The sequence below is a fragment of the Nonomuraea sp. NPDC050022 genome, from assembly GCF_044460705.1.
In the GTDB taxonomy this organism is placed as follows: Bacteria; Actinomycetota; Actinomycetes; order Streptosporangiales; family Streptosporangiaceae; genus Nonomuraea.
Genome location: NZ_JBITKE010000004.1, coordinates 222,806 through 280,476, shown reverse-complemented (window position 1 = coordinate 280,476; position 57,671 = coordinate 222,806). Strand labels below are relative to the sequence as shown.

At 68.0% G+C, this 57,671-nt stretch carries 45 protein-coding genes and 3 tRNA genes; 34 read left to right on the top strand and 14 right to left on the bottom strand.

Annotated elements, in window-relative coordinates; all coding sequences use genetic code 11:
* Positions 1–126: 126 nt before the first annotated feature.
* Positions 127–1,251, bottom strand: coding sequence for a site-2 protease family protein (locus tag ACIBO2_RS17805; protein WP_397297917.1), 1,125 nt, complete (start codon positions 1,249–1,251; stop codon positions 127–129).
* 324 nt (positions 1,252–1,575) lie between these two features.
* On the opposite strand from ACIBO2_RS17805, the gene ACIBO2_RS17800 reads away from it, so the two are divergent.
* The 7 genes from ACIBO2_RS17800 (at position 1,576) to ACIBO2_RS17770 (ending at position 8,488) form a co-directional block, all read left to right on the top strand.
* Positions 1,576–2,490 (top strand): universal stress protein, encoded by a 915-nt coding sequence (locus tag ACIBO2_RS17800; protein WP_358533761.1) that lies wholly within the window; start codon positions 1,576–1,578, stop codon positions 2,488–2,490.
* Positions 2,487–2,819: a DUF1918 domain-containing protein gene (locus tag ACIBO2_RS17795; protein ID WP_358533759.1), complete on the top strand. Its 333-nt coding sequence runs from the start codon at positions 2,487–2,489 to the stop codon at positions 2,817–2,819. The genes ACIBO2_RS17800 and ACIBO2_RS17795 overlap by 4 nt, the downstream gene beginning before the upstream one ends.
* Before the next feature lie 243 nt (positions 2,820–3,062).
* Positions 3,063–3,914: a universal stress protein gene (locus ACIBO2_RS17790; RefSeq protein ID WP_358533756.1), complete on the top strand. Its 852-nt coding sequence runs from the start codon at positions 3,063–3,065 to the stop codon at positions 3,912–3,914.
* Positions 3,915–4,114: 200 nt separating this feature from the next.
* Positions 4,115–5,314 carry an NAD(P)/FAD-dependent oxidoreductase gene (locus ACIBO2_RS17785; protein WP_397297914.1) on the top strand — a complete coding sequence of 400 codons (1,200 nt, stop codon included), beginning with the start codon at positions 4,115–4,117 and terminating at the stop codon, positions 5,312–5,314.
* On the top strand, positions 5,311–6,204 hold the full coding sequence (gene sigJ, locus ACIBO2_RS17780) for an RNA polymerase sigma factor SigJ (protein WP_358533750.1): 894 nt from the start codon (positions 5,311–5,313) through the stop codon (positions 6,202–6,204). Before ACIBO2_RS17785 ends, sigJ begins: the two co-directional genes overlap by 4 nt.
* 171 nt (positions 6,205–6,375) lie before the next feature.
* Positions 6,376–7,887 (top strand): FAD-dependent monooxygenase, encoded by a 1,512-nt coding sequence (locus ACIBO2_RS17775; protein WP_397297912.1) that lies wholly within the window; start codon positions 6,376–6,378, stop codon positions 7,885–7,887.
* A gap of 373 nt (positions 7,888–8,260) precedes the next feature.
* Positions 8,261–8,488, top strand: a complete 228-nt coding sequence (locus ACIBO2_RS17770; RefSeq protein ID WP_397297910.1) for a hypothetical protein — start codon at positions 8,261–8,263, stop codon at positions 8,486–8,488.
* 79 nt (positions 8,489–8,567) lie between these two features.
* On the opposite strand, the gene ACIBO2_RS17765 is transcribed toward ACIBO2_RS17770, so the two are convergent.
* A tRNA-Leu gene (locus tag ACIBO2_RS17765) sits at positions 8,568–8,653 on the bottom strand.
* Between the two features lie 130 nt (positions 8,654–8,783).
* On the opposite strand from ACIBO2_RS17765, the gene ACIBO2_RS17760 reads away from it, so the two are divergent.
* The 3 genes from ACIBO2_RS17760 to ACIBO2_RS17750 all read left to right on the top strand — a co-directional run bounded on the left by ACIBO2_RS17760 (position 8,784) and on the right by ACIBO2_RS17750 (position 13,027).
* The gene (locus ACIBO2_RS17760) at positions 8,784–10,055 is read left to right on the top strand and encodes a M20/M25/M40 family metallo-hydrolase (RefSeq protein ID WP_358533740.1); all 1,272 of its coding nucleotides are present in this window, start codon (positions 8,784–8,786) and stop codon (positions 10,053–10,055) included.
* Between the two features lie 123 nt (positions 10,056–10,178).
* The gene (locus tag ACIBO2_RS17755) at positions 10,179–10,856 is read left to right on the top strand and encodes a hypothetical protein (protein ID WP_397298577.1); all 678 of its coding nucleotides are present in this window, start codon (positions 10,179–10,181) and stop codon (positions 10,854–10,856) included.
* A gap of 194 nt (positions 10,857–11,050) precedes the next feature.
* Entirely contained in the window at positions 11,051–13,027 is a 1,977-nt protein-coding gene (locus ACIBO2_RS17750) for a chaplin family protein (protein ID WP_397297908.1), read from the top strand.
* Between the two features lie 98 nt (positions 13,028–13,125).
* On the opposite strand, the gene ACIBO2_RS17745 is transcribed toward ACIBO2_RS17750, so the two are convergent.
* On the bottom strand, positions 13,126–13,293 hold the full coding sequence (locus ACIBO2_RS17745; RefSeq protein WP_205302617.1) for a DUF5703 family protein: 168 nt from the start codon (positions 13,291–13,293) through the stop codon (positions 13,126–13,128).
* Positions 13,294–13,502: 209 nt separating this feature from the next.
* On the opposite strand from ACIBO2_RS17745, the gene topA reads away from it, so the two are divergent.
* The 11 genes from topA to ACIBO2_RS17690 all read left to right on the top strand — a co-directional run bounded on the left by topA (position 13,503) and on the right by ACIBO2_RS17690 (position 26,838).
* Positions 13,503–16,190, top strand: coding sequence for a type I DNA topoisomerase (gene topA, locus ACIBO2_RS17740; protein WP_397297906.1), 2,688 nt, complete (start codon positions 13,503–13,505; stop codon positions 16,188–16,190).
* A 13-nt stretch (positions 16,191–16,203) separates the two neighbouring features.
* Complete coding sequence (locus tag ACIBO2_RS17735; protein ID WP_358533731.1) at positions 16,204–17,463, top strand: metallophosphoesterase; 1,260 nt, start codon at positions 16,204–16,206, stop codon at positions 17,461–17,463.
* Positions 17,464–17,662: 199 nt separating this feature from the next.
* Entirely contained in the window at positions 17,663–18,256 is a 594-nt protein-coding gene (locus ACIBO2_RS17730; RefSeq protein ID WP_358533728.1) for a helix-turn-helix transcriptional regulator, read from the top strand.
* 161 nt (positions 18,257–18,417) lie between these two features.
* A complete protein-coding gene (gene tmk, locus ACIBO2_RS17725) occupies positions 18,418–20,460 on the top strand; it encodes a dTMP kinase (RefSeq protein ID WP_397297904.1) in 2,043 nt (680 codons plus the stop codon).
* A gap of 9 nt (positions 20,461–20,469) precedes the next feature.
* Positions 20,470–21,648: a DNA polymerase III subunit delta' gene (locus ACIBO2_RS17720; protein WP_358533721.1), complete on the top strand. Its 1,179-nt coding sequence runs from the start codon at positions 20,470–20,472 to the stop codon at positions 21,646–21,648.
* A 123-nt stretch (positions 21,649–21,771) separates the two neighbouring features.
* Positions 21,772–22,299, top strand: coding sequence for a SigE family RNA polymerase sigma factor (locus ACIBO2_RS17715; RefSeq protein ID WP_357653870.1), 528 nt, complete (start codon positions 21,772–21,774; stop codon positions 22,297–22,299).
* A complete protein-coding gene (locus tag ACIBO2_RS17710) occupies positions 22,296–23,357 on the top strand; it encodes a permease-like cell division protein FtsX (protein ID WP_397297901.1) in 1,062 nt (353 codons plus the stop codon). Before ACIBO2_RS17715 ends, ACIBO2_RS17710 begins: the two co-directional genes overlap by 4 nt.
* Before the next feature lie 134 nt (positions 23,358–23,491).
* Complete coding sequence (locus ACIBO2_RS17705; protein ID WP_397297899.1) at positions 23,492–24,343, top strand: stage 0 sporulation family protein; 852 nt, start codon at positions 23,492–23,494, stop codon at positions 24,341–24,343.
* 290 nt (positions 24,344–24,633) lie between these two features.
* On the top strand, positions 24,634–26,085 hold the full coding sequence (locus ACIBO2_RS17700) for an alpha/beta hydrolase (protein ID WP_397297897.1): 1,452 nt from the start codon (positions 24,634–24,636) through the stop codon (positions 26,083–26,085).
* A 55-nt stretch (positions 26,086–26,140) separates the two neighbouring features.
* Positions 26,141–26,217 (top strand) — tRNA-Thr (locus ACIBO2_RS17695).
* Between the two features lie 102 nt (positions 26,218–26,319).
* A complete protein-coding gene (locus ACIBO2_RS17690) occupies positions 26,320–26,838 on the top strand; it encodes a pyridoxamine 5'-phosphate oxidase family protein (RefSeq protein ID WP_358533713.1) in 519 nt (172 codons plus the stop codon).
* Between the two features lie 59 nt (positions 26,839–26,897).
* Here the strand turns inward: ACIBO2_RS17690 and ACIBO2_RS17685 are convergent, their stop codons facing one another.
* The 3 genes from ACIBO2_RS17685 to ACIBO2_RS17675 all read right to left on the bottom strand — a co-directional run bounded on the left by ACIBO2_RS17685 (position 26,898) and on the right by ACIBO2_RS17675 (position 27,765).
* On the bottom strand, positions 26,898–27,092 hold the full coding sequence (locus ACIBO2_RS17685; RefSeq protein ID WP_358533710.1) for a tyrosine-type recombinase/integrase: 195 nt from the start codon (positions 27,090–27,092) through the stop codon (positions 26,898–26,900).
* Positions 27,093–27,232: 140 nt separating this feature from the next.
* Positions 27,233–27,529, bottom strand: coding sequence for a hypothetical protein (locus ACIBO2_RS17680; RefSeq protein ID WP_397297895.1), 297 nt, complete (start codon positions 27,527–27,529; stop codon positions 27,233–27,235).
* Positions 27,526–27,765 (bottom strand): hypothetical protein, encoded by a 240-nt coding sequence (locus ACIBO2_RS17675; protein WP_358533704.1) that lies wholly within the window; start codon positions 27,763–27,765, stop codon positions 27,526–27,528. The genes ACIBO2_RS17680 and ACIBO2_RS17675 overlap by 4 nt, the downstream gene beginning before the upstream one ends.
* 102 nt (positions 27,766–27,867) lie before the next feature.
* On the opposite strand from ACIBO2_RS17675, the gene ACIBO2_RS17670 reads away from it, so the two are divergent.
* The 3 genes from ACIBO2_RS17670 to ACIBO2_RS17660 all read left to right on the top strand — a co-directional run bounded on the left by ACIBO2_RS17670 (position 27,868) and on the right by ACIBO2_RS17660 (position 30,449).
* Complete coding sequence (locus ACIBO2_RS17670) at positions 27,868–28,281, top strand: winged helix-turn-helix domain-containing protein (protein WP_358533702.1); 414 nt, start codon at positions 27,868–27,870, stop codon at positions 28,279–28,281.
* A gap of 552 nt (positions 28,282–28,833) precedes the next feature.
* The gene (locus ACIBO2_RS17665; protein ID WP_358533699.1) at positions 28,834–29,589 is read left to right on the top strand and encodes a DinB family protein; all 756 of its coding nucleotides are present in this window, start codon (positions 28,834–28,836) and stop codon (positions 29,587–29,589) included.
* 398 nt (positions 29,590–29,987) lie between these two features.
* The gene (locus ACIBO2_RS17660) at positions 29,988–30,449 is read left to right on the top strand and encodes a hypothetical protein (protein WP_358533696.1); all 462 of its coding nucleotides are present in this window, start codon (positions 29,988–29,990) and stop codon (positions 30,447–30,449) included.
* Between the two features lie 536 nt (positions 30,450–30,985).
* On the opposite strand, the gene ACIBO2_RS17655 is transcribed toward ACIBO2_RS17660, so the two are convergent.
* Positions 30,986–31,576 carry a TetR family transcriptional regulator gene (locus ACIBO2_RS17655; protein ID WP_358533693.1) on the bottom strand — a complete coding sequence of 197 codons (591 nt, stop codon included), beginning with the start codon at positions 31,574–31,576 and terminating at the stop codon, positions 30,986–30,988.
* Positions 31,577–31,627: 51 nt separating this feature from the next.
* Between ACIBO2_RS17655 and ACIBO2_RS17650 the strand changes: the two genes are divergently transcribed.
* The 5 genes from ACIBO2_RS17650 (at position 31,628) to ACIBO2_RS17630 (ending at position 34,217) form a co-directional block, all read left to right on the top strand.
* The gene (locus tag ACIBO2_RS17650) at positions 31,628–32,410 is read left to right on the top strand and encodes an SDR family oxidoreductase (protein WP_397297891.1); all 783 of its coding nucleotides are present in this window, start codon (positions 31,628–31,630) and stop codon (positions 32,408–32,410) included.
* A gap of 21 nt (positions 32,411–32,431) precedes the next feature.
* Entirely contained in the window at positions 32,432–32,692 is a 261-nt protein-coding gene (locus tag ACIBO2_RS17645) for a type II toxin-antitoxin system Phd/YefM family antitoxin (RefSeq protein WP_397297889.1), read from the top strand.
* Complete coding sequence (locus ACIBO2_RS17640; RefSeq protein WP_358533684.1) at positions 32,677–33,084, top strand: PIN domain-containing protein; 408 nt, start codon at positions 32,677–32,679, stop codon at positions 33,082–33,084. The genes ACIBO2_RS17645 and ACIBO2_RS17640 overlap by 16 nt, the downstream gene beginning before the upstream one ends.
* 156 nt (positions 33,085–33,240) lie before the next feature.
* Positions 33,241–33,972, top strand: coding sequence for a hypothetical protein (locus ACIBO2_RS17635; RefSeq protein ID WP_357938699.1), 732 nt, complete (start codon positions 33,241–33,243; stop codon positions 33,970–33,972).
* A gap of 108 nt (positions 33,973–34,080) precedes the next feature.
* Positions 34,081–34,217 (top strand) — tRNA-OTHER (locus ACIBO2_RS17630).
* Between the two features lie 92 nt (positions 34,218–34,309).
* Here ACIBO2_RS17630 and ACIBO2_RS17625 read toward each other — a convergent pair.
* The gene (locus ACIBO2_RS17625; protein WP_358533680.1) at positions 34,310–34,942 is read right to left on the bottom strand and encodes a TetR family transcriptional regulator; all 633 of its coding nucleotides are present in this window, start codon (positions 34,940–34,942) and stop codon (positions 34,310–34,312) included.
* 99 nt (positions 34,943–35,041) lie between these two features.
* Here ACIBO2_RS17625 and ACIBO2_RS17620 point away from each other — a divergent pair, with 99 nt between their 5' ends.
* Complete coding sequence (locus ACIBO2_RS17620; RefSeq protein ID WP_397297886.1) at positions 35,042–36,082, top strand: NAD(P)-dependent alcohol dehydrogenase; 1,041 nt, start codon at positions 35,042–35,044, stop codon at positions 36,080–36,082.
* A 10-nt stretch (positions 36,083–36,092) separates the two neighbouring features.
* Here ACIBO2_RS17620 and ACIBO2_RS17615 read toward each other — a convergent pair whose 3' ends face one another.
* Positions 36,093–37,136 carry a class I mannose-6-phosphate isomerase gene (locus ACIBO2_RS17615; protein ID WP_397297884.1) on the bottom strand — a complete coding sequence of 348 codons (1,044 nt, stop codon included), beginning with the start codon at positions 37,134–37,136 and terminating at the stop codon, positions 36,093–36,095.
* Between the two features lie 15 nt (positions 37,137–37,151).
* Entirely contained in the window at positions 37,152–38,150 is a 999-nt protein-coding gene (locus ACIBO2_RS17610; RefSeq protein ID WP_358533674.1) for a tagatose 1,6-diphosphate aldolase, read from the bottom strand.
* A 452-nt stretch (positions 38,151–38,602) separates the two neighbouring features.
* Here ACIBO2_RS17610 and ACIBO2_RS17605 point away from each other — a divergent pair, with 452 nt between their 5' ends.
* Positions 38,603–39,382, top strand: a complete 780-nt coding sequence (locus ACIBO2_RS17605; protein WP_358533672.1) for a DeoR/GlpR family DNA-binding transcription regulator — start codon at positions 38,603–38,605, stop codon at positions 39,380–39,382.
* Between the two features lie 5 nt (positions 39,383–39,387).
* On the opposite strand, the gene ACIBO2_RS17600 is transcribed toward ACIBO2_RS17605, so the two are convergent.
* The 4 genes from ACIBO2_RS17600 to ACIBO2_RS17585 all read right to left on the bottom strand — a co-directional run bounded on the left by ACIBO2_RS17600 (position 39,388) and on the right by ACIBO2_RS17585 (position 43,106).
* Positions 39,388–40,188, bottom strand: a complete 801-nt coding sequence (locus ACIBO2_RS17600; protein ID WP_358533670.1) for an ABC-2 family transporter protein — start codon at positions 40,186–40,188, stop codon at positions 39,388–39,390.
* Positions 40,181–40,963, bottom strand: a complete 783-nt coding sequence (locus ACIBO2_RS17595; protein WP_358533668.1) for an ABC-2 family transporter protein — start codon at positions 40,961–40,963, stop codon at positions 40,181–40,183. The genes ACIBO2_RS17600 and ACIBO2_RS17595 overlap by 8 nt, the downstream gene beginning before the upstream one ends.
* Positions 40,960–41,886, bottom strand: a complete 927-nt coding sequence (locus ACIBO2_RS17590) for an ATP-binding cassette domain-containing protein (protein ID WP_397297881.1) — start codon at positions 41,884–41,886, stop codon at positions 40,960–40,962. The genes ACIBO2_RS17595 and ACIBO2_RS17590 overlap by 4 nt, the downstream gene beginning before the upstream one ends.
* Before the next feature lie 230 nt (positions 41,887–42,116).
* Entirely contained in the window at positions 42,117–43,106 is a 990-nt protein-coding gene (locus ACIBO2_RS17585; RefSeq protein ID WP_358533664.1) for an LLM class flavin-dependent oxidoreductase, read from the bottom strand.
* A 132-nt stretch (positions 43,107–43,238) separates the two neighbouring features.
* Here ACIBO2_RS17585 and ACIBO2_RS17580 point away from each other — a divergent pair, with 132 nt between their 5' ends.
* From ACIBO2_RS17580 to ACIBO2_RS17570, 3 genes are read left to right on the top strand one after another with little or no spacing between them, the layout of a single operon-like run.
* The gene (locus tag ACIBO2_RS17580) at positions 43,239–56,249 is read left to right on the top strand and encodes a hemopexin repeat-containing protein (protein WP_397297879.1); all 13,011 of its coding nucleotides are present in this window, start codon (positions 43,239–43,241) and stop codon (positions 56,247–56,249) included.
* Between the two features lie 9 nt (positions 56,250–56,258).
* Positions 56,259–56,618, top strand: a complete 360-nt coding sequence (locus tag ACIBO2_RS17575) for a hypothetical protein (protein WP_358533658.1) — start codon at positions 56,259–56,261, stop codon at positions 56,616–56,618.
* 16 nt (positions 56,619–56,634) lie between these two features.
* Complete coding sequence (locus tag ACIBO2_RS17570; RefSeq protein WP_358533656.1) at positions 56,635–57,651, top strand: T3SS effector HopA1 family protein; 1,017 nt, start codon at positions 56,635–56,637, stop codon at positions 57,649–57,651.
* Positions 57,652–57,671: the final 20 nt, after the last annotated feature.

Sequence of the window (57,671 nt, the reverse complement as noted above, 5' to 3'; positions counted from 1 at the left end):
CCGGCCTGCCAGGTTGCCGCCTTGCCATCGTCTGTCCATATCCCAAAGCCTCCTTGCTGAAAGCAATGCTTATGATTCGAACAGACGAGCGTCACTTCCTGGCCGACGTTGAGAGCGGCGGTTAAGCTAGACGTGATCGTGGTCCGCAAGCCGGGGTGACGCGCTGGTCCGCAGCAGCGCCTGTCCCAACACCCGGCTCAGGTCGGCACCGGTCACCATGCCGACCAAGCGGTCACCGTCAACGACAACGGCGGCGATCGGCTGCCCTTGCGCGACCTGCTCCAACAGCAAGGTGGCCTCCTCGTCCGGCGCGATGGTTCGCAGCGGTGGCTGCATGGTTGTGAGCGTCCCCACCCGCGTGGAGCTCCGGCGCTCCGTGGGCACTGCCGCCAGGGTGTCCAGTGAGACGAAGCCGGCCGGGGCGCCGGTGAGGGTCACCACCGGGAAGACCGTCTGACGGGAGTTCAGCACGACCTTCTCGACGAGTTGTTCGACGTTCATCCAGGCAGGCGCCATGTCCGGCGCCGGGGTCATCACCTCACGCACCAGCAGGCCGCGCAACCCCGCGCGGGCGAGCTTGACGGCAAGCTCCTGGCGTGCGCTCGCGGCGATGTACCAGCCAAGGAAGGCGAGCCACAGACCGCCCAGCCAGTTCCAGAGGAACGTAGCTAGGAGACCGAATGAGATCAGCGTCGTACCGAGGATCTGCCCCGCTCGTGCTGCCGCTCGATCCGCTCGGATGGCGTCGCCGAACCGCCACCACAGCAGCGCGTGCAGTACGCGCCCGCCGTCCAGAGGAGCGCCAGGAAGCAGATTGAACAGGCCGAGCATCAGGTTCATGGTGAACAGCCACGCGGCGGCGGACGCCGCTAGAGCCGATCCGGGCAAGAAGAGGTAGGCGAGGAAGGTCACGGCGGCGATGCCCAGGCTGGCCAACGGGCCCGCCACCGCCGTCGCCAACTCGATCCGCGGACCCTTCGCCTCCTCTTGCAACTCGGTGTAGCCACCGAGGACCCACAGCGTGATGGAGCCGACCCTGAGCCCGTGCCGATGGGCGATCAGCGCATGGGCCATCTCGTGGGTCAGCAGCGAAGCCATGAACAGCGTGCCCGTGATCACGGCTACCAGCCAGTACTGCCTCTGGCCGTATCCCGGCACAGCCTGCGGCAGCACGGTAGCGCCGAGCAGTACCACGATGAGCGCCGCGATACCGAGCGCCGACCAGTGCGCACGCACCGGGATGCCTGCCACTCTGCCCAGCGGAAGAGTCTGCTTCACTTAGCCATAATCCTGCGGTGACATCCCGCCCGAGCAGGGCCATATGGCCCTTAACGGCAGGACTTTGGTCTGCCGGGCCTACCGGCCGTAGAACGTGCTCGACTGATCAGCTCGTCGGGATCGTGGCGGGAACGGCCAACCGTGAGGCTGCACGGGTCTAAGTGGATATCACCGCTGTGCCAGGGTAGCGGTCCATCGGGAGCCTCTGCGGGATCCGGGGGATGGTCTTCACGAAAGCGGACGTTCCGATTGGCCTCTAGCGTCGCCGTCTCCGGCGACGGGTGCGAGGTGAGAGCCATGGCTGAGTTTCACCGGGTGGTCGTGGGTTATGACGGCTCGGATTTCTCGATGCAGGCCTTGGACTGGGCGCTCGACGAGTGCGAGTTGAGGGGATTGCCGCTGACCGTCACCCACGCGTGGCGTTGGCCCTACGGTGAGGCGGCCGACGAGGTCAAGCTGCATCTGCGCAACGCCGCCGAGCATGTGCTCTACCATGGCGCCGATTGCGCGCGTTCCTCCAGCACGCTGACCGATGTCAAGGCGGATCTGTACGAGGGTTCACCCGCCGAACGCATCGTTGAGCTATCGGTCGGCGCGGACCTCGTCGTCGTCGGTTCGCGGGGCCTGGGCGCCCTGGCCAGGTCGGTAGTCGGCTCGGTCACCGCTTATGTCGCGGCCCACGCGCAGGCTCCGGTGGTCATCGTGCGCGGCCCTGGCCCGCTACCGGTGACGGCTCATCCGGGCCCTGTGGTCCTGGGTCTGAGTCCGACCACGCCGGATGCGGCACTGCAGTTCGCCTTCGACGAGGCCGCTCTGCGCCGGCTTCGGCTGGTGGTCGTGCATGCCGTCCATCTGCAGATCATGGCGTGGGGAGTGGCGATGGCACCCGTACCCGACGTCGAAGCTCTTACCCGGGCCGGACAGAAACGGATGGAGGAACGCCTGACTCCCTGGCGCGACCGGCATGCGGAGGTCCATGTGGAGGGGCATGTCGTCATCGCTCCGGCCAAGGAAGCCCTGCGCACCGCGTCGAGCCAGGCGAGCCTGCTCATTGTCGGTGCGGAGCGAACCCGGCATCACGGTCATCTGGGCACGGTGGTCAGGGCAATGGCGGAGCATGCCACCTGCCCCGTCGCCGTCGTCCCCGGCTACGCTGACCGGCCGCACGAGGAGATGAAGGATGAAGAAGCCCTCTCCATTCAGGAGAGATGATCTCGAATCCATGGTTCCCGACCGATCAAAGGGCCGGACGGCCAGAGCCACAGAGCGATTCGCGCGCCAGCGCCCAGATGGACGCCGGCCGCGGTCGAGGGGAGAAGACCGCGATGAAGGCTTCGGTAGGTGACCGGTTGATCGTCGAGGGCACCTACAATCATGAGCCCCGGCGGATCGGCGTGATCACGGAGTTGCGCCATGATGATGGTTCCCCGCCGTATGTTGTGCACTGGATCGACTCTGAACACGAAACACTCGTGTTCCCGGGGCCGGACGCTCGTGTGGTGAGCAAACAGGAGAGGGAGGCATCGCTTCCGCCTCCGTGAGCGCGCATGCCCATACGGGCCACGGCACGCGGACGTCGTCCGGCCGCTCCGCGCCGAGATGCGAGCAGGCTGCCGAATAGGGACCATGGCCAGGATGTCAGGACCTTTGCCATGCTCATTTGGCTTGGACACTTCCCAAACTGAAAGAGACGAAGACGCATCATCCCTATGGGGAGATCCAGTGCCAGAAGTGCCGCTTCGACCGTAGAAGTCGAGCTTCCAGCGGAACGCAGGAGGTGTGTCGTGATCGTAGTCGGAGTCGATGGATCGCTGGCCGGGCTCGAGGCCGTGAGCTGGGCGGCGAGGGAAGCCGCGCTTCGCGAGGTGCCGCTCGTCGTGGCACACGCCATGCCCCGATGGGCCTGCGAGACCCGTGACGGCCGCCTTGCGGAGGCGACCAAGTGGATGCGTGAGGGCTGCGCGACCGTGCTTGCCGAGGGCAAGTCTCGGGCGGTCCGTGAGCAGCCGAAGGCCGAGGTGGAGACCCTTGCGCTGCCAGGGGATCCGCGTCCGGCCTTGATACGAGCATCGCAGGACGCCGAACTCCTGGTGATCGGCAGTCATGGACTCGGAGGCGTACGCGGCATGCTCATTGGGTCGGTGGCCTATGGTGTCGCTGGACACGCCGCGTGTGACGTCGTCGTGGTACGCGCGCTGCCTTCGCTGCCGCGCGGCGAGGTCGTGGTGGGTGTGGACGGCTCGCCCAGATTCGACGCCGTGCTGGACTTCGCTTTCGCCGAGGCGGAGCTGAGGGGAACGCGGTTGCGTACCGTACACGCGTGGGCCTGGCCTCGGCTGGGCGGCTTCGAGCCGGCAGACGTCGCCAGCGAGCAGGAAGAGTTGCTCGTGCTCAAGGAAACGCTCGCCGGTCACCATCCACAGCACCCGGATGTCGAGATGATCGAAGAGGTCGTGCATGGGCATCCCGTCGAGGTTCTACGCCAGGCGGCGATGGGAGCCGATCTACTCGTGGTCGGATCACACGGACACCGAACGCTCACCGGGATGGTCCTCGGATCGGTGAGTCACGCGCTCTTGCATCATTCGCCCTGCCCGCTGGTCGTGGTGCGGGGCAGCGGCGACGATCAGGGATGACCGGTCAAGAGCCATGTGCTCCGTCGAACGTCACCGGTCCGGCCGCGCCGCCTATCACAGGTTGGATGCGTAGAGCCGGTTATACGATCAATGATGGGCCGAGGGCTCTGCCGCGAGCACGTGTTCCGCGCCCTTAAGTGGAGTGACGCACGTCACGTCGCGCCCTGTCACGTCTCTGCGATCCCCGGTGTCTTGAGGCCATGACCGAACACAACACATCCCACAAGGTCGTGGTCATCGGCGGCGGTTACGCCGGGACGCTGGCGGCCAACCGGCTGCGGAAGCGCGACGACGTCGACATCACTCTGGTCAATCCGCGCGCGGAGTTCGTCGAACGCATCCGGCTGCACCAGTTTGTGGCCGGCACCGGCGACGCCACGATCGATTACGGCACGTTGCTCGGCGAGGGCATCCGCCTCGTCGTCGACAGCGTCACGCGCATCGACACCGCTGCCCGCACCGTGCGACTGGCGTCGGGCCGCGCGCTCGACTACGACTATGTCATCTACGCCGTCGGCAGCACCGGCGCGGTCCCCTCGGTGCCAGGCGCGGCCGAATTCGCTTGGCCCATCGCGGAATTGGAGTCCGCGCAGCGGCTGCGCGCCAGGCTGGAGGAGTTGCCCCTCGAGGCTCCGGTCACCGTGGTCGGTGGCGGACTGACCGGCGTCGAGACGGCCGCCGAACTGGCCGAACAAGGGCGCAAGGTCACGCTGGTGTGTGGCCGAACCCTGGCGCCCTACCTGAGCGCAGGGGGGCGCCGATACGTCACCAAATGGCTGACCCGCCATGGTGTCTCCGTGCTCGAAGGCGGCGCGGTGACCGAGGTCCGGGCGGACGCGGTCGTCCTCGCTGACGGTTCTGCCGACAGCGTGGTGCGTCCGAGCGCACTGACCATCTGGACGGCCGGTTTCGGCCTGCCGGAGCTGGCGGCGACCAGCGGGCTGCGCACCGACGCGCTCGGCCGGCTGCTCACCGACGAGACGCTGACCAGCATCGACGACGACCGCATCGTCGCGGCCGGCGACGCCGCCGCACCGTCGGGCCAGCCGCTGCGGATGAGCGGCTACGCCGCCGGGCCGCTCGGGGCGCAGGCCGCCGACACCGTGCTGAGCCGCATCGCGGGGACCGAACCGGCGGCGATCAACCTGGCCTTCACCGGCGCATGCGTCAGCCTCGGCCGGCACGCCGGCATCAGGCAGATCTCCGGTAAGGACGACACCGCGGTGAACATCTACATCCCCGGCCGCATGGGCGCCATAATCAAGGAAGTGACCTGCAAGTTCGTGGTGTCCAAGAGGATCCGTCTGGAGGCAGGCAAGCCCGGTTCCATGGGCTGGCCCAAAGGTGGCCCGCGCCCCGAACAGCCGGCCTCCGCCGCACGGGCGGTCACCTCCCCGTGAGCGCCGACGAGCATGCCGAGCGATTCACCGTGTTGCGGCCGCTGCTGTTCACCATCGTGTACGAGATCCTCGGCTCGGCGACCGAATCCGACGACGTGCTGCAGGACAGCTATCTGCGCTGGGCCAAGGTGGATCTCGCGGCGGTGCGGGACACCAAGTCGTATCTGGCGCGGCTGGTGACCCGTCAGGCGCTCAACGCCTTGCGCGCGAGCACGCGCCGTCGCGAGGAGTACATCGGCTCCTGGCTGCCCGAGCCGCTGCTGCTGGAGGAGAATGACGCGTCGGCCGATGTGGTGCTCGCCGAGTCGGTGTCGATGGCGATGCTTGTGCTGCTCGAAACGCTCACCCCCGATGAGCGCGCGGTGTTCGTGCTGCGCGAGGTGTTCGGATTCGACCACGACGAGATCGCCGCAGCGGTGGGCAAGTCCGTGGTGACGGTGCGCCAGATGGCGCACCGCGCCCGCGGGCACGTACAGGCGCGGCGTAAACGTTTCGACCCCGTCGACGCTGGGACGACCACGCGGATCACCGAGCAGTTCATGTCCGCGGCGGCGACCGGTGACATGGTGGGGCTGCTCTCGCTGCTCGCGCCGGACGCCACGTGGACCGCCGACAGCGGCGGCAAGGTCACCGCGGCGCGCCAGCCGGTGGTGGGCGCGGAGAAGGTGGCCGTGCTCGTCATGGAACTGTTCCGCGTGGGGCGGTTGCCGAACGCGCGGATCGAGATGGTCAACTGCAACAACGCGCCCGCGATGGCCGCCTACGACGGCGATCACCTGGTAGGCGTCTGCCTGTTCGAGATCGGCGACGGGAAGATCACCAACTTCTACGTCATCCGCAACCCGGACAAACTCCTCGCGCTGACGGTTCCGCGTCAGATCAGCCGGTAGGAGTCGGCAGGCCACAGCGCAGTAGGTCGCGATCGCGCGAGTCTGGCGCAAGCGGAGTTGCCGCTGCAGATGCGGCGCGGCAGGTGACATGTCCTGTGGCGATCGACGAACGCGCCTCCCCCCTTCGCGTGTGTTGACCAATTCGATTCAAGGATGACCAAGGAGCTGACCATGACCGATACACAGGTAGTGATCGCTGGGGCAGGGCCGACCGGTCTGATGCTCGCGTGCGAACTGGGGCTTGCCGGGATCGATGTGCTCGTCCTCGAGCGGCTCCCGGAGCCTCGAACGGTGGAATCGCGGGCCGGAGGCCTGCACATCCGCACGCTGGAGATGCTCGATCAGCGGGGTCTGCTCGCCGGGTTCCTCGAGCGCGGACGGCCGCGACAGGACGTGCACTTCTCCGGGCTCGGTCTCGACCTATCCGATATGGCGACGCGATATCCGTACGCTCTGCTCATCTTGCAGGCCGAGGTGGAACAACTGCTGGATGAGCGCGCGGCGCGGTTGGGGGTACGGCTGCGCCGCGACGCCGAGGTGACGGGGTTCACCCAGGACGAAACTGGCGTCACGGTGGAACTCGCGGACGGGTCGCGTGTCCGGGCGGACTACCTCGTCGGCTGCGATGGGGGCCGCAGCACCGTGCGCGGGCTCGCCGGCATCGAGTTCCCCGGCACCCAGGCCACGATGACCGCGATGCTCGGCGACGTCGAGCTCGCCGAGCCGCCCGCGGCCGACATCTTCCAGGAGCGGCGCGAGCACGGCAGATTCTCGGTGCTGTCGTACGGTCCGGACTGGTACCGGGTGCTGACCAACGAGTTCGATCACGTCGTCGGCCGGGACGAACCGATGACCCTGGAGACCCTCCGCAAGTCATTGCTCAAGATCGCCGGGACGGATTACGGGATGCACTCACCGCGATGGCTCTCCCGGCACGGCGACGCGGCACGCCAGGCCGACCGTTATCGCGTGGGCCGGGTTCTCCTGGCCGGCGACGCCGCGCACATCCACTTCCCGGCGGGCGGTCAGGGCTTGAACACCGGCGTGCAGGACGCGGTCAACCTCGGCTGGAAGCTCGCCGCCGTCGTCCGCGGCCAGGCCCCAGACCTGTTGCTCGACACCTACCAGGCCGAACGCCACCCGATCGCCGCCCGCGTCCTGCAGAACACCCGCGCCCAGACCGCACTCTGGCGGGTGGACGATCACACCTCCGCTCTGCGCGAGGTGCTGGGCGACCTCATCGGCATCGACGAGGTACGGCTGCGTCTGGCCGGCATGATCACGGCGACCGACATCAGGTATCCGATGGAGGGGACGGACGACCTCCTCGGCATGCGGATGCCGGATCTCGACCTCGAACACGGTCGCGTCTACGAACTGCTGCACCGCGCTCGCGCGATTCTGCTGGATCTCGGTGGTCTCCCGCCGGTCGCCGCCGTCGTGACCGGCTGGGCGGACCGAGTCGATCTCGCCCGCGCCCGCCCTGCTGAGGGCTCCGACCTCGGTGCGGACGCCGTACTCATTCGTCCCGACGGACACATCGCCTGGGTCACCCGCGCCGGCGAGCAGCCAGACCTGGACGCTCTCCGGGCCGCCCTCACAACGTGGCTCGGCCCAGCTGGTCTTCACGGTGCGCAGGTACGCCACCGGCCCGCCCTGCCGCCCATGCGAAACCCGGACTAGCACGACTCTGCGCGGACAAGCCACCTCCCGATCACAACAGCGCCGCGTCGGTGACGCCCGGGCGCGGTGGCCGCCAGCCGCCACCGTCCAGCTTGGCCAACTCCGGCTCGACATCCACAGTGATGACGCCGAAGAAGCATCGGGGATTGTGGCGGCTGATCGGAGGTGAGGAGCTGCTCGCCGCAGAGTGGACAGCGACCATCCTGCTTGGCGAGCAGGCGAAGGGTGTAGCCATCCAGCGGTGGTTTGATCTTCTTCTGGCTCTTGGCCCAGTACGATCCAGGCCCTGACCGACTCGCAACTCGCGAGTGACCATCGGCTGGCCGCCGTTGAAGCCGCCCGCCAAGCCGTCACCGAGTGTGAGCGCAAGCTGGTGGGTTATCGCGCGGTTCTTGATGCCGGGACCGACCCGGTGGTGGTCGCCGGCTGGATCACCGAGACAGAGGCCAAGCGAAAGGCCGAGCAGATGCGCCTGGACCAGGCGATCACCAAAGTTCCTAAAAGACTCACCGAGGAGGAGATCGCTGCGATGGTTACGAAGCTCGGCGACCTTCGAAAACTGCTCCACAGCGCGGATCCGCAGGACAAGGCTGATGTGTAGGAGCCGCTCGGCCTACGTCCGACCCGGGCCAGAAAACAGTGATCGCCAGAGCTCAGCTCGGGCGATCATGTACCAATTGTGTCCGAGGGGGGACTTGAACCCCCATGCCCCGCAAAGGGCACTAGCACCTCAAGCTAGCGCGTCTGCCTATTCCGCCACCCGGACTTGGTGCCTGCACGTGGGACCGTCATCCCGCGTCGGCTCCGTAAGGTTAGCAAACTCTGAGGGGTGCGTCATACCAGGATTCCGGAGGGAGGATGAGACGGCAATACGTACCCGATCGTAAGGAGCCTTCATGGCCGAGGACGAGGTCGTCGAGCTGTGCCGTGATCTGATCCGTATCGATTCGACCAACGCCGGCGACAACGCGGGGCCCGGGGAGAGGGCGGCGGCCGAGTATGTCGGGGAGAAGCTGGCCGAGGTAGGGCTCGAAGTGACGATCCTGGAGAGCGACGATCGGCGGGCGAACGTCGTCGCGCGTATCGAGGGCACCGATCCGGGCCGTGACGCGCTGCTGTTGCACGGGCATCTCGATGTCGTGCCGTTCGACGCGGGCGACTGGCGGCATCATCCGCTCTCGGCGGAAGTGGCCGACGGATGCGTCTGGGGGCGCGGGGCCGTGGACATGAAGGACATGGACGCGATGATCCTGGCGGTCGTGCGGCAACGGCTCAGGGAGGGGCGCCGGCCTGAGCGTGACGTGGTGCTCATGTTCACCGCCGATGAGGAGGCGGGTGGGGAGTACGGGGCGAAGTTCCTGGTCGAGGAGCACCCGGAGCTGTTCGAGGGGGTCACGGAGGCGATCGGGGAGGTCGGCGGGTTCAGCGTGTCGATCGGGGCGGATCAACGGCTCTACCTGATCGAGGCCGCGGAGAAGGGCATGGCGTGGATGCGGTTGACCGCGAACGGCCGGGCCGGGCACGGGTCGATGCTCAACCTGGACAACGCCGTGACCGAGCTCGCCGACGCCGTGGCGCGTGTGGGGCGGTATGAGTGGCCGGTACGACTGACGCCGACCATGAGCAGGTTCCTGGAGGAAATAGGCGGCGGCGATCCCGAGGCCGCGATCGCCAAGCTGGGGCCGGTGGCCAGGATGCTGGGCGCGGGGCTGCGCAACACGGTCAATCCGACCATGCTGGAGGCCGGTTACAAGGCGAACGTGGTGCCGCAGACGGCCTCGGCGACCATCGACGGGCGGTTCCTGCCGGGGTTCGAGGAGGAGTTCTTCGCCACGGTCGACGAGCTGCTCGGGCCCAACGTCACGAGGGAGTTCGTGCAGCACCAGGTGGCGCTGGAGTTCGGCTTCGAGGGGCCGCTGGTGACGGCCATGGTGGAGGCGCTGCTGGCCGAGGACCCGGCCGGGCGCGCCGTGCCGTACACGATGTCCGGAGGGACGGACCTCAAGTCGTTCAGCAGGCTCGGAATCCGGGGCTACGGGTTCGCGCCACTCAAGTTGCCTGCGGACCTGGACTTCTCTGGGATGTTCCATGGGGTTGACGAGCGGGTGCCGGTGGATTCGCTCAGGTTTGGGGTGCGAGTGCTTGACCGCTTCCTGGATCACTGCTGAAAACCCCTTGCGGCAACCTTGAGTGATGCTACGGTTACGGATCGTTGAGGGGTGAGTCCACGGACCGGCCTCACATTGTGAGGTCGGTCCTGGTGCTTCTGAAGGAGGGTTCACGTGGCACGCATGCCGGTGCGGTGGTGGCGGGCAATGCCCGCCCTCGCTTCCCGGCGCGTGCCCGTGATCATCTTCGCGGAGGATGCGATCGCCGATCGGGCCGCCCGGATGGCGCGGTTCGCGGCCGGCGCCCGCCAGGTCATCGCACGAGTAGTCGCGGCCGGCGTCCTGCTGGCCGCGGGATGGCTGCTCGCCGTTCTCTTCGGACTGCTCTTCGCCGCTCCGGCGGCCGCGGATTCCACCGCGGCGACAGGGACGGCCACAGCGGTCGGCACCTCTCGCACCGTCACCGGGTCCATCACGGACGGTTTCCCCACGGCTGACGGGAGGGTCTCGGCGTCGGACAACGCCGAGATGATCGGAAAGGTCTCGGCGTGGGACAACGCCGAGGCGATCGGAAAGGTCTCGGCGTCGGACAATGCCGAGGCGATGGCGGGGCGGACGGTCGACGGGCTCAACAGCCAGTCCGATCCCGGCCTGCCGCCTGCTTCTCCTGCGACCGATATCCTGGACACCAATGGTCTGGTGCCCAGCGGCGGTGGCAGTGGCCCGTTCGGGCCAAGCATGGGAGATGTCGCGCGGTCCTACTTCGACCCGCGTATCGAGGCTCGGCGCGCCCCCTTGGCGTCCGTGCTTCCTCCGGTCGTCCGCACAGCGGCGGATGACCCTTCTTTCTCACCTGACTGACCCCCGCCACAGATTCCGATGAGTACGGCGGCGGAGCGCGGCTAGATCCCCTCCGCCAGCGGGTGACATGTCAGTCATCTTGGTTCGCGATTCCCCGAGGTCTCCGCTGTGCGCGGCGCACTGCGACCTCGCATGCCCTCGGCTGCCCGCGAACCGTCAGGTATCCCCCTATGAACCAAGTAGGAGCATTCATCATGCGTACGTGGGCGAAGGCTTCGGCCCCCGCGGCTCTTCTAGCTGTAGCCGTCATGTCCTTCGGCAGCGGCACCGCGCTGGCCGACACCTCCGGCGACTCTTCCGTCGGCGGTGGCAACCAGGTCAACCTGCCTGTCTCGCTGCCGATCGACATCAGCGGCAACTCCGCCGCTGTGCTGGGCAAGTCCGAGGCGAGCTCCCAGGGCGGCGCCACGGTCGTCAACACCGGCAAGGGCGGCACCTCCGACAGGACCTCCGGCGACGGGAGCGTCCTTGGTGGCAACCAGCTCAACGCGCCGATCAACGTCCCGATCAACGCCTGCGGCAACGCCGTGTCCCTGATCGGCAAGTCCGACGCGGGCTGCAAGGGCGGCGCCTCGGTCAAGAACACCGGCAGGGCCGGCAGCTCCAACAAGACCTCTGGCAAGGGAAGCGTCCTTGGTGGCAACCAGGTCAACGCGCCGATCAACGTCCCGATCAACGCCTGCGGCAACGCCGTGTCCCTGATCGGCAAGTCCGACGCGGGCTGCAAGGGCGGCGCCACGGTCAAGAACGCCGGCAAGGGCGGGGCCGGTGGCAACCACACCTCTGGCCAGGGCTCCGTGCTCGGCGGCAACCAGGTGATCGCGCCGGTCAGCGCCCCGATCAACATCTGCGGCAACTCGGTGGCCGTGCTCGGCAGGGCGTTCGCGGGCTGCAAGGGCGGCGCCACGGTCAAGAACGGCGGGCACACCCACTACCGGGGCGGTCACGGCTCGACGGGCAACGACACCGACGGGCGCTTCGGGGTCGGCAGCGGCAACCAGGTCATCGCACCGATCAGCCTGCCCATCGTGGCCTGCGGCAACGCCGTCGGCAACGCGCACGCCGGCTGCAAGGGCGGCGCCTCGGTCAAGAACACCGGCAAGGGTGGCCCTGGCGGCAACACCACGTCCGGCAAGGGTTCCGTGCTCGGCGGCAACCAGGTGATCGCGCCGATCACCGCGCCGGTCAACGTCTGCGGCAACGCTGTGGCCGTGATCGGCAAGGCGTTCGCGGGCTGCAAGGGCGGCGCCTCGGTCAAGAACGGTGGCAGGGGCGGCGCCGGGGGCAACCACACCTCGGGCAAGGGCTCCGTGCTCGGTGGCAACCAGGTGGTCGCCCCGATCACCGCGCCGGTCAACGTCTGCGGCAACGCCGTGGCCGTGCTCGGGCTGTCCGGGGCTCGCTGCAAGGGCGGCGCCTCGGTGGTCAAGAACGGCGGTTCGGGCGCGGGTGGCAACACCACGTCCGGCAAGGGCTCCGTGCTCGGCGGCAACCAGGTGATCGCGCCGATCACCGCGCCGGTCAACGTCTGCGGCAACGCCGTGGCGGTGCTCGGCGACGCCGCGGCCGGGTGCCTCGGTGGCTCGAGTGTCGGCAAGCCGGGACACGAGGGCTACCACCCCTACGGACACTACAGCTCCCACCAGGCCGCCGACTCCAAGGCCGGTGGCGTGCTTCCCGCGCTTCCCCCGGTCCCGGTCCTGGGCAGCCTGCGGGGCGTGGGCAACATCACTCCGATGCGTGGCGGCGGCTCGCCCGAGCTGCCGGTCGTCGGCGACATGCCCCTGGTCGGTGACCTGCACGAGCTGTTCGGTCTGCCCGAGCTGCCCGGTCTGCCTGGCCAGCCCGCCACCCCGGTCAGGCACGTCACGCCGGCCAAGCACGTCAAGAACGGCAAGGCTCCGGTCACCCACGCCGCCCGCGCCGAGGACACGCAGTCGCCGCTGGCCCCGGCCACCGCGCTGATCGCCGGCACGCCTGTCGGTGGTGCGGTGAAGCTCGCGACCAGCAGCCTGCCCACCGGCGACCTGGGGCTGATGAGCGCGGCTCAGCCCGCGGGCGTCACGGGGATGACCACCGGCTCGCTGTTCGCGCTGGTCCTGGGCGCGATGTTCGCCGCCTCGGCCACGCTGTTCGCGGCCACCCGCCGCTTCCGGCTCGGCCGGAAGTAATGACAAGAACGTCTACCGCTCACAGCCGGTGAGCGAGTAGCGAAAGACGCTTTGCCCGTTCCGGGGGCGCGGCCCGGGGCGGGCAAAGCCATGTCTGATCACAGGGTGCTGCGGACGCGCATGACCTTGCGGCGCAACCGTACATGACGGCTTCCGTCAGGGTGCAGGCGCACACGCGAGAGCTCCCACTGACCGTACTCCGCGTGTTCGGTGAGCAGCTGACGTGCTGCTTCGCGGGACAGATCGCGCGGAATGAAGATATCCATGTAGGAGTAGTCGAGCACAACGATTAGTCTCCAGGGTGAGTCAGGGCGCGATGCCGCTCGATGGGGCTTATTCTGCGTGCTTGTGGGTGCGTCCGGAAGCTAGTGGGTAGTCCCGGGGGAAGGAAAATTCCGCGAGTCGGGTTACCTTTCAGATCAGTGCCGGCTCCCGGCAGGGGGAATTGCAAGCGAACAGTGAGGTAGGAAGCAGCGTGCCAGCCAACAACGGCAGCACCGGTGGAACCCGCCGTCTGGTGATCGTCGAGTCGCCCGCCAAGGCGAAGACGATCAAGGACTACCTCGGTGCCGGCTACATGGTCGAGTCCAGCATTGGCCACATCCGCGATCTGCCGGAGCGGGCCGATGACATCCCCGAGAAGTACAAGGGGGAGGCTTGGGCGCGCCTCGGGGTCAATGTCGAGCATGAGTTCGAGCCGCTGTATGTCGTCAACGCCGACAAGAGGTCGCAGGTCAGCAAGCTGAAGCAGCTGCTGAAGGATGCCGACGAACTCTACCTGGCCACTGACGAGGACCGCGAGGGCGAAGCCATCGCATGGCACCTGCGCGAGGTGCTCAAGCCCAAGGTGCCGGTGCACCGCATGGTCTTCCACGAGATCACCCCGCAGGCCATCCGGGACGCGGTGGCCAATCCGCGCGACCTGAACCTGCGCCTCGTCGACGCCCAGGAGACCAGGCGCATCCTCGACCGGCTCTATGGCTATGAGGTCAGCCCGGTCCTGTGGAAGAAGGTCAAGCCGCGGCTGTCGGCGGGCCGGGTGCAGTCGGTGGCGACCAGGCTGGTGGTGGAGCGCGAGCGGGAGCGCATGGCGTTCACGTCCGCCCATTACTGGGACCTGCAGGCGCTGTTCGACACGGGCAAGGCCGAGGAGCGTCCGCGTGACTTCACCGCGACGCTGACCTCGGTCGACGGCAAGCGGGTCGCCCAGGGGCGCGACTTCGCCACCACCGGCCTGCTGAAGACGAACGACGTGCTCCACCTGTCGGAGGCCGCCGCCGGTGAGCTGGCTGGCCGGCTCCAGGGTTCGTCGTTCGCGGTCAAGTCCGTCGAGCGCAAGCCGTACACCCGTAAGCCGTACGCTCCCTTCCGGACGACCACTTTGCAGCAGGAGGCGAGCCGCAAACTGGGCTTCTCCGCCAAGTACACGATGCAGGTGGCGCAGCGGCTCTACGAAAACGGCTTTATCACCTACATGCGTACCGACAGCATCACGCTGTCGGAGACGGCGGTGGCGGCCGCGCGCTCCCAGGCGATCAAGCTGTACGGCTCTGCGTACGTTCCCGACAAGCCGCGTGTTTACACCAGCAAGGTCAAGAGCGCGCAGGAGGCGCACGAGGCGATCCGGCCTTCCGGGGAGGAGTTCCGCACTCCCGGTGAGACCGGGCTGAACGGTGACCAGTTCCGCCTGTACGAGCTGATCTGGCAGCGGACCGTCTCGTCCCAGATGAAGGACGCGGTCGGCGAGTCCGTCACGGTCAAGGTGCGCGGCGCGTCGGCCACCGGCGAGGACGTCGAGTTCAGCGCCTCGGGCCGGACGATCACGTTCTACGGCTTCCTCAAGGCGTACGTCGAGGGTGCCGACGATCCGTCGACCGATCGCGACGACTCCGAGAAGCGGCTGCCGAACCTGGCCGAGGGCGACGCGCTGAGCGTGTCGCGGCTTGACGTGGCCGGCCACTCGACCAAGCCGCCCGCCCGCTACACCGAGGCTTCGCTGGTCAAGGAGATGGAAGATCGGGAGATCGGGCGTCCTTCGACGTACGCCTCGATCATCGGCACGATCCTCGACCGTGGCTACGTGTTCAAGAAGGGCACCGCGCTGGTGCCGTCCTTCCTGGCATTCGCCGTGGTCAACCTGCTGGAGCAGCATTTCGGCAACCTGGTCGACTATGAATTCACCGCCGAGATGGAGAAGGTGCTCGACGACATCGCCAACGACCGGGCGGAGCGGGTGCCGGAGCTGCAGCGCTTCTACTACGGCGAGGACGGCGACGAGGGCCTGAAGGAGATGGTCACCGACCTCGGCGACATCGACGCCAAGGAGATCAGCTCCTTCCCGATCAAGGGCACCGACATCGTCATCAGGGTCGGGCGATACGGCCCATACCTTGACAGAGGCGGCGCTCGGGTGAACGTGCCCGAGGACATGACACCCGACGAACTGACCGCCGAGAAGGCGGAGGAGCTCTTCTCGCGGCCCACTGGCGACCGCGAGATGGGGACCGATCCGGTGACCGGGCACATGATCGTCGCCAAGGACGGGCGATTCGGGCCGTACGTCACCGAGATCCTGCCCACGCAGGAGGAGGAGACCCCGAAGCGGCGCACCAAGAAGGCCGACGCGGCGAAGCCGCGGACGAGCTCGCTGTTCAAGTCGATGTCGCTCGACACCGTGACGCTCGAGGACGCGCTCAAGCTGCTGTCGATCCCCCGGGTCGTCGGCGAGCTGGAGGGCGAGGAGGTCGTCGCGTACAACGGGAAGTTCGGCCCCTACCTGAAGAAGGCCGCCGAAACGCGGTCGCTGGCCGCGGAGGAAGAGCTGTTCACGGTCACGATCGAGCAGGCCAAGGAGCTGTTCTCCCAGCCCAAGCCGCGGGGCAGGGGCCGGGCGGCGGCCGCGCCGCCGCTGCGCGAGCTGGGTGAAGACCCCAACTCCAAGAAGCCCGTCGTGGTCAAGGAGGGGCGATTCGGTCCCTACGTGACCGATGGCGAGACGAACGCGTCGCTGCGCAAGGGCGACACGGTCGAGGAGATCACGATCGAGCGGGCGGCGGAACTGCTGGCCGAGCGGCGTGAGCGGGCCCCGGCGCCGAAGAAGACGACGACCCGGAAGGCGCCGGCCAAGAAGGCACCCGCGAAGAAGCCGGCGGCCAAGTCGTAAGTAGCATTGCCGCGTGGTGGTCTTGATCTTCGTGGGCCTGGTGTTCGTGGCGCATCTCTATCTGTGGCATCGGATGGTGCGCTCGACCACTAGGCGCGGGCGGGTGCGCACCGGCCTGACCTGGGGGCTGGTGGGGCTCCTCGCGCTGGTCGTCGTGACGTTCGCGGGGATGCGGCTGGAGATGTTCCAGTGGCTGGCGTGGCCGGGCTATCTCTGGATCGCGATCATGTTCTATCTGGTGATCGCTCTGGTCCTGCTGGAGATTCCGCGGTTGGTGGCGTGGTTAGCGCTGGTCCGGGGGCGGGTGGCCGGGTCGCCGCCGTCGCCGGTTGAGGTGGTGCGACCGGTGACGGTGCCTGCCTCTGGTTCTCCCGATGTTTCGGATATTTCGGGTTTTGGGCAGGTTTCGGGGGTGGAGCCGTCGCCGGGCGGCGACGCGATGAGCAGGCGGCTCTTCCTCGGACGGAGCACCGCCGCCGTCGCGGGCGTGGGTGCGCTCGGCACGGTCGGGTACGGCATCAGCGCCGCGCTGGGTGATCCGGTGATCGAACCGGTCAAGGTCACGCTGCCCGGGCTCGACGCCAGGCTGAGCGGCCTGCGGTTCGCCGTGGTCAGCGACATCCACCTGGGGCCGCTCACGGGCAAGGCGCACACCGAACGCATCGTGCGGATGATCAATGGTCTGCGGGCCGACGTGGTGGCGATCGTCGGCGACCTGGTCGACGGCTCGGTGGCCGAGCTGGGCCCGCTGGCCAGGCCGCTGCGGAGCCTCGAATCCCGCTATGGCGCCTATTTCGTGACAGGTAATCACGAGTACTACACGAGAAACGGCCCTGGTGAGTGGATCGAGGAGCTGGACCGGCTCGGCGTTCGCTCGTTGCGGAACGAACGGGTGGAGATCCGGCACCAGGGCGGCGTGCTGGACCTGGCCGGGGTGAACGACCTCAACGGCGCCACCGCGAACGACGGGCCCGACTTCGACAGGGCGCTCGGCGGTCGCGATACGAGCCGCTCCACGGTCCTGCTGGCCCATCAGCCGGTTCAGGTCTCGCAGGCCGCTCGTTATGGCGTGGACCTGCAGTTGTCGGGGCACACGCATGGCGGGCAACTGGCGCCGTTCAACCTCGTGGTGCCGCTGCAGCAGCCGGTCGTGTCGGGGCTGGCGACGGTTGACGGGGTGCGGGTGTACGTCACGCGCGGCGCCGGGTTCTGGGGGCCGCCGGTCCGGGTGGGCGCGCCGCCCGAGATCACGCTGCTTGAGCTGCGCTCCTGACTTCGCGAGGCGCGAGTTTGCGGGCGACTCTGTGGGCGCGCCGCCCGAAACCGCGCTGCTTGTCGTTGTGGGCGCGCTGCCCGAGACCCGCCGTGCTCCCGGCTTCCGTGGTGTTTGAAGTGGGCTGCTGACTTTCCGCGATCCGCTGGTCACTCAAGCCGCGAGGGGGTAGTATCCAAGCGGATACGTTGGAGGTGGGATGATCTCTTCCCCGGTGGAGGGAGCGTTCGGCGACCTGCTGCCCGAGCAGGGTGCGGTGCCCGAGGGGCCGACGCCCGACGTCACGTTCTGGGCGGAGCGTGGCGGCCTGCTGCTCAAACAGGCCAGACACGCGGCCAACATGAACCAGAAGGCGCTGGCCGGCATGAGCGGCACGTCGCGGACGACGTTGTCGGCCTACGAGCACGGCCGGAAGTCGCCCACGCTCGAAACGGCCGGGCGCATCCTCGACGCCGCCGGGTTCCGGCTGGTGCTGGAGGCCAAGGTCGAGTTCACCACCTGCCAGGGGGCCGACGGCCGCCCGTTCCACGTGCCCAACCGGCTGCCGCGCCTGCCGGCATTGCGGGCCCTGGCTGCCATCCGCCTTGGCGACAGGGCCTATGACCTGGCCGATCGCGGGGATCGCCGGGACGCCTACGTCGTGCTGTTGCGGGAAGGGACTCAGCGGGAGCTGCTCGAGCATCTCGACGGGCTGCTGCTGGTGGAGCTCTGGGATGAGCTGGTGCTTCCTGAGCCCGTACGGGCCGGGTGGCAGCCGTTGGTGGAGCTCGCCCGGCCGTACAAAAGGGACTAGCGAGACAAGAAGGATCTGTCTGGTGTTTTCGGGGGCCTATTCGAGCTGTGTATCATGCGCGACGGCCCGTATACGTAATACTCTCAGCGACGAGCAGCCGGGTATATCCGGCTCGTCTCCTGTCTTCCCATTTCCGGCGAGCACCTGGATACGCTGACATTATGACCGCCCGTGGCCGACGCCAACCGACACATGTGCTGGCTAACGCATCTTTCCGCCGGCTCTGGACGGCGATGTCGGTGTGCAGCCTCGGCGACTGGCTGAACATCCTGGCACTGACCGCCCTGGCAGGAAACCTGACCCAGGGCGACTACCGCACGCAGTCGCTGGCCGTCGGCGGTGTCTTCATCGCCAAGATGTTGCCCGCCGTCCTGCTCGGACCCCTCGCGGGAGCGTTCGCCGACCGCTTCGACCGGCGGGTGACGATGTTCACCTCCGACCTGGCCCGGTTCGCCGTGGTGCTGTCGATCCCGCTGGTCGGCAGCTATCAATGGATCATCGTCGCGACGATCCTGGTCGAGTGCGTCAACCTGTTCTGGGTCCCGGCCAAGGACGCCACGGTCCCCAACCTGGTGCCGAAGGAGCAGCTCGAATCGGCCAACCAGCTCAACCTGCTGGTCACCTACGGCAGCGCGCCGGTCGCCGCGATCCTGTTCACGGCGCTGTCCGTGGTGGGCGACGTGCTGAAGAACGCCGTGCCGTTCCTGTCCGGCATGGACCCCACCGGGCCGGCGCTGATCGTCAACGCCTGCGCGTACCTGGTGTCCGCGTTCCTGATCTTCACGCTGCGCGGCATCCCCAAGCGTGACGGCGCCATCTCCACCCCGTCGGTGCTCAAGCAGATCGTCGAAGGCTGGCGGTTCGTGGGCGCCAACCGGTTGGTGCGCGGTCTGATCATCGGCATGCTGGGGGCGTTCGCGGCGGGCGGCGCGGTCGTGGGCGTCGCGAAGATCTACGTGGGCGCGCTCGGCGGCGGCGACGCGGCCTACGGCGTGGTGTTCGCCGCGGTCTTCGTCGGCATGGCGCTGGGCATGTTCTTCGGCCTCCGGCTGCTGCGCGAGCTGTCGCGGCGCCGGTTGTTCGGTCTGGCGATCACCGTGGCGGGCGTGGTGCTGATCGCGATCGCGATCATCCACAACCTGGTGATCGTGGTCATGCTGACCGTGCTGCTCGGGGCGTGCGCGGGCATCGCGTGGATCATCGGCTACACGCTCATCGGCCTCGAGGTCGAAGACTCGATGCGGGGGCGGACGTTCTCGTTCCTGCAGTCGACCGCGCGGGTGACGCTGCTGTTCGTGGTGGCGGTGGCCAACCCGCTGGCCGCGCTCGTCGGCGCGCACCCGCTGAGGCTGGGCGAGGTGGTCTACCGGTTCGACGGCACCAACCTGGTGCTGGTGGTCGGTGGCGTGCTCGCGACGGTCGTCGGCCTGCTGGCGCTGCGCCACATGGACGACAGGAAGGGTGTCTCGCTCTCCGAGGACCTGATCGCGGCGGTGCGCGGCGAGCGGCCGAAGTCGGAGACGGCGGAGCAGGTGCCGGGGCTGTTCGTGGCGTTCGAGGGCGGTGAGGGGTCGGGTAAGACGACCCAGTCGCGACTGCTCGCCATCTGGCTGCGCGATCAGGGCTTCGACGTCGTACAGACCCGTGAGCCCGGCTCGACCAAGGTCGGCATGCGGCTGCGCGCGATCCTCCTCGACGCGGCCGAACGCGGGCTCTCGGCGCGCGCAGAGGCGCTGCTGTACGCCGCAGACCGGGCCGAACACGTCGAGAAGGTCATCAGACCGGCCCTCTACCGCGGCTCGCTGGTGATCTCCGACCGCTACGTGGACTCGTCGCTGGCCTACCAGGGAGCGGGACGGGCGCTCGACCCCGAGGACGTCTCCAAGGTCAACGCCTGGGCCACGGGTGGGCTGGTCCCGCATCTCACGGTGCTGATCGACACGCCGCCCCAGGTGGGGCTGACCAGACTGGGCGGCGCGGCGGACCGGATCGAGTCCGAGCCGCTGGAGTTCCACGAGCGGGTGCGCAAGGAGTTCAGGGCGCTGGCCGCCGCCGACCCCGACCGCTACCTGGTGGTCGACGGGATGCTGCCGCCCGAGCAGATCACCCGGCTGATCCAGGACCGGGTGCACGAGCTCCTACCCGATCCGGTGCCGCAGGAGTCCGAGGACATCACGGGCACGATGCCCGCCATCCGCGACTAGCCTTGTCGGGTGAGCGTCTTCGATGACCTCGTCGGTCAGGACCAGGCGGTGGCCGTGCTGTCCCGCGCGGCCGCGGCGGCAGGCGATGCCGTGCGGGGTGGTCGCGGCGCGGGCATGACGCACGCCTGGCTGTTCACCGGCCCGCCCGGGTCGGGCCGGGAGGAGACCGCGCGGGCGTTCGCGGCGGCGCTGCTCTGCCCGGACGGCGGCTGTGGTCACTGCGACCAGTGCCACCAGGTGCTGATCGGCTCACACCCCGACCTCGAGACGGTACGCCCCCAGGGCCTGTCCTACAGCGTCAAGCAGACGCGCGAGCTCATCCTGCGGGCGGCGGGCGCGCCCACGCAGGGCCGCTGGCGGGTCATCCTGTTCGAGGACGCCGACCGGGCCACGGAGTCGGCGGCGAACGCCCTGCTCAAGGCCATCGAGGAGCCGCCTCCCCGTACGGTCTGGCTGCTGTGCGCGCCCGCCGCCGACGACATGATGATCACCATCCGATCGCGCTGCCGGGTGATCACCCTGGCCACCCCCGCCACGGAGGCGGTCGCCCACGTGCTGGCCACCCGCGACAGCGTGCCCTGGGAGACCGCCCGCTTCGCCGCCCGCGCCTCTCAGGGGCACATCAGCCGGGCTCGGGCACTGGCCCTGGACGAGAACGTACGGCGGCGCCGGGAGGCCGTCCTGGCCATCCCTCGCTCGCTGTCCGGGGTCGGCGATTGCGTCTCGGCGGCCGAACGCCTGGTCAAAACGGCCGAAGAAGAGGCCGCGGCGGCGACGGCCGCGCTCAACGAGACCGAGACCACCGAGCTGCGCAAGATCTACGGCGAGGGGTCCACGGGCAAGGGCCTCAACCGTGGGTTGGTGCGAGGCGGCGCGGGGGCGTTGAAGGAGCTGGAGGACCGGCAGAAGTCGCGGGCCACGCGCATCAAACGCGACTCGCTCGACGCGGCGCTGCTGGAGCTGGTGTCGTTCTATCGGGACGTCCTGGCCATGCAGTTCGCGGCCGGGGTGGAGCTGGCCAACGACGACCTCCGCTTCGAGCTCGACCAGCTGGCCAAGCTGTCGACGCCGGAGGAGACGTTGCGGCGGATCGATGCGATCATGCGATGCCGCGAACGCCTCGACGCCAACGTCAACCCGCAGATCGCGGTCGAGGCGATGATGCTCTCCCTCCGGTCCGCCGCGTAGCGGGTTCTTTCCCGCCGGGTGACCCTCGCCGGTCCGCCGCGTAGCGGGTTCTTTCCGGTGACCCTCGCGGAAGTTGGTCATGTGGCAGGAGCAGCAGATGAGGCCCTTGAGCGTCTCTGTAATGTGAAAGTCGAGCAGCTTTCCCCACCAGAGCCCTTGATACGAGAACGCGTCGATGTCGCGGCGATCTTCGCTGAGCATCACGTGGGTCTCGTGCGGCTGGCGCTCGTCATGGTCGGTGACCAGGCGACCGCCGAAGACGTCGTCCAGGAGGCGTTCACACGCACCCACGCCAGCCGCTGGAGGCTGCGAGATCCGGACAAGGCGCTGGCCTATGTGCGTTCCGCGGTGTTCAACGGCTGCCGGTCCGTGATGCGGAGGCGGGCGATCGCGTTCCGCCGCGCCGTGCCGTACGAACCGCCTGTCTGGTCCGCGGAGAGCGCCGTCCTGGTGAGCGAGGAGCGCCGCGAGGTGCTGCTGGCCCTGCGCGAGCTGCCGAGCAGGCAGCGCGAGGCGCTGACGTTGCGTTACTACCTAGATCTGTCCGACCAGGAGATCGCCGAGACCATGGGCATCAGCGGGGGCACCGCCAGATCAACGATCGCACGAGGGCTCGCTGCTCTCGGCCGAGCACTTGAGGAGGGTTCATGAACAGCCCTGTGGAAGAACGTCTACGTGCGGCCCTCACTGAGGCGGGTGCCACGGTCGATCCCAGCACGCTGCGGCCGCTCAAATCACTCGACCGGCGCCGTCGCGTCGATTTCCGCCTGCTTGCTGTGGCTGGGGTTACGGTGGTGCTCGCGGGGGCGGCGACCGTGGCCGCACTCACGTCTGCCGGCGACGAGCAGCGCGCGGTGGCGGCCAACCCGCCGATCAGCGAGAAGGGGCCGCAGGAGGTCCGTCTCTTCCTGTGCTCCACCGGGTCGAAGAGCCCCGATTGCGCGGGCAGCGCCACTGCCGAGCAGGTGGCGGCACTACAGGCGACTCTGAGCGAGCGGCCGGACGTAGAGTGGTTGTCTTTCGAAGATCAGGCGACGGCCTACAAGAGTTTTCGTCAGCACTACGCAGGCAACAACGCGGTTCTAGACGGGGTCGAGATGAGCGACATGTTCGCGTCGTTCCGGGTCAAGCTCAAGCCCGGAGCCGACGTGGATGCGCTGATCCAAAAGGCGAAGGCGACAGGCGGGGTGGTCAACGCCTCACGTACATCGCTGAACGCCCTGACGGGGGCCGCCGAGCCGCCGAAGATGGAGGTTACGGTCTTCCTATGTGGGGATCATTCGTCCATGCCAGCGTGCGGCGCCGTCGTCACTCGGGGACCGTCAAAGAAAGTTCAGATGATCAGCAGAGAGGGAAAAAGGATCACGCCGGCCCAGCAGAGAGCCGTTGCGACGGCGATCGACCGGATGCCAGACGTCGCATCAGTACATTTCGAAGATCAGCAAGAGGCGTACGAAAACTTCCGCCGTTCCTATGCCGGCAACAAGGCTCTCGTCCAGGCAACGAAGCCATCCGACATGCCCATCTCGTTCCGTCTGGCGATGAAGCCGGCTTCCCATGGGGACGCGATGATCGACAAGCTGCGCCGCATGCCCGGCGTCGCGCAAGTCGTCGACCAGAGGTGCATGAGCGAACAGCTGGAGATCTATACGCGTTATGGGATCTCACAGCCTGGAGGCAGCAAGATGTGCGCTACAAAGACGCGGTAGTGCCGTTCCGGGGCGCCTGAGGGTGCCGCAGGGATCTGGTGATGGGGTCCTCACGCCGTACGCGTAGACACACGTAATGTGGCAACCGAAGGCCGTAAGAACCCCCGAGGCCGTCAGGAGGCGAGCACGAGCCCATGGGAATGATCATGGCCGTGAGCTTCACCCGCTACGGGCGGCTCTACTACCTCGATCCCGGTGGCCACACCCCCAAGGTGGGCGACAAGGTGCTGGTCCCGACCGAATCGGGTCCTGAGGTGGCGGAGTGCGTGTGGGCGCCGCAATATTCGAGTGAAGACATCGACGGAATGCCGGTGTGCGCGGGCATAGCGGGAGAGGAACACCTCTCCCGCGACGAGACCAACAAGCGCCGCAGGGCCGAGGCCCGCAGCGTGTCCAAGCGGTTGATCAAACGGCACGAGTTGCCGATGAAGGTGGTGGGCGTCGACTACCTCGACCAGGACAACGTCTACACGGTTTACTTTTCCGCTCCGCATCGGGTCGACTTCCGCGCGCTGGTCCGAGACCTGGCCCGCAACCTGCGGGCCCGGGTGGAGCTGCGGCAGATCGGCCCGCGTGACGAGGCGCGCCTACAGGGTGGCATCGGCCCATGCGGCCGCGACCTGTGCTGCGCCACGTTCCTCAAGGACTTCGAGCCGGTCTCCGTGCGCATGGCCAAGGACCAGGACCTCCCGGTCAATCCCTTGCGCATCGCCGGGGCGTGTGGGCGGCTGATGTGCTGTCTCAAGTACGAGCATCCGCTCTATGTCGAGACCCGCAACCGGATGCCGCGTACGGGCAGTCGGGTGAGCACGCCGCAGGGGGAGGGGAGTGTCCTGGGGCATAACGTCCCGGCGGACACGGTGACGGTGCGTCTGGACGATGGTGGACGGCGCTGTGCGTGCCCTTCCGCCTCGGTGTGCTCGCCACGGCAGCAGCACGACAAGATGTACGGCGAGGAGGGCGGCACGTCGTCTCCTGGCGGATAGCGGCGGGTAGCCGGCGGGCACGACGCGGGAAGTTCACGGGCGGTGCTCGTGAACTTCGTGCCGGTCTGCCGCGCCCTTGTGCTCCTCAGCTGTGCTCCTTGACTGGGCCGCGTTTCGGGCAAGGGGGTCGGAGAGGCAAACCTGACCCGTATGCGGAGAGGCACGCCTGGCACGTATGCGGCGCGGCGCCTGGCACGTATGCGGCGCCGGGGCTGGTCTGGCCCGTATGCGGCGCGGGCTGATGCCATCCGCAGGCGGGAGGGAGATGGGGCACGCGTAAGATTCGGAGCGTGTGGGTTCGAGCACTGACCGTCGTCGCCGCGACTGTGTTGTTCGCCTCCGCCTGTGCCGGGACGAGGGCGCCGGCGGACGGGCTGAGCTGGTCTGACTGTGGTGACGGGTTCGACTGCGCGAAGCTGTCGGTGCCGCTCGACTACGGTCAGCCGAATGGCGAGCACATCAAGATCAGTGTGGTCCGACTGCCGGCCACCGGCGACCGAATCGGGTCTCTCGTGGTCAACCCAGGCGGTCCAGGAAGTTCCGGGGTCACGTATGCGCGAGCCGCTCGATCGATCGTGAGCGAGGAGGTGCGCGAACGGTTCGACGTCGTAGGGTTCGATCCACGCGGTGTGGGTGAGTCGTCGCCGATCGAGTGTCTGAGTGACTCGCGGCTCGACGCGTTCATCGCCCTGGACACCACCCCCGACACGTCGCAGGAACGGGCCGCGCTCGAGCAGGGCTCGCGCGAGTTCGCGAAGGGCTGCGAGGCCGGGTCAGGCCGACTGCTGCCGCATGTGGGCACCGTCGACGCCGCGCGGGACATGGACGGGCTGCGCCAGGCACTCGGCGACCAGAAACTGACCTATATCGGCAAGTCCTACGGCACCTTCCTGGGCGCTGTTTATGCGGACATGTTCCCCAGCAAGGTCCGAGCCCTCGTGCTCGACGGCGCTCTCGACCCGGCCACCTCCCGGCTGAAGCTCAACGCCGACCAGGCCATGGGCTTCGAACGCGCCCTCCGCGCCTACCTGGAGTCCTGCCTGGCGGAGGGCGACTGCCCGTTCCGCAGCCGTACCGTCGACGGCGCTCTGGCCGAGGTGACCGAGCTCCTGCACCGTACAGACGCCCGTCCATTGCCGGCCGACGGGCGCCAAGCCGGCGAGTCGCTCGCCACCCTCGGCGCCCTGACGCCGCTCTACGACCGTGGCTCCTGGCCAGAACTAACCGAAACGTTCCGCCAGGCCCTGAACGGCGACGGCAGATTGCTCCTCCGCAACGCCGACCAACTGATCGACAGACACGCCAACGGCGCCTATTCCAACCAGACCGAGGCCAACATGGCCATCAACTGCGTAGACGGCGCCTATCCCAAGGACGTCTCCGCATACGCGGCCGCAGCGACGGAAGCGGAACACCAGGCACCTAGGTTCGGCTCCTATCTCATGTGGAGCTCGCTCCCCTGCGCCTTCTGGCCCGCCAAGCCGACACTCACAAACCGCTCACTCACTGCCAAAGGCGCCGCCCCGATCCTGGTCATCGGCACCGAACGCGACCCGGCCACCCCGTACTCATGGGCGCAGGCCCTGGCGAGCGAACTGAACTCGGGCGTGTTCCTCGGCTATGACGGTGACGGTCACACGGCGTACTTCAACGGCTCGACATGTGTGGACGACGCGGTGGACCACTACCTGCTGACGGGCACACCACCAGAGGACGGAACAGTCTGTCCGGGCATCGGCTGATCGGGGGAGCAAGAACCCCTTGGGCTCCTGTAGACTCGTTCACGCTGTACGGCACGCCGCCTTAGCTCAGTCGGCCAGAGCACTTCACTCGTAATGAAGGGGTCTCGGGTTCGAATCCCGAAGGCGGCTCCAGGTCAAAGGCCCCTCGCGATGATCGCGGGGGGCCTTTTGCTAACACTCCTGCTAACAGGAGCATCGTGCCGGGCCCTTGTATGGCCTATGAGATCCTCTGCCATGCCTGTAACCAATGAATGGCTGGCTGGTCCGTCACCAACCAAGCGCCTGGATAGAGAACTGCTGGAAGAGCGCATCCTGAACCTGCTCTCATCGCAGAACATGTGTGTCCTGGCGACGTCTGGGGCTGACGGGCCGCTGGCGACCCCCGTGCGTTACTTCCACCTGGGCTTCGCGCTCATGTTCACGGCGGTGCCCACGTCTCCCAAGATGCGGAACGTAGCCGCAGACCCCAGGGTCTCGATCGGTATATTCGCCCCGCTGGTGGGACAGGCCAGCAGCCGAGGCGCCCAGGTCTTCGGACGAGCCCGCGTTCTTGGGATCGATGATCCGGAGTTCTCGCACTACTGGCCCGCGTTCAGGTGGCAGTCGGATCATGTGGAGCGTTCGCGCCCGCTCGACGAACCGCCGTCCGGCCCGCTGACCGTTGTCGAAGCTGATCGGATTGTCTATACAGAACACTGGCTTCGACGAAGCGGGTATGCACCGCGTCAGCTCTGGAAGCGGCAGGCGGACTGAGGCTGATAGCGAGAAGGCTCATGTGATCTACGAGGGACCTCCTACGGCTGCCGTTGCTCCTAATCTGCGGTTTCGAGGGAGTTGGCGAAGATATCGGCAGCGGCTGCTTCCGCGGAGCGGATCATGCGGGCATAGACCCGGAGGGTGATCGCGGGGTCGGCATGGCCGAGGCGGGCCGCGACGACGTGTACGGGAACGCCGGCCAGGACCAACACGGTCGTGTGGACATGGCGTAGGTCGCGCAGACGGATCATCGGTAGTGGTCGGGGGCGGTACCTTCAGAGTATGCATGCGGTGGCGCACGAGATCATGCCGGTTTTCGATCGCCTGGCGGAAGCCGTGCATTCTCACGGAGCATGCTCCTCGTGAGCCGGGCACCCGTTCTGTTGTTCCTTCATCGGGCCTGGCCTAGCAGGATGCGAAGCCACAGCCGTTCAGCCTCGGGGGCGCGCAGCCAGTCGGATTGGTGCTCGACCACGCAGTCCGAGCGGTAGAGGCGCCGGATGAAGTGCAGGCCGCCTGCCTGGCACAGCTCGTACACGATGTGCTGGCACTCGCAGGTGTGATCGCGCACTCGTACCCGATCGCAACGGGGATCGGGCTTCTGCCAGGTGAGCCGCTCATAGCCTGCTTGAGGTACGGCCGGATGGACCCCGTGGTACGGATCGTCGAGATCGCCAAGGTCCGTCACGGGTTCACCCTCGTGTTCCGAGAAAGCTGAAAAGCGATCTCGTGTTGCCATTGCAGCTCTCGGACGAGCGCGGCGTCGTCGTCACCGCTCACTGTCTGGGCCATCCCGGCACCGATCTGGTCATCACTCAGGGCCATCCCACGTCGCGTGGCATACCAGCTTCCGGGGCCCGTGTCGGTCGCACCGCGCCAGATCACCCAGTTCGGGTATTGGGTTGCCAGATCCTGAAGCGTCATGAGGCCAGCCGATCAAGGTAGGGTCAACGTACATCCGAATGTAGCTACATACGTACGTAGGCGCAATCGAAGGTGCGTACAGTGCTACGTAGCTTCGAGGTCATGGCCATTGACCCCAGCGCCGACCGCCCGGTCTACAAGCAACTCGCCGACCTGATCCGGGCACGCATCGAAGGAGGAGACCTGCGCCCCGGGCAGAGACTCCCCGCCGAGAGCGACTACGTGGCCGAGTTCGGCATCTCCCGCGACTCGGTCCGTCGAGCCATGGCCGTACTCAGGGGAGAGGGACTCATCATCACCGAGCTACGCGGCTCACGCGTCCGAGACGCAGGCGAAGCCGTCACCGTCCAGATAACCCCAGGAACCCACGTCACGGCGCGCATGCCCACCGAGCCCGAACGCAAGCAACTCGGCGTAGCCGAAGGCGTGCCCATCCTGGTCATCACCGACCCAGACGGAGAATCCCGCCTACTCCCCGCAGACCGGACCATCGTCAAGGCCGGCGACGAAGCGTAAACCTCAAGGCCGTTCGATCATCAGGCGTTGTCCGAGACACCGAGGCGGGCAGCAATCGCGCAGGTCGGGACGTTATGACCATGATCGGATGAGTACTTTCTTCACGGTATTCAAGCCGCCGCCCGTTGGGCGGCGGGCGGTCGGCGGTACGCGCCCGGGCGTGCGGCCTCTCCGGGCCGGTCCCGCCCGCGACCGCCGCCGCACATCGGAACGGCGCACGAGAGACGTACGGCAGGCTGAACCAGCGCCACCGGCGGCGCTGCGGTCCGCTCATCCCGACAACAGGCGCACGACGGTTAGCGATCAGGTTATTGAGCCAGATTGAGGCTTGGCTGAGCAGGCTATTGGGCCACTCCCGTAGGGCTCGACCAGGCTGTTGAGCCAGGTCACGACGTGTGCGTATCGCCTGGAATTGGTCATCCGCGTCCATGATCCTGCTGTTGATCCCTTCAACGGGGTTCCGGAGGATGGCGATGATGGCGCGGAGGTCGGTCTACGTGATCGACATTGCCAAAGGTGGCGGGGGCGGGACGGGTGCGGAAGACTGCCACGATGGCTGCTGAGTACGCCCAGAGTGACCAGTTCCGTGGTGCCCGCATCCACCTGTGCGACCTTGCCGGTCTCGAGATCCGCGATTGCGAGGTCAGCGGTCTGAAGATCGTCGACTGCTATGGGAGCGACGTCTACCTCGGTGGCGACTTCGAGCGTCTCGTCGTCAACGACGTCGACGTGACCGCCTACGTCGAGGCCGAGCTCGACCGGCGGCACCCCACGCGGGTGCTGGCGCGTGACGCCGCGTCCTGCGTCGACTACCGGGCTGCTTGGGATGCCATCGAGACGCAATGGGAGGCGACGCTCGACCGCGCCAGGCTCCTGCCCGAGGCCAAGCTGCACGAGCAGGTCAACGGCGAGTGGTCGTTCGTCCAGACCCAACGGCACCTGCTGATGGCCGGCGATGCCTGGCTTGGTAATGCCGTGCTCGAGGAGGATGCGCCGTACCACCCGTTGGGCCTTCCTCACGGCGGGATGCCGCCCGACGCGACGGCGAAGCTCGGTCTCACCCTCGAAGCCACTCCGACGCTCGACGAAGTGCTCGCGCCGCGGCTTGCCCGCATGGCCACGATGCGGCGTGTCGTCGACGGGCTCACCGAGGCCGAGCTCGATCGGGTATGCGGTCGCAGGCCGGCGGACCCGTATCCCGACCAGGAGTACGTCGTGCGCCGCTGCCTCAAGGTGGTGCTGAAGGAAGAGGCCGAGCATCACCGTTATGCGGTGCGTGACCTCGCCGTGCTCGAGGCCGGTGCCTGAACTGGCGCCGACCCGGCCGGAAATGACTTCCAACCCCATTTGGCTGCGCGGCGGCTGTTTATCATTCATCGCCAGCAATTCTCTGATTCGGAAGCCAAGCCGCTCATACAGCCGGTTCGCGGCCACGCGATCCAGCGGAAGGTGAGACCAACGGTGGCTTCTCGGGCCAGTCGGAGAGCGTGTCCGGGTTAGCGCGGCAGCGACGTCCTGGGATCTCGCCGTAGCGTCCACGTCTTCGATATGGGCGGAGGAACGCCCCCACAGAGCGGTTCGGTGTGGACTGGCAGGCTGGCCTTGCCGTCTTGCCGGGACGTGGGTCTTACCGCCGCTCGTATTGCTCGATCGTGATCGTACGACTACTGTCTGTGACGGTATGCCAAGGGCGAGGAGGCTTGACGATGCGATGGCCGTTGCGCGTATGCGTTCTCGCCACGCTGTCGTTCGCCGCCTTAACCGCCTGTGCCGGACGGATCGGCGGCGAGAAGGGCCGGGCGTCGGATCCGCAGTGCTTTATGGAGATTTTGCATGAAGGGATGAGCATCTCGTCAGCTGGGATCGGCGCGACCCTGAAGTACTGGTGCGAAGTGCCGCCCATTCGACATCGGATATCCGTCCGGATACAGCTCCGGGATACCAACGGCCGATGGGTGACCATGGACGAACGGGGGGACCGCACGGTTCCGCCGGCGACGCCGAAGACGCTGACTGCGACCGCGCTCTGCTTTCCAGGTCTATGGCGTGCAAGAGGTACAGCCGTCGGCGCGACAAGGGGTGCCGATGGCAGAGTGAAGGAGTTCGAACCCGCGCAGAAAGACAGCCCCGAACGATTGGTGAGCGCCAATGACTGCGAACGCCACTGAACCGTGCGGATCTCGAACGGCAGCACTGCGGCATGCGGTTGACGTGCTGCGACTATGCCTGCTCGGCCGAGCCCGTAAGGGCGTCCTCGGCTACGCACCCAGCGGAACAGGGCGAGGTGGTCTGGCCCTGTACGCGTCCAGATGGAAGTCGCTGCCGCGGGCCGTCGTCGAAATATGGCGTCCCCGTATCGACACGGCGCCGACGGCGGATCAATGGGTGTTGAGCAGGGAAGCCGATGGTTGGGCGCTCCGGCCGGAAGGGGAGATCGGCCCTGCCGTGTACTTCACCACGGACATCCCCACTGATGATCAGAACGCGGCATTCGACTGGGCCGGTCGAGTAACGCCTGACGTCGCGCAAAAGGCTATCCACTACGTCGGGCCGCCGCCGCTTTGAAGGCCCGGCTCTCATTCGTCCCCTCCAGGCGGCGTTAAACGAAGCGCTCATGTAGGAGCCGAGGCCACCGGCTGCGGTGGCACAGCCCGGGGTGCGCGTCAATCGAAGAGGTCCCGACCACCGTGGTGAGCGCACCCCTTCAGAATGCGGTGTCGAAGGCTGAGGTCAGGGCCTGGCGCATGAGGGTGGGGAGGTCCTGCTGGCCGTCTCCTTCCGCCCAGCGGATAAGCGCGACATGGATGACCGCCAAACATGCGGCAGTCGTGCTGCGGATACGGAATTCCAGGTCAGGGTCGGTGGTGCCGGCGCAGAGTGCGTCGACGACGGCGATCTCCGTGGCGTACTGGCTGTCCAGATGACGGGCCTGTAGGGCAGGTGTGGAGATCATCAGGTTGAGGCGGGCGAGCAGGAGGTCCCGGTCGGCGTTGACGGCCATGGCGGCGGTCTGCACCAGGGCCCGGCCGATCCGCTGACGTAGTGGCTCCTCCTGCTGTTGTGCCGCCAGCGCCGCCGCGGTCTCCCGGTCGAACTCGTCGTAGAGCACCAGGTCCTCTTTGGTGGCGAAGTGCCGGTACAAGGTCATCGCGGATATCCCGGCCGCCTGCGCGACGTCGTTGATCGTGGTCGCGTCGTAGCCCCGCGCCATGAACAGACGTACTGCGTGCGCCTGGAGCGTGCGCCGGGTCTCTGCCCGGCGCCGCTCACGCAGGCTTGCCGTCTCTCCTGTCACCTGATAGAACCTACCATGCTGATAGTTACTAACAAGTTTGCGGGGTACGCAATGGGACAGCTGGCAGAGAAGACGGCACTGGTGACCGGGGCCTCACGCGGGATCGGGCGGGCGGTCGCCGAACGTCTCGCCGCCGACGGGGCCATCGTCGCCGTCCACTACGGAAAGGACGCGGCAGCTGCACAGGAGACGGTCGAGCGGATCGAACGGGTCGGCGGGCGTGCGTTCCCGATCGGCGCGGACCTGGCGGAGGCGGGGCCTGTCGACGCGTTGTTCACCGAGTTGGAGGCCGGTCTGGCCGGGCGGCGCCTGGACATCCTGGTCAACAACGCCGCGGCCGCCCCGGCCGGGCCGATCGAGACCGACACGGCCGAGCGGTTCGACCGGCTCTTCGCGGTGAACGTCAAGGCGCCGTACTTCATCATTCAGCGCGCGCTCCCACTGCTGGCCGATGGCGGGCGCATCATCAGCGTCTCCTCGGCCGTCACCCGGATCGCCAACCCCGCGCAGACCTCCTTCGCCATGACAAAGGGCGCGGTGGAGACCATGAGTCGCACCCTCGCCCTGGCGCTGGGCGACCGCGGCATCACCGTGAACGTGGTCGCACCGGGCGCGACCATGACCGAGGCGAACACGTCGCTGTTCCCCCCTGAGGCGGCGGCGTTCCTCGCCGGGCAGGCCGCGCTGGGGCGGGTCGGCCGGGCCGAGGACGTCGCCGACGTGGTGGCACTCGTCGCCTCCGACGATGCCCGCTGGGTGACCGGCCAGGTGCTGGACGCCAGCGGCGGGCTCCATCTCGGGGCTCGGGTAGCGCTGGCCACGTCAGCCGCATAGGCGATCAGATAATCTGATTGCATGAAGGTGATGACTGCCACTGAGGCCTCACGAAGCTTCGCAGCGGTTCTCGATGAGGCTGAGCATGGCGAGACCATCATGGTCACTCGCGGTGGGAAGCGGATCGCGGTGATCGGTCCTGCTCCCACGGCGCCTGGTCGTATGGTCAAGGCGTTTCTCGCCAGGAGCGCGGGAACGCTGGACGCTGATTTCGAGGCCGATGTCGTGGCGGCTCGGGAGACGGTCGATGACGAGATGAGGGGCACGTGGCCCGACGCCTGATCCTGGACACGGGTGTGCTCATCGCCGCGGAGCGTGGCAAGGCGTCTGTGGACGAAGTCATCGGTGACGCTGACGATGTGGCCATCGCCGCGATTACTGTGGCGGAGTTGCTCGTCGGGGTGGAGCTGGCCGACGACGTACGCCGTCCCGCCCGGCAGGCGTTCGTGGATGAGGTCCTGGCGTTGATCCCAGTTGAGGAGTACACCACGGACGTCGCCAGGGTGCATGCTCGCCTTCTGGCGCATGTCCGGCGGGAGGGGAAGGCGAGGGGAGCGTATGACCTGCTGATCGCCGCCACCGCCGCGACCACGGCGAGAACCATCGTCACGATGGACTCGTCGGCCGCTTTCGATGATCTTCCCGGCGTGCGGGCGCAAGTCGTTCCCCGCTGATCGCTGACGGCAACGTCCATGGCCGCGGTCGTACGCGAGGCAGTGTAGGCATCCTCCATGCGATCCGTGCGGCGAGCTATATGAGTTGCGTACCCATCGCGCCATCGCTGTACGCTCTGCCCTATCCCGCCGACCCCCAACGAACGGAAACCCTCCGTGGCGAAGCTGAACCAGATCCTCGCCGTAGAGAAGGGCGTGAAGGCCAGCACGCAGCGCGCGGTGTCCGACGCCTATCACGCCATTCAGAAGGCGCCGCTCCTGTCGGGCCTGTCGCGCACTTATCAGCCGATCGACGACGAGGGCGAGCAGTTGCCGCCGGAGTCGACGCGCGTCCAGGTGAAGACCGAGGCGATCATCGCCGACGTCGCGAAGGCGCTGACGCGACTGTTCGACGTGACCGCGACCAAGGACTGGACCAACGCCACCGCCAAGGCGGACGTCGTGGTCGACGGCGAGACCCTCATTTCCGGCGCCCCGGTCACGTACCTGCTGTTCCTGGAGAAGCAGCTCGTCGACCTGCACACGTTCGTGTCGAAGTTGCCGACGCTCGACCCGGCCGAGACGTGGTCGTTCGACGACAACGCCGAGACATGGCGCACCGAACCGGTCAAGACGACCCGCACCAAGAAGGTTCCGCGTAACCACGTGCTCGCCGAGGCGACGGACAAGCACCCCGCCCAGGTTCAGGTGTTCACCGAGGACATCGTGGTTGGCTACTGGACGAAGACCGCTTTCTCCGGAGCCCTGCCGGCCAAGCGCGTCAACGAACTGCTGTCCCGCGTGCAGAAGCTGCAGGACGCCGTCAAGTACGCCCGCGAAGAGGCCAACGCGACCGCCGTCGATGAGCAGGAGGTCGGCGACGCCGTGTTCGGGTATCTGTTCGCCTGACCCAATGACTCCCCGTTGAGCGCGGGGTGCGCGTAAGCGCAAAGCTGAAGCTCAAGCTGAAGCTGACGAACGGCTCAAGTGGAGGTTCGAGTCCTCCCCGGGGTACGCGCCTCGGTGGCCCAAATGGTAGAGGCGGCCGATCAAACTCAGATTCTCGCTCTAGCCTCAGCATCGCCGTCGAGCGCCAGATCAACCGAGGATGGACTGTGATTGTTGAGATGCCGGTTCGAATCCGGCTCGGGGCTCTTCGTGCCCCGATGGCTCAATGGCAGAGCGCACGTCGTCAGGACTGATCCATTCTCTTAAACGCCGCTGGCGCCACACGTGGCGGCACACATCAGGCCCCCCGGCTTGGGTAGTCCGGGGGGCCGCTGCCATTCAAGGGCGCGGTCGTCACGGCGCGCCGGACGGTCTCGCGGAGCAGGGTACGGCGCTGCTCATGCAGCTCCGGCGGCTCCTGGGCAGTCGCGGCGTAGACGTTGCTGACGGGCGACCACGCCATGGACATCGCGATGACCAGGGCCATCACGTCGAAGGGGTCACCCGGTCTCACGATGCCCGCGGCCTGCGCCTCGGCGATGGCGCGCAGCTTGTGGTCGTCGAGGCGGTCGGCCTCCTCGACGAGGTGGCCGGCGGGACGTCGTTCCAGGCGGGCCCAGGTGGCCAGCCGGATGAGGTCGGGGCGGCGGAGATATTCGTCGTAGAGGCGTACGGCCCAGTCCGCGAGGTCGGTGGCGTCGATCGGGACGACGTTCACGATCCGCTCCAGCGAATCGGCGAAGATGGCGTCGAACAGCCCTTCCTTGCTGCCGAAGTAGGCATAGAGCTGCGCCTTGTTGGTGCGGGCGGCGGCCACGATCCGCTCGATGCGCGCCCCGGCGATCCCGTATTCGGCGAACTCCTGAGTCGCTACGTCGAGCATGCGACTGCGGGTCGCCGCGCCACGGGAGGTCATGGGCTGATCGGCCATGCCGTCCACTCTATCAAACAGAACAGTCGGTTTGTTTTGTGGCCGACGGCCGGTTAGCCTGCGATAGACCGAACAGTCTGTTTACGAAGGAGTGGGCGTATGAGGAGCACAATGGGATGGCAGGCGGACGGTTCCGCGACACTGCGGCGGGTCTCACTTGAACGGCGCGACCTGCGGCCCGACGACATCGCGGTACGCGTCGACTACTGCGGTGTCTGCCACTCCGATCTGCATGCCGTCAGTGCTCATCCCGGCGACACGAGCGTCCCTCTTGTGCCGGGCCACGAGTTCACGGGGTTGGTGACCGAGGTCGGGCCCGAAGTCACCCGGTTCGGCGTCGGTGACCCGGTCGCGGTCGGAAACATCGTCGACTCGTGTGGCGTGTGCGCCATGTGCCGGGCCGATCAGGAGAACTTCTGCCATGAGTTCCCGACCCTGACCTACGGTGGCACCGACCGCCGCGACGGGTCCACCACACTGGGCGGCTACTCCCGCGAATACGTCGTCCGCGACCATTTCGCCTACCCCCTGCCCGCCGGCCTCGACCCCGCCGCCGCGGCCCCTCTGCTCTGCGCCGGGGTCACCGTCTGGGAGCCGCTGCACACAATCGGCGTGGGACCGGGTGCCCGCGTCGCCGTGGCGGGACTTGGCGGCCTGGGCCATCTCGCGGTAAAACTCGCCGTGGCGCTCGGTGCCGACACCACGGTCATCAGCCGGTCGGCGGACAAAATCGACGACGCCCGTCGCCTGGGCGCCCATGGCCTCATCGACTCCACGGATCCGGGACAGATGGCCGCGGCCCGGGACCGGTTCGACGTCGTCATCGACACCATCTCCGCCCCCCACGACCTCGGCCCGTACCTGCGGCTGGTCGCCATGGACGGGACGCTCAGCCACCTCGGGCACCTCGGACCGGTCACCGTACAGACCACCGATCTGCTCGTCGGACGTAAGAGGCTCAGCTCCGCGGGCAGCGGCGGGCGGCCCGCGACCGCCGCCATGCTGGCGTTCTGCGCCGAGCGCGGTATCACCGCCGACATCGAGCTGCTTCCCTCGGCACGCGTGAACGAAGCCCTCAGCCGTCTCCAGCGCAACGACGTCCGCTACCGGTTCGTGCTCGACATGTCTGACCTGTCCTGAACAGGACGTCTCAATCGGTCAAGTCTTCGGTGGACTTCTGGGCCGGCTTGCAGCGCACCGCCGCGGTGTCGCCGCGCAGAGTGCACCACCCGGCCGCGTACGGGAGGAGCAGCGTGTCTCCGGCCTTGACCGGGACCGGAGCGGCATGTTCGGTCGTGAGGCTCCCGGCGCCATCGGTGACCGCGACGATCGAGTACGCCGGCTCCAGCACGCTGACGGGATCGGGACGCAGCCTCTCGGCGGCGAAGAACTCGTCGGCGAGCTCGGCGAAGAGGCGGCGGACCCCGGGCCGGGCGTCATCCGCCGCTTGGCGGGCGCGGCGTAGCTCGTTCAGCCGGTCCGCGCCCCAGCCGCTCCTGTCGACGCAGCCGAGCGCCTGGTCGTAGCCGAGGCCCAGGTGCCCGACGGCGGGGCCGTCGACGGCGAAGCCCTCCCATTCGAGCAGCACGGAGAAGTCGGTCGGCTCCTGTACCTCCACCATGAGGATCCCGGCCCCGATGGCGTGCGGCAGACCCGCGGGGCACACGATGGCGTCGCCGGCCCGCACCGGCACGCGGTTCGTGGCGTCGAGCATTTGATCGATTCGCTGGTCCGCGACCCAGCGGGCGAGTTCGTCCGGCTCGACATCCCTGGCGAAGCCGAGATGCACCGCCGCCTCCGGCTCGGCCGAGACGATCACCCATGCCTCGGTCTTCCCGTACGGCGAGGCCAGGTGGTCGGCGGCGAATCGCCGATCGGGGTGCACGTGCAGTGGTAGCCGTTCCCCCGCGTCCAGCAGTTTCACCAGGATCGCGGGGTCGGCGCCGTGTTCCGCGAGGTGTTGTTCGCCCAGCCACCACACGGGATCGCCGGCGATCGCCTCGGCGAGTGACCGGCCGTCGGGCAGCGTGGTCAGTCCAGCGGGCGCCGCTCCGTGCCGGCTGGTGGTCGAGGCGACCCAATCCTCCGGGTAGTAGGGATCATCGGCGGACGGAATCCCGCGGAACCGGCCGATACGCCCGGCACCCCGGTAGAACGAGCGCGGAGTGTTCGCGGGCAGAAGGAAGCTGGGCATGCATGTGCTCCGAGGTCAGGCGTTCCATGATCGGTACCATTCGCTGGGTAGTTCCTTGACCACTACGTCGAGTGGCCGGGCCGGTGTGAAGGGGCGCCCATACCGCCGCGTCACCTCGTTGAGCTCCTCGAGTCGCGCCCTGGCCGCCGCGGTGGCTTCCTCGCGGGCGGCGGGGTCGTGGGTGGACACGGCGTCGCGCCAGATCGACCGGCCGGCGAGGTAGCCGGCGGCGCCGGCCTGGCAGGCGATCTCGACCTGCGTCTTGAAGTCGGCATATTCCACCCCGGCGGACAGGATGACCCACGGTACGCTCACCATCGAGTCCAGCTCCGCGCAGGCGGCGGCCGCCTGCGCGCGTCCTTCTTCCGTGTCGACGTAGCCGGGGAACTCCACCTTGAGCGTGTCGACGCCGAGCTTGTCGGCGGTCGCGGCGGAGGCGATGATGCCACGCACCCGGGCGGCCTTCCACTCGGCGGTGGTCGGGTCCTCGCCCGGCAGCGGATACCAGATCGGCTCGACCACCAGGGGCAGGCTGAGCTCGGCGCATTCGGCGACGAGGCCGGCCACGAGCTGCCGCTGCTGCTCGGCGACGACTCGACCGCCGTCGGGGCGGTAGAACCACAGCAACTTGCACATGTCGGCGCCGGTCATCTTGATCTGGGTGGCGCTCCAGTTCGCGCGCAGCCGGGTACGGCGCGGTCCGTCCGCGTGCCGGTAGTCCTCGTCCTCGATGCTCGACATCAGCCCGACTGTGCCGGGCACCGCGCCGGAGGCCACGAGGTGGCCGAGGGCGTACAACGGGTCGAGCAGCACGGCCGAGATCGACGGGGCCACGGCGCGGACCACCGCGTCCTTCGCGGCGACGACATCGGCGAAGGTGACGCTCGCCGGGTCGGGCGCGAGCAGTTCGGCGAAGTCGGACAGGTGGTCGAGGGCGCAGATGAGGAAGTAACCATCGGCGCTGGTGACGCGCTGCAGACCACGGATCTTGCCAGGATCGATGATCGAGTTCACTGGGTGTCTCCAGGTGTTACTTGAACGTAGGGCTCAAGCGGTGGCCTGCTTCGGCTCGCCCGCTCATCGTGCGGGCGGTCGGAGAGCAGCACGCCGGCGACGAACGTGTCGTCGAGCCCGATCGTGGTGGGCCCGGATGGGCCAGGTACGGCATCGGCCCGCCTGACGGGAACCACAGCAGGCCGGCAGCGGCGTCGTGGCCGCTGCGGCGCCAAGTCGCGATGCGGCGCGCCGCCCGAGGGACCGAGGACTGCTGGCTGTCATCGCTTCTCCTAAGACGCAGGAGTCTGAACACAGTGGTCCGGGGGATGACGAGATTGCGGGTTCCTGCCGTATTCGCTAGGCAGACTTGCCTATATCTGCGATAATATGCTTGTTTTCGCGAATTGGTCAATGGTGAGGTCGCAGAAACCTGAAATTAACCGCAATAAGTCGCACCTCAGGAGTCGATCATGCAGGACACGGCACTGCCCGCCAAGCGTCGCGCCGAACTCGTGCGGCACGTCCGCGAACGCGGTCACGCCACCGTGGCCGAGCTGGCAGAACGTTTCGCCGTGTCGATGGACACCGTCCGTCGTGACCTCGACCACCTCGCGGAGCGGCAGTTGATCGCCCGCACTCACGGCGGCGCGATGCGCACGGACGAACTGGCCACGGCCGATACCCCGTTCGACAGTCGCGCGGCCGTGCACCACCAGGCCAAGCAGGCCATCGGCATCGCCGCGGCGCAGCTCATCTCCAGCGGCGAGACTCTGATCGTCAACGGCGGCACGACCACGCTCGAAGTGGTCCGGGCGCTCGCCGGCAAGCGTGACCTCACGGTGGTGACGAACAATCTGCGCCTGCCCCCCGAGATCCCGCAGGACGCCGTGCGCGACCTCTACGTCATCGGCGGCAGCTGCCGTATCTCGTCGAATGTCACCATCGGTCCGGTGACTTTCGCCGACACCCAGGGCATCAGCGCCGACACCGCGGTGATCGGCGTCGGCGGCATCTCGGCCAGTGGCGGGCTGTCCACCAGCAACCTGCAAGAGGCCCAGATGATGCGCCAGATGATCGACGCGGGCACGCGGGTCGTCGTCGTGGCCGACGCGTCGAAGTTCGGCAGGAGCGCTTTCGTGCACATCTGCGGCCTCGACCGGGTATCGATCCTGGTCACCGACGCGCCGCCGCCCGAGGACCTCGCCGTGGCGTTGAAGGACGCCGAGGTGGAGCTGGTCACCGTGGGATGAACGTCCTAGCTGCCCACGCTCTGGTAATGCCGGAGTTGGTGGCACCAGAAGCGATAGGCGAGGGTGAACAGGGCGATGCCCAGGAGCGGGCTGCCGTACGCCACGAAGGCGGGCACGTTCAGCGACGCCGCCTTGCCCAGCAGCACGCTCGCCGGTACGTACGCCACGAACGCGACCGGCAGCACGAACGTCAGCAACCACTGCGTAACCCCGCCGAACACACTCATCGGGTACGAGCCGAACTTGCTGAACACGTCATCCAGGAACCCGCGCAGAGCGGCGGTGTCCAGCATGCGCATCGACAGGGACGCCAGCGACAGGTGTACCGAGGCCTCCACCAGCGCGCCGCCTATGACGGCCAGCAGGCAGAGAGCCGCCATGGACGGGCTCCAGGCGGGGGCCGCCACCAGCAACAGGACCAGGCCGGTCAGCAGGTCGCCTACCTGGCCGACGCCCATGCGTTTGGTCATGATCTGGAGGAGCGGGTTGAGCGGGCGGAGCAGGACGCGGTCCAGTTCGCCCTCGCGGACCAGCCACTCCATGAAGATGAGGCTGCTCAGTGGCAGCATGCAGAGCGCGTGGGCGGTCAGGCGCAGGCCGTACAGGAAGGCGACCTCCCGTAGGGTCCAGCCGGCCATGGAGGGGAAGGTGTGCATGACGACCCACACGAAGGCGAAGCCGCTGCCCTGGTAGACCGCCCCGGTCGCGATGCCGATCAGCGCGTTGAGCCGATACCGCAGGGCGCCGCGCATGGTGGCACGCTGGAGTCGCCAGTACAGGCGCAGGGTGCGGGCGAGCTCAGCCACCGTTGATCACCACCCTGCGGTGGGCCCGCTGCCAGATCGCCCACAGCAGGACCGTGAGCCCGGCGACCCATGCGACCTCGGCGGCCAGCGCTTGCCGGACAGAGGCGCCCGACAGGTGGCCCACATAGACGGCCGCGGGCACGTAGCCCAGGTACTTGAACGGCAGCGCCTCGGCCAGGGTGCCCAGCGCGCCGGGGAAGAACGACAGCGGGACCAGCGTCCCGGCGAAGAACTGGCTGGTCAGCCGGTACAGCAGCGCGATCGCGCTGGTCTCCAGCGTCCAGAAGCCGATCAAGCAGATGAGCAGCGACAACTGCACCGAGATGGCGTAGCCGAGCAGCAGCGTCCCGGCGTAGGCGAGCGGCTGGCCGGTGGGGGTGATCGAGCCGACCAGCAGGACCACCGGGATGGCAGGTGCTAGCAGGAGGAGGCCGCCGGCGGTGTGCCCGGCCTGGAAGGCGGCCAGCTGCGGCAGGTAGCCGGTCGGCCGGGACAGGTCGAAGAACACCATGCCGGTACGGATCCTGAACAGGGCGATGTACGAGATGACCGGCGTGGTGGCGAACGCCTGGAGGTTGGCCAGGCTCAGGTAGGCCAGGAGCTGCGGGAGCGTCATGCCCTGGGCTTGCTGCTGCGCGCCGTACACCGAGGTCCAGACCATGCGCAGCAGGAAGACCTGCGCGATCAGCGTCAGCACGGTCATGATCACGCTGCTGCGGTACGCGAGCTGGAAGCGCAGGCCGATGCGGGCAGTCCCGATCAGCGGGCGGATCATCGCGCGCCCTCGACGTACAGCTGCTTGATCACGCCCTCCAGGTCGGGCTCCTGGATGGACAGGTCGCGGATGCTCTGTTCGGCGGCGACCTGGCCGATCAACTCGGGGACGGAGGCGCCGCCGGCGATGTCGAAGGTGCGGGTCTGGCCGTCGGCCAGGTGGATCGCCAGCCGCCGGGGCGGGGCGTAGGCGGTGACGAGCGCGTCGATGCCGCCGTCATAGAGCACCCGGCCCTTGTCGATCACGATGATGCGCTTGCACAGCGCCTCGACGTCGGCCAGGTCGTGGGTGGTCAGGACGACCGTGGTGCGCCCGGCCTGGTTGGTGTCGGAGATGAACTCGCGTACCGCCTGCTTGGCCAGGACGTCGAGGCCGACGGTCGGTTCGTCCAGATACAGGATGGGCGGGTCGTAGAGCATCGCGGCCGCCAGGTCGCCGCGCATCCGCTGGCCGAGGCTGAGCTGGCGGACCGGGGTGTCCAGGAAGTCGTCGAGGCCGAGCAGGTCGCGCATGCGGCGCAGCGAGGTGGTGTAACGGTCGGCGGGTACGTCGTACAGGTCGCCGACCAGGCGTAACGACTCGATCAGCGGCAGGTCCCACCAGAGCTGGCTGCGCTGGCCGAACACCACGCCGACGGATTTGGCGTTGGCCTTGCGGTCCCGCCAGGGCACCCGTCCGGCCACTTCGATCAGGCCGCTGGTGGGGGTGAGGATGCCGGTCAGCATTTTCACGGTGGTGGATTTGCCCGCGCCGTTGGGGCCGAGGTAGCCGACGACCTCGCCTTCGGGGATCTCGAAGCTGACGTCGTCGACGGCGATCCGCTCGTCGTACTGGCGGGTGAGGAGGGTACGCAGGGCGCCCATGGGGCCGGAGAAGGTTCGAGGCCGGCGGAAGACCTTCGTCAGTGACTCGACCTTGATCATGAAGACATCCTTCAGTGAAGGATGCGGTGTGGCAATTGATTTCCGGCCGAGAAACAGCTGAGGCCCCGCCAGTGTTCTGGCGGGGCCTCGGCCCTACGAGGTGCGTACCGGTGTGCGTGTCGCCTCTCGGCGAAAGGCACAACGCGGCTCCAGCCGAACGGTATTCCGCGAAGGCAATAGGTGAGGCCCGGGGACACTGGGCACACCGGCCACGAGTTATGTAACCGAAGTCAGCCGCCAGACATTCCCGTGACTGGGGCCAACAATTCGAGGGAGCGCAGCCAGGCTTTCCGGTCGGGGGCCATGGAGACGACGATCAGCTCGTCCGCCTGGGCCTGCTTGGCGAAGCGGTCGAGGTAGTCGCGCACCTCGGCGGCGGTTCCGACGCCGGAGTACTTGGCCATCTGCAGGAGCTGCTGCCCGGCCGGTGAGGCGAGGATGACGTCGGCCTCCTCCGGGGTGAACGTCTGGCCACGCCCGAGGAACCGAGTCACCCTGCTGCGCTTGGCGTCCAGGAACTGCGCCTCCGCCTCTTCCGTGGTGTCCGCCGCGACGACGTTGACTCCGGCGATGACGTACGGCTCCGCCAGCTGCCTGGACGGCTGGAACTCGCGCCGGTAGAGCGCGACGGCGTCCTCCAGCGCGGTCGGGGCGAAGTGGGAGGCGAAGGCGTACGGGAGGCCGAGCATGGCGGCGAGCTTGGCGCCGAACAGGGACGAGCCGAGGATGTAGAGCGGCACGTCAGTGCCCTTGCCCGGGGTCGCGTCGATGCCCGGGATGCGGGATTCGCCCGTCAGGTAGCCCTGGAGCTCCAGTACGTCCTGCGGGAAGTCGTCGGCGGAGGCCGGGTTGCGGCGCAGGGCGCGCATGGTCTGCTGGTCGCTGCCCGGCGCCCGGCCGAGGCCGAGGTCGATGCGCCCGGGGTGCAGGGTTTCGAGCGTGCCGAACTGCTCGGCGATGGTCAGCGGGGCGTGGTTGGGCAGCATGATGCCGCCGGCCCCGAGGCGAATCGTTTGGGTCTGTGAGGCTACGTGGGCTATGAGGACACTGGTCGCGGATGAGGCGATGGAGGGCATGTTGTGGTGCTCCGCGTACCAGATCCGCTGGTAGCCCCACTCCTCCGCGCGCTGGGCCATGGTCACGCTGGCGCGGAAGCTGTCGCCAGCCGTCTCTCCGTCGCCGATATGTGCAAGGTCAAGGATGGAGAGCGGGAAAGCCATGAACGGTGCAACCGCGGACGAGTCATGGTTATTTCGGCGACCGAACAGTTACCCCGGCGGCCAGTATTCCTCTCCCCGTGGCTAGGCGAACATGAGTCGGCACACACGGGGATCCAATTAGGGGGGATCACATTGCGCAGGGACGACGCGTTACCCAGCTATGAGCAGCTCTTCGGCGAACTCGACTTCTACGAGGGCGACGAGGCCCGGTCGGTCTACTCACCGGCCGCCTATCTCGTAGACCTGCTCCGGCTCCTGGAAGGCGTCTTCCGGGACCCCGACCTGCTGGCGCGGCGGCCCGATCTGGCCAGGATCCCGCTCGACGCCGAGCACACGTTCACCGAGTCGCCCTACCTCGACATCGTCAACGAGGTGCTGGAGACGGTCGTCGGGAGCGACCCGTACGAGACGCTGCGCGCGGCCCGCCACCCGTTCGGGATGCCGTTCTCCCTGCTGGCCGAGCAGTTCAAGATGTACCTGCGCCAGCTCAAGGTCGCGCCCGAGGAGTTCTACCGGCTCTTCGCCCCCGACGTGGATCCCGACGTGGTCGCGCGGCTGTGTCTCGCGCTCTCGGCCGAGGATGTCCAGGTCGTGACCGTACCGGTCACCTCTGAAGAGCAGCTCAGAGCCGACTACGGGCTCGGCGCGGAGGAGCCGCTCAGCGCGCTCGAGGACGTCGAGCGGTTCAGGCGGGCGACCGGGCTGACCACGGTCGAGGTACGCGAGCTGGTCTACCAGGGCGATGATCCGCAACGGCCGCCCGCCAAGTTCTTCGTCAATGGGGGAAATGAGGCCCCTACGGCCATAGACGGCCGGCGACTGGTCGGTGCCGGGTTCGTGTGGTTCGAGCGGGTCAACAGGTTCGTCCGGCTGGCCCGCAAGACCGGTCTGAGCATGACCGACCTCGACCGGGTGCTCACCACCTGCTGCGACAACCAGCTGGACGCGGCCGCGCTGCGCACCATCGCCGTGATCGTGTTCCTCCAGAAGGGCTACGAGCTGACCGTCGACGGGGTGTGCGGCCTGGCCGTGCCGATCGAACCGGCCGAGCTCGAGGATCTGCCCGAGGTGTCCGGGGACATCCTGGCAACACATAACAAGGAGTACCGTCGCCGTTTGGCACGTTCCATCGAGACGGCCGAGAACGACATCGTCGACATCGTCCTGCGCTACCGCGACAGGTACGCCGCGCTGGAGCCGAGCCCGTTCGACCGGGGAGAGATCGGGCTGTCCGCGATCGCGCTGCTGCAACGGGCCGGGCGGCTCGTCGCGGCGCTCGGCCTGTCCGTCGGCGAGCTGTTCGACCTGCTGGAGGTGCTGGAGAGCGATCCGTCGCTGCAGCGGTACACGACCTTCCCGATCCTCGGCGGTACGGAGCCGCGGACCCGCGACTGCTACCGGATCCTTGAGGGCTCGGACGTGGCGTCGAGCCTGTGGCTGGCGCAGACGCTGCTCGCCGTCGGGCGCTGGATGCAGGACGGCGGGTTCAGCGCACAGGAGCTGGCCGACATCCTCGGCGGGGGGACACCGGCCGACGACGACCAGGTGGCCGTGCTCGACGGGGTCAACCGGCGGTTCGAGTCGGTCGCGATGAGCCCCGAGCTGTTCGTGTCGCGCCGGTTCGGCGAACGGGCGTCCCAGGTGCTCCACGACGTCCTGACCGCCTACGACGACGGCGTGGTCTGCGCCCGGGACGAGCGCCTGCTCCGCCTCGACCGGACCAAGGCGCGGCAGGCGGCCTACGACGCCGTCACCGACCTCGGGCTGATCGTCAAGGAGGACTTCGTCGACCTGGGGCTGGACGAGCGGCTGACGGCGAAGATCTTCGCCAACCTGGTCTTCGCCGGCCGCCTTCAGAGTGACGGCGCGCTCGTCGCCGACGGGCTGCCGAAGACGGTGGCGGAGCTGCGGCTGGCGAGGGACTACGGCTCGTTCGCCGAGCCGCTGTTCAAGCTGATCAACAGTCTCGGCAACGGCACCGCGTCCTTCTTCCCCTCCGATCTGGCCTCCCTCGGCAACCTGCGGGAGGAGCAGCAGGCCGAGCTGTACGACAACCTCGTCTTCAACGGCTACCTCGACAGCGAGGGCGACGTCATCGACCCCGGCTTCTTCGCGGACGAGGCGAACGCCGGGCGGTTCATGGTCAACGCGGATCTCGACGACGTCGCGCCGGGCGTACTGGCCGAGCTGCTCGACCGGATCGACCGGTTCAGGCGGGAGCCGCTCACGCTCGACCCCGAGATCTTCGCCGAGCTGGGGGTGGACGAGGCGGCGCTGCTGGCCGGCCTGCGCTTCAACGGCTACCTCGACGAGGACGGCGGCTACCTCGACAAGGTCGCGCTGGCCGGGCTGCGGCTGGATGACTTCGGGCTGGCGCTGGAGTTCTATCCGCGCCGCCGGGCCATTCTCGACGCGATGAAGGAGCAGATCGCGGCGTTCCAGAAGGAGACGTACGCCTTCACGCCCGACGACTTCGTGGACGTCGCCGACGACGCGATCGCCCAGCGGGTGATCGACGCCCTCGAAGGCCCCTACCTCCGAGAGGGCCGGGTGCTCGACGAGAGCGTTGAGGTGGACCTGGGGGACGGGTTCCGGCCCGCCGAGCAGGTGATCGTCGCCGGCCGGATCGCGGAGGTCCTGAAGGACGAGCAGCCGTACCGGCTCGACCTTCAGGCGGTCACCGAGCTGGGCTTCGACGACGGGGAGCGGGCCGACCTGGTGAGCGTGCTCGTCGCGGCCGGGCATCTCGACGAGGCGCTGGCCGTGCCCGAGGACCGGCTCGACTACTTCCGCGCCGCGACCAACGCGCTCGACTTCACGGTGCCCGGCGTGGAGGACTACGCCAAGGAGCTGTTCTTCCTGCTGCACCCCGTGGCCAAGGAGCTCGCCGCAGCGCTGGACGAGATCACGGACACGCTGGAGCGGCGGGCCGAGCAGCAGCGGGCGGCGTTATGGTCGGTGCTCGCCGACGCGTTCGGCGTGCCCGCGGCGACCGTCGAGGCGATCTGCGGCGCGGTGACCGGCGGCGTCCAGGAGGCGCTCGACGTGCTGGCCGCGCCGGCCCTCATAGCGGCCGAGGAGAGCGGCGAGGTCACGGCCGTGCCGCCGGATCCGCACTTCCGGCAGGCCTACCGGCGGATCCGGCGCTTCGCGCTGCTCGCGGCCAAGCTCGGCCTGGACCCCACCGAGGTCACCGTGTCCTTCCAGGACCAGGACCTGGTCGGCAAGTACCCCGAGCCGCTGGCGCTCCCGCCGGGGCTCGACCGGTTCGACGCCGTGCTGGACAGCTCCGACGGCAACATCTACCTGTTCGGCGAGGGCGGCTACTGGACTTACGCGAAGGCCACGTACGCGCTGGCCGACCCGCGGCCGAAACAGCTCATCGAGCTGTCGACCCGGTTCACCGGAATGACCGGTGTGGACGCCGCGTTCGCGCACCCCGACGGCAGCGAGTGGATCATCGGCCACGGCGGCGACGGCGTCTCACACGCCTTCGTCAGGGAGCGCGGCGGCACCCGCTGGGCGGCGAAGGAGCAGGTCTGGGGCAAGGTCAGGAACAACTTCGACGACCCCCAGCGGATCGACAGCGCGTTCGTGGATGAAGACGGCAAGACCTACCTCTTCTCCGGCGACCAGTACATCCGCTACACCACCCCCGATTACACGGTGGTCGACGAGGGCTACCCGCGCGGCATCGACGAATGGTGGCAGGGGGAGGGCCACGACACCCCGCTGCCCAAGGCGTTCAAGAAGTCGGTCGACGCCTCCTTCCAGGACCGCGACGGCGGGATCCACCTCTTCACAGGACAGCGTTACCTAGCGGTAGGGGGCACGGAGGAGGCGATCGCCGACCGGTGGGGCCGGGTCCGCAACGTCTTCGACGGCGCCGAACGCGTGGACGCGGCCTACGCCGACGCGAGCGGCGTCCACCTCTTCGCCGGCAACCAGGTGATCCGCTACTCCGGCAGCATCGAGAACGACGGCGTTCGCGTGGACGACGGCTACCCGCGGCGCATCGAGTCGGACTATCCCGGCATCCCCGGGCAGTTCGAGTCGGGCGTCGAGGCGGCCTTGGCCGACTGGGACGGGGCCGTCCACCTGTTCAAGGACGGCCGGACGGCCAAGGGAGACGGCGCCGCCGTCCCGACGGCCGAGCGCTGGGGCGTGCAGGCCCCCGTACTGCCCAGCGGTACGGTCGACGCCGCGTTCACTGGGCTGGACGGGAAGACCTACCTGTTCAGCGGCGGGAGATACCTCAGATACTCCGGCGCCGACTACTCCGTCGTGGACCTCGGTTACCCGCGCGCGATCTCCGCCGACTGGGGCGGGCTGCGCGAGGTGGGCGCCTCGTTCGTCATGGACGGCAAGACGTACCTGTTCGGCGCGGGCGGCGAGCTCTTCGACGTGCCGCTGGAGCAGGAGAACGAGCTGAACGCCGGCCGCCTGTCGCCCGCGCTGCGGCGGCGGTTCATGGAGCACGGACTGACCTTCGCGGAAGGCGTGAGTGTCAGTGGCACGACCACCGACTGGCATGTCGTCACCGAGCAGCGGATCGACGTCACCCTCGTCCGCGAGGCCAAGCGGATCCGGGTGCAGGCCGACGCGGGCCACTTCTACGTCCGCTACTCGACCAGGGACTACGCCACGCCGGACGTCGGCTACCCCAAGCCGGTCGCCGACAACTGGTGGAATCTGCCCGCCGCGCTGGCGGACGACCCCGCCTTCACCACGATCGACGCGGTCTTCAGCGCCGGGGACGGTCAGACGTACCTTTTCTCGGGCGAGCGTTTCGTGGTCTTCGACCACCGGCACCGCTGGTGGTCCGAGCCCCGCACGCTGCGGGAGCACTGGGACAGCATCCCCTTCACCAGGGTCGACGCCGCCTTCATCGGCAAGGACGGCCGGACGTACGTGTTCTCGGGCGACCAGTACGCCCGCTACTCCACCCGCGACTACACCAGGGTCGACGACCGCTATCCCGCGAGTGTCCCGGCGTTCTGGGGCAACGTGATCAGCAACCTGGCCAGGACCGGGCGGGTCGACGCCACGCTGGTCATGGACGCGACGGAGCTGGTCGAGGGCGTCGAGGTGACGCGTACGTACACGTACCTGTTCTCCGGGAACCAGTACGTGCGCTACGAGGGGTACGACTACACCACCGTGCAGGAGGGTTACCCGCGTGCCCTCGCGGACCTGCACCGGGAGCCGCGGCTGGGCAACCTGAGCGTCACGCTCGACGGGGTGGACGCGGCCTTCGCCGATCGGCGCAACGTCTACCTGTTCAGAGGGGCGCGGTGCCACGTCGTCTCCAGCGAGCTGTACCGGAGCTACGACGATCTCGCGCCGGTGAGCTGCGCCTTCGTGGAGGACGGCGCGGTGCTGGTCGAGGGGCCGCACGGGTGGCGGCGGCTGTCGGCGATCGAGGGGACGACCGTCTCGGCGACGCCGGTCCGGCCGCGGACGCTGCGCCCGGTGCCGGAGGAGTTCAGGACCGGCCTGGACGCCGTCCTGGAGGGCGCCGACGGCACCACGTACCTGTTCAAGGGGCCGAACTGCTTCAACACCCGGCTGAACCGGGCGTACCCGCTCACGGAGGAGTGGGGCCGACCCCGTAACACGATTTATCAGGACAACGCGGTGGATGCGGCGTTCACCGGGGTGGACGGGAAGACCTACCTGTTCAGCGGCGATCAGTTCGTCACCTACACCGGCACCAGCGACACGATCGACGGGGACCCGCTGCCCATCGCCGACCACTGGGCCGGGCTGACCGGGGTGGCGCTCGCCTACGTGCGCGACGGCAGGACCTACGTCTTCGAGCACCCGGACGACGACGGCATGCTGCGCTACCTCCTCTATTCGGGGGAGGACTACCGGCAGCCCGACGACGGCTACCCCATGGTCACGGACGCCGGCTTCTGGGAGGTTCCCGGCGAAGAGAGCGCCGCGGTGCCCGACGCGGTGCTGTTCGAGGGCGGCACCATGCTCCTGCTGTACGGCGAGCGGTGCGTCCAGTTCGACGAGGCGACCGGGCGGTGGTCCTACCCGCGGCCGACCGAGCGGATCTGGCGGGACTTCGGCCGCGGCCTGGAGCCGGGCGACGCCCTCAGGACCGCGTTCACCGCGCCCGACGGCGCGACGTACTTCTTCTTCCGGGAGAGCTACGCCCGCTACGCCGACCACGCCTTCTCGCCGCTCGCCCCGATCCGCGAGCGGTGGGGCCGCGCGCTGCACCCCTTCACCACGGTCGACGCCGCCTGCGTGTACGGGGGCCAGACCACGTTCCTGTTCTCGGGCGATCAGTACGTCCGCTACACCAACGTTGATTACCGCTACGTGGACCCCGGCTACCCGAAGAAGATCATCGGGAACCTGCGTCAGGAGGAGGCGTTCGCCCGCCTGCCCGAGGCGTTCGAGGACGCGGTGACGGACCGGCCGCTGGACGCGGTGCTCGCCAACCGGCGCAACCTGTACCTGTTCGTGGGCGGCGCCTGCCACGTCGTCTCCGTGACGGCCGAGGCCGACTACGACCTCGGGCTGCTCGGCGGCGTGCGCAACACGCTCGTGGAGCGGCAGAAGGTCGACGCGGCGCTGGTCAGGGGCCCGCACACGTTCCTGTTCTCCGGTGACCAGTACGTCCGCTACACCAACACGGATTATCGCTACGTGGACGACGGCTACCCGCGCACGATCGACGGCTCGCTCAGCCAGGACCTGGACCTGCCGAACCTGCCCGACGCGTTCGCCGACGGGCTCGACGCTGCCTTCCGGGGGCTCGACGGCGGGACATACCTGTTCAAGGGCCCCCGATACCTGCGTGCCGACCGGGCCGAGCCGGATCAGCCGGTCAACAGCCTGTGGGGCAAGGTGCGCAACGCGTTCGCCGACGGGCCGGGCATCGAGGCCGCCTTCGCCGCGCCGACTGGCGAGCTGTACGCCTTCAAGCAGGGGCAGTACATCCGATACCAGCCCAACGACCTCGAATACGTCGCCACCGGCTATCCCCGGACCGTCAAAGACGACTGGGGCGACCTGCCTGCCGCCTTCGAGGAGACGGGGCCCGACGGCGCCTTCGTCTTCGAGGGCCGGACGTACCTGCTCAGGGACGACGAGTACGTCCGTTACTCGGGCGCCTACGACACCGTGGACCGTACCTTCCCGCAGCCGATCAAGCACCGGTGGTCGGACAGCGCCGACTACCGGCTGAGCGATCTGCACACCATCGTCAGGTTCGTCGAACTGGCCCGGTCGCGTCCCGACGGCCTGGCCGCGTTCCTGCTGAACGGACCGGCGGCCGTCGAGGATCCGTACCGCTACCTGGCGGACCTGTTCGGCTGGGACGCCGACGAGCTGCGGTGGGCCAAGCGCAACGCCGCCCTGCTGACGCCCGGCACGCCGGAGGAGGACCGCTTCGAGATCGAGTTCGTGCTGAAGCTGGTCGACGTGTTCGCGGTCGCCGACAAGTTCGACGCGGGGCCGTCGACGATCTACACCGACGTCTGGTCCCGCGTCTTCGGCGCGACCCCGGCCCCCGAGGCCGCCAACACCGCCCTGTCCGGCCTGCTCGAACGGACGTGCGGTCCAGCGGACTGGGTCACCCTGTCGGGCCAGATCCACGACGAGCTGAACCTGCTCAAGCGCGACGCCCTCGCCCCGTCGGCGATCATCCGGCTGGACGGCTTCAGGTCCACCCGCGACCTGTACGAGAAGTTCCTGATAGACGCGGACATGGGTGGCGCCGGCCGGACCTCGCGCGTCAGGGAGGCCATCGCGGCCACCCAGCTCTTCGTGCACCGCTACCTCCTCGACCTGGAGGAGGTAGCGCTCCCGCCGGGCCGCGACGAGGACGAGGTCAGACGGCGGCTGAAGACCTGGTGGGGCTGGCTGAAGAACTACCGGCTCTGGGAGGCCAACAGGAAGGTCTTCCTCTATCCCGAGAACTACCTGCGCCCCGAGCTGCGCTCCGACAAGACGCCCGCGTTCCAGGCGTTGGAGAGCGACCTGCTGCAGGGCGAGATCACACCGGAGACCGTACAACGGGTCTACAAGAGGTATCTGGACGAGTACACGGAGGTCTCCCGGCTGGCCATCGCCGGCGGGTACGTCTACCCCGAGGACGGGGCCGACGAGGGCACCCGGCGCCTGGTCCTGTTCGGCCGGACGCGGACCGAGCCGCGCCGCTACTACTACCGGGGCGCGGAGTTCAGGGACGGCGTGAACCTCTCCGCCACCTGGGAGCCGTGGCTCAAGGTGGACGTCCAGATCGACGCCGACCGGGTCTACCCCGTGCACGCCTTCGGCCGCGTGTTCGTGTTCTGGACGGTCGTGGAGACGGTCCCGGTCGTGGTCACGTCCGACACGACCATCGATGCCACGAGGACCGGCGACACCCAGAACGTCAAGACCCCGCCGCCGATGTACCGCGTCAAGATCTACTACTCCTTCCTCAACCTGAACGGGGAATGGGGTGCCGCGCAGTTGCTGGCCGCCGACGGCGCCCAGGCGAAGCAGATCACCGGCGTCCGGCTCTATGTGCAGGCGTCGAGGACCGTCCCCGGCGGGCCGGACGGCCTGCACGACTCGATCATCGTCACCTGCTCCGACGCCGCCGGGGTCAGGTCGGCGTTCGCGCTCACGCCCGAGCTGTACGCGGTCAACGCCGAAGGCGTGGCGGAGCCCCCGCGCGCCATCCGGCTGGACAAGATCTTCGCCGAGCCCGACACCAGCCCCGTGGACGAGCCCGGTGCCGTCCGGTTCAACATGCCGGCCGGGACCCTGGACCGGCCGTGGCTGAGCGTCGACCACAAGGGCGGCAGCTTCCTGTGCCGACCGGTCACCGCGCCGAGTGGGGCGGAGCCGCTGCTCCCGCTGGGGAGCAACCCGGACGGGCTGCCGAAGTGGAAGCGGATCGACGCCGCGTTCGAGCTGCCCGACGGCAGACGATGCTTCTTCGACAACGCGGGCAAGCGCTTCAAGCTCGGCACCGAGAAGCTGGCCTCCATCAAGGAGCGGTGGGGGATCGTCGGCACCGGCCTGCTCAGGTCCGGCGTCGTCGACGCCGTGCTGGTGCGAGGCGGACACATCTACGTCTTCTCCGGCGCCGAGTACTACCGCTATTCGGGCCCACCGTTCGGGGCGCCCGACACCGGATACCCGAAGCCGCTCAACACCAACCCCGACAATCTGCCGCATTGGACCAAGGTGGATGCCGCGTTCACGCTCGACGGCACGGAGTACTTCCTCTCCTTCGCGGCGAAGCGGTATGTCGACTCCACGAACCCGACCGAACTGAAGCCGATCAGCTCTCGCTGGGAGCTGCCCAAGGACTTCGTGGCGGGCTCGGCCCTCGCCCACCGCGACCGCGTCTACTTCTTCGCGGGTGACACCTACATCCGCTTCAGCGGCAAGACGCCCGACGACGGCCCGCAGCCGTTGAGCGAGAACACCGAGGGCCTGCCCCAGAGCGGTCCTGTAGACGCGGCGTTCTCCTACGACGACGGCCCCTACTTCTTCGACAACACGGCGGGCACCTACCTCACCCCGGACGGCCGGACCTCCCCGACCAGGGAGCTGGGCCGCATACCCACGGCCATAGGCACGACCGAGGCCGTCGACGCCGCGTACGTGGACGGCGACAAGCTCTACCTGACCAGCGGCCTGGAGCTGGTCCGCTACACGCTCCCCAAGGACGGAACCGTCCCCGACTACGTCGACGACGGCTACCCCAAGCAGCTGAAGAGCCAGGTCAAGGCCGTGATCCAGCGCAACCGGCAGCGCTACGTGCTCGGCACGAGCGAGTACGCGCTCCTGGAGGCGGGGCAGGAGCCGACGGGACAGCTGGCGTACCGGCCGGTCGCCGGCAACTGGGGCGGCCTGCCCGAAGGCTTCCAAACCGAGTTCACCGGCGTGCTCGACGGCGCCAAGCTCTACCTGTTCCTCGGCGCCGACTACGTCGTCTACTCCTCGGAGCCGACGGCCCAGCGGCCGTACGAGTTCGCCGGGCTGCCGCACGAGATCGTCCGGCTGACGTCGAGCACGGCCTACCGGCTGAACAAGGAGCTGCTGACCGGCGGCGTCGCGGCGCTGCTGGCCCCCGAGACGCAGGAGACCGACGAGCTGCCCGCCTTCAGCTTCGACGACTCCGACGCGACCACGATCAAGGTACGGCCGCAGGTGGCCGGGACGCCGTCCAGCTCGCACCTCGACTTCCAGAGCGCCAACGGCATCTACTACTGGGAGATCTTCTTCCACGCCCCGCTGCTCATCGCGCAGGCGCTGAACAACGCCCAGCGCTTCGAGGACGCGCGGATCTGGTACGAGTACGTCTTCGACCCGACGGAGCGGGTGAGGTACTGGCGGTTCCTGCCGTTCCTGGCGGTCGACCTGCGAGCGCTGGTCGACAGCTGCCGCGCCGACCTGGCCGGGCTGGGCCTCGACGGCTCGGACGTCGCGACCGCACTCGAACCGATCCTTGCCCGGCTGGCGACGCTGGCCCCGGCGTTCGAGCAGGCCGGCGAGCTCTCCCAGGAGGACAAGGACTTCCTGGCCGGCCTCGCGGGCACCGAGCTTAAGGACATGGGGCTGAAGGACATCGAGACCACGCTGAAGGCCCTGCCGGGGACGTCCGGCCTGCGGGAGCGGATCGCAATGATCGCCTGGCTCCGGCGGCAGTACGACCTCATGGGCGACCGTGGGAAGTTGATCAAGGCGTACATGGACGATCCGTTCGACCCGCACGCGATCGCCGAGCTGCGCCCGTCCGCCTACCGCCGGGCCGTGGTGATGGCCTACATCGACAACCTGCTCGACTGGGGTGACCTACTCTTCCGCCAGTACACGGCCGAGAGCGTCGACGAGGCCAGGATGCTCTACATCTTCGCCTACGACCTGCTGGGGGAGCGGCCGGACGTCCTCGGCCCGCGCCCGCTGTCGGCCGCGCTGACTTACGAGGACCTCCGGTACCTCCCGCTGGCGGAGCTGGACGAGCTGGACGACGAGCTGAAGGCGCTGACCGCCGGGGGAGCGCTGCTGGAGGGACCCGGGGAGGTGCACAGGAGCGTCGCGAGCCCGTACTTCTACGTGCCCGAGAACAGCGTCTTCTTTGAGTACTGGTCCCGCGTCGAGGACCGGCTGCGCAAGATCCGGCAGTCGCTCGACATCATGGGCGTCAGCCGGCCGCTGCCGCTGTTCGAGCCGCCCGCCGATGTCATGGCGCTGGTCAAGGGCGCCGCGTCCGGTGCCTCGCTCGACCAGCTCACGCAGGGGATGGCGGCTCCGGTGCCGTACTACCGGTTCGCCTTCGTCTTCAGGAAGGCCCAGGACCTCGCCGACAAGGTACGGCAGTTCGGCAACGACCTGCTCAACGTGCTGGAGCGGCGCGACGTGGAGGAGCTCGCCCTGCTGCAGAACCGGCAGGAGGGCACGATCCTCGCCCTGACGCGCGGCATCAAGGAGGCGCAGATCAAGGTCGCCGAGGAGAACCTGGCCGAGCTGGAGGCGAGCAGGGACGGGGCGACGGCGCGGGTCCAGCACTACGAGAAGCTGATCGCCGACGGGCTCTCCGCGCTCCAGGTCGAGCAGCTGGCCCGGATGAAGAGCGGCTCCGACGCGCACTTCGTCGCGGGCGGCCTGAAGATCGCCGCCTCGATCGCCCTGGGCGTGCCGCAGGCACTGCTCGGCCCGTTCATCTTCGGAACGGGCTTCGGCGGCGAGCAGGTCGGCAACGCCCTCGACAAGGTGGCCGACGTCTCCTCCACGCTGGCCGAGGGATACAGCACCCTCGGCGAGCTGATCGGCGTGCGGTCGGAGCAGGAGCGCACGGCGCAGGACTGGGATCTCCAGCTCAACATGGCCAAGAGCGACGTGACCCAGCTCGGCCACCAGCTGACCAGCGCCCAGCACCAGCTGACGATCGCCCAGCGCGAGCTCGCCGTCGTCACGCAGGACATCGCCAACCAGGAGGCGGTGGCCGCGTTCATGAAGGACAAGTTCGCGGGCGCCGAGCTCTACCACTGGATGGCCGGGCGGATGTCCGGGCTGTACTTCCAGACCTACAACCTGGCGTACGAGATGGCGCGGTCCGCCGAGCGGGCCTACCAGTTCGAGCGGGGCGAGAGCAACGGCGACGGCGGCTACATCCAGCCGAGGTACTGGGAGAGCCGGCGCAACGGTCTGCTGGCCGGCGACAGCCTCGGCTTCGACCTGGAACGGCTGGGCAAGGCGTACGTCGACACCGACAGCCGCGGGATGGAGATCACCAAGAAGGTCTCGCTGCTGGGCCTGGACCCGCTCGCCCTGCTGGCCCTGCGTGGCGAGAGGCGCTGCGAGTTCGCGCTGACTGAGGCGCTGTTCGACCGGGACTTCCCCGGGCACTTCCGGCGCCGGATCCGGACGCTGTCGGTCTCCTTCCTGGGTGCGGACGGGCCGCTCGGCGTCTACGCGACGCTGACGCAGCTCGACAGCAAGACCGTCCTGGCGGCCGACCCGAAGGCGGTCAAGTTCCTGCTCGATCTGAAGGGCGCGCCGCCCGACACGCTGCGCCCGGACTGGCGCTCCGGCCAGCAGATCGCGCTGTCGGACATCGAGGAGTACAAGGAGAACAACGGGCTGTTCGAGCTGCGCCTGGACGACGACCGTTACCTGCCGTTCGAGGGCACGGGGGCGGTCTCGCGGTGGCGGCTGCAGCTGTCTGGCCCGGCTCCGGCCGGTCTGAGCGACGTGGTCGTGACCGTCAAGTACAGCGCGGACCAGGGCGGGGAGGTATTCGCCAACGCGGTCAAGGGCATGCTCAAGCCGTACGCGTCGGCCCGCTACTTCGACGTGGCGAGCGAGTTCCCCGACGAGTGGGCGCAGTTCCAGGAGGGCGAGGACGACCAGCTCGTCCTGCCGTTCACGCCGGCGCTGTTCCCCGCCATGAGCGGGCGCCAGATCACCGGCGTCTATCCCAGGTACGAGCTGGCCGGGCGCGGTTCGGTGCGCTTCCTGCTCAACGGCGACAAGAGGCTCGCGCTCGCTGACGGCAAGCTCCTGCGCACCCCCGGTCTCAGCGTCGGCGGGAACCCGTGGGTGCTGGTCCTGGAGGGTGACAAGGCGGCTCTCACCAACCTCGGCCTGGTGCTCACGTACCGGGCGAGCGTTCAGTAGGGGGCGGGCATGTCGCTATGGAGCAAGCTCAAGAAGGCAACGACCCGGAAGAAGACGCGCCAGTCGCCGCCGGTCGCCACCGCGAAAGGGCTGGCCGGCACGATCGTGCTGACCAAGCCCAAGCGGTCGGACTCGCTGGTCGAGCTCTCGCCCCTCGCCCCGCAGCCCAAGGCGCCGGTGAATCCGCCGTCGGAGAAGCAGCAGCCAGGCAGCTTCACCAGCAACCGCCGCGACATCATCGCGGACGTCATAGAGCACAACGACAAGGTGGGCAGCGCGGAGGCGTTCATCGACCTGGTGAACGCGGCCTTCACGGACGAGGGCGTGAACCCGGCCGCGCCGCACACCCACCTCGTCAAGACGCCCTGACCCCCGGAGACGGTCGATGCCGAAGAACACGCTCAAGAAAAAGAAGAAGAAGAACAAGCGTTCTACCACTCCGGGCGTTTCCGGTGCCTCGCACGGCGTCGTCAAGTCGGTGAGCAAGACCAAGCGCGCGGCGGTGATCGCGAATGCCGGATCCCAGCCCGCGCACTCGGCCCCGGCCCCGGCCCGCCGCCCGAGTGACGCCGTCATCAACCGGAACTTCCTCGCCAAGGCCTACCGGGAGTACTACAACAGCGCCGGCCGCAGACGCCCTCAGCACGTGGTCAAGCGCATGTACTCCTTCATGGGTGAGGGCCCGCCCGGCTACCTGAACACGCCGATCGGCAACCGGGACTTCCAAAGTCTGCTCGACGGTGAGCGGCAGGGCGACTACAAGGTGGAGGCGCAGAGCGCGTCGGACAACTGGAGGGGACTACGGGCCGGCGACTACTTCCACCTGATCAACGAGGCTCACCCGCTGCCCAGCGCACAGAAGGCGCAAACCCTGGGGAACCGCGCCCGGCGTCTCATCGTCAACGTGAAGAACCAGGCGGCCGCGCTGAAGGCGGTGCGCGGTCTCGTCCCGTTGTTCAAGGACGGCAACGTCGGCCCGTTCTTCAGGTCGTTCAAGGTGTTCCTGTCCAGCAGAGCGGACACCCAAAAATCCGTCAAATACGACAAGCTGGTCGTCTATTACGCGCTCAAGGACCCGAATGCCGCCGACGACGACGTCGGTAAGCAGCTCGTCTCGGCCATCGAGACGGCGGTCCCCGAGGGGGAGCGGGACTCGAAGTTCGCCCCCTTCTACTCCTTCGTCACCCCCGGAGTCGCCTGGTCGGAGGAGCCGAAGTACTTCGTTCAGAAATTGGACAACAGCTTCACCGAGACCCGGGCGAACGTCATCGATGACGTCATAAAGAACAACGACGCGGTGCCCAATGAGGCCGCGTTCGCCACGCTGGTGGACAACGCGTTCCAGCGTGAGCGTATAGATCCCGCGAAGCCGCACCGGCACGTCGTGGCCAAGACGCCCTGAGGCCGCTGGTCGCCGCCTGT

Excerpts from the sequence above, each read along its gene's own strand:
- ACIBO2_RS17800 (WP_358533761.1), top strand. The coding sequence starts at position 1,576 with ATGGCTGAGTTTCACCGGGTGGTCGTGGGTTATGACGGCTCGGATTTC.
- ACIBO2_RS17795 (WP_358533759.1), top strand. The coding sequence starts at position 2,487 with ATGATCTCGAATCCATGGTTCCCGACCGATCAAAGGGCCGGACGGCCA.
- ACIBO2_RS17785 (WP_397297914.1), top strand. The coding sequence starts at position 4,115 with ATGACCGAACACAACACATCCCACAAGGTCGTGGTCATCGGCGGCGGT.
- ACIBO2_RS17775 (WP_397297912.1), top strand. The coding sequence starts at position 6,376 with ATGACCGATACACAGGTAGTGATCGCTGGGGCAGGGCCGACCGGTCTG.
- ACIBO2_RS17760 (WP_358533740.1), top strand. The coding sequence starts at position 8,784 with ATGGCCGAGGACGAGGTCGTCGAGCTGTGCCGTGATCTGATCCGTATC.
- ACIBO2_RS17755 (WP_397298577.1), top strand. The coding sequence starts at position 10,179 with ATGCCGGTGCGGTGGTGGCGGGCAATGCCCGCCCTCGCTTCCCGGCGC.
- ACIBO2_RS17750 (WP_397297908.1), top strand. The coding sequence starts at position 11,051 with ATGCGTACGTGGGCGAAGGCTTCGGCCCCCGCGGCTCTTCTAGCTGTA.
- ACIBO2_RS17745 (WP_205302617.1), bottom strand. The coding sequence starts at position 13,293 with ATGGATATCTTCATTCCGCGCGATCTGTCCCGCGAAGCAGCACGTCAG.
- ACIBO2_RS17730 (WP_358533728.1), top strand. The coding sequence starts at position 17,663 with ATGATCTCTTCCCCGGTGGAGGGAGCGTTCGGCGACCTGCTGCCCGAG.
- tmk (WP_397297904.1), top strand. The coding sequence starts at position 18,418 with ATGACCGCCCGTGGCCGACGCCAACCGACACATGTGCTGGCTAACGCA.
- ACIBO2_RS17710 (WP_397297901.1), top strand. The coding sequence starts at position 22,296 with ATGAACAGCCCTGTGGAAGAACGTCTACGTGCGGCCCTCACTGAGGCG.
- ACIBO2_RS17705 (WP_397297899.1), top strand. The coding sequence starts at position 23,492 with ATGGGAATGATCATGGCCGTGAGCTTCACCCGCTACGGGCGGCTCTAC.
- ACIBO2_RS17690 (WP_358533713.1), top strand. The coding sequence starts at position 26,320 with ATGCCTGTAACCAATGAATGGCTGGCTGGTCCGTCACCAACCAAGCGC.
- ACIBO2_RS17685 (WP_358533710.1), bottom strand. The coding sequence starts at position 27,092 with ATGATCCGTCTGCGCGACCTACGCCATGTCCACACGACCGTGTTGGTC.
- ACIBO2_RS17675 (WP_358533704.1), bottom strand. The coding sequence starts at position 27,765 with ATGACGCTTCAGGATCTGGCAACCCAATACCCGAACTGGGTGATCTGG.
- ACIBO2_RS17670 (WP_358533702.1), top strand. The coding sequence starts at position 27,868 with ATGGCCATTGACCCCAGCGCCGACCGCCCGGTCTACAAGCAACTCGCC.
- ACIBO2_RS17665 (WP_358533699.1), top strand. The coding sequence starts at position 28,834 with ATGGCTGCTGAGTACGCCCAGAGTGACCAGTTCCGTGGTGCCCGCATC.
- ACIBO2_RS17660 (WP_358533696.1), top strand. The coding sequence starts at position 29,988 with ATGCGATGGCCGTTGCGCGTATGCGTTCTCGCCACGCTGTCGTTCGCC.
- ACIBO2_RS17650 (WP_397297891.1), top strand. The coding sequence starts at position 31,628 with ATGGGACAGCTGGCAGAGAAGACGGCACTGGTGACCGGGGCCTCACGC.
- ACIBO2_RS17645 (WP_397297889.1), top strand. The coding sequence starts at position 32,432 with ATGAAGGTGATGACTGCCACTGAGGCCTCACGAAGCTTCGCAGCGGTT.
- ACIBO2_RS17625 (WP_358533680.1), bottom strand. The coding sequence starts at position 34,942 with ATGGCCGATCAGCCCATGACCTCCCGTGGCGCGGCGACCCGCAGTCGC.
- ACIBO2_RS17620 (WP_397297886.1), top strand. The coding sequence starts at position 35,042 with ATGAGGAGCACAATGGGATGGCAGGCGGACGGTTCCGCGACACTGCGG.
- ACIBO2_RS17615 (WP_397297884.1), bottom strand. The coding sequence starts at position 37,136 with ATGCCCAGCTTCCTTCTGCCCGCGAACACTCCGCGCTCGTTCTACCGG.
- ACIBO2_RS17605 (WP_358533672.1), top strand. The coding sequence starts at position 38,603 with ATGCAGGACACGGCACTGCCCGCCAAGCGTCGCGCCGAACTCGTGCGG.
- ACIBO2_RS17595 (WP_358533668.1), bottom strand. The coding sequence starts at position 40,963 with ATGATCCGCCCGCTGATCGGGACTGCCCGCATCGGCCTGCGCTTCCAG.
- ACIBO2_RS17590 (WP_397297881.1), bottom strand. The coding sequence starts at position 41,886 with ATGATCAAGGTCGAGTCACTGACGAAGGTCTTCCGCCGGCCTCGAACC.
- ACIBO2_RS17585 (WP_358533664.1), bottom strand. The coding sequence starts at position 43,106 with ATGGCTTTCCCGCTCTCCATCCTTGACCTTGCACATATCGGCGACGGA.
- ACIBO2_RS17575 (WP_358533658.1), top strand. The coding sequence starts at position 56,259 with ATGTCGCTATGGAGCAAGCTCAAGAAGGCAACGACCCGGAAGAAGACG.
- ACIBO2_RS17570 (WP_358533656.1), top strand. The coding sequence starts at position 56,635 with ATGCCGAAGAACACGCTCAAGAAAAAGAAGAAGAAGAACAAGCGTTCT.